This window comes from Streptomyces sp. NPDC000151, assembly GCF_040301705.1.
Classification (GTDB): domain Bacteria; phylum Actinomycetota; class Actinomycetes; order Streptomycetales; family Streptomycetaceae; genus Streptomyces.
The window spans coordinates 1-57,671 of record NZ_JBEPFC010000018.1 but is presented as its reverse complement, the minus strand read 5'-3'; the positions used below and the strand labels follow the sequence as shown (position 1 = coordinate 57,671).

The window sequence follows — 57,671 nt, the reverse complement described above, 5'->3', positions numbered from 1 at the left end:
TCTGAGGCGCGCGTCTCCGACGTCTTCGGCGACGCGCCCGGGAAGCGGCCGGAACCGCTCGTTCGGGTGCTGCCCTGCCGTGCCACCGTTCACGGGGGCGGCCGTGCTGGTAGCGGTAACGCATGCCCTTTACGTCCCGCCGTACCGCGTCCCCCACCCGCCAGGCGCCGGACCTGCCGCGCCCCCTCGCACCGCGCCGCCTCGTGGCCTGCCGCCGCGCCGTCCCGGCGGTGCTGGCCGTCGGCGCCCTCCTGGCGGCGGGCGCGCCGGAGCCCGGCCCCCAGGGGCTCGGCGACCGCCTCTACCCGCACCTCGGCAACCCCGGCTACGACGTCGGCGCGTACGACATCGCCCTGAAGTACTCCGGACGCAACGACGCCCCGCTGGACGCGGTCACCACGATCACAGCCCGGGCCACCGGCCACCTGGACCGCTTCAACCTCGACTTCGCCCGCGGCTCCGTGCGGTCCGTGCAGGTCAACGGCCTTCCCGCGCGGTACGCCACGCACGACGAGGACCTGGTGGTCACCCCGGTACGCGCCGTCGAACCGGGCCAGGACATGCGGATCGTCGTCCGGCACACCAGCAACCCCAAGGGCGGCAAGGACGGCGGCTGGGTCCGTACGGGCGACGGGCTGGCCATGGCCAACCAGGCGGACGCCGCGCACCGCGTTTTTCCCAGCAACGACCACCCCTCCGACAAGGCCGACTTCACCTTCCGGATCACCGCGCCCCGCGGCATCACCGCCGTCGCGAACGGCCTGCCCCTCGGGCGCAGCGCCCGCGGCCCGGCCACCACCTGGACGTACCGTTCGCTGCACCCGATGGCCACCGAGCTGGCCCAGGTCTCCCTGGGGAAGTCCGCCGTCGTCCGGCGCCAGGGCCCGCACGGGCTGCCCGTACGGGACGTCGTACCGGCCGCCGAGCGCAAGAAGCTGGAGCCCTGGCTCGCCAAGACGCCCGGGCAGATCGCCTGGCTGGAGCGCCGGGTGGGCCGCTATCCCTTCGAGACCTACGGGGTGCTGCTGGCCGACGCCTCGACCGGCTTCGAGCTGGAGACGCAGACGCTCTCCCTGTTCGAGAAGCACCTCTTCACCATGGACCGGCTGCCGTCCTGGTACGTGGAGTCACTGATGGTGCACGAGCTGACGCACCAGTGGTTCGGCGACAGCGTCAGCCCGCGCACCTGGTCTGACCTCTGGCTGAACGAATCGCACGCCACCTGGTACGAAGCGCTCTACGCGGACCGCGCGAGCAAGGGCAAGGCGTCCATGGAGGACCGCATGAAGCGCGCCTACCAGGAGTCCGACGAGTGGAGGGCGGCCGGCGGGCCCCCGGCGGCCCCCAAGCCGCCGGAGAAGGGCCAGAAGATCGGCATCTTCCGCCCGGTGGTCTACGACGGCAGCGCGCTCGTCCTGTATGCGCTGCGCGAGCGGATCGGCGCCGCCGACTTCGACCGCCTGGAGCGCGCCTGGTACGAGCAGCACCGTGACGGCGTCGCCGGCACCGCCGACTTCGTGGCGCTGGCCTCCCGCATCCACGGCCAGGACCTCTCCGGCTTCCTGCACGCCTGGCTGTACGACACCCGTACGCCGCCGATGCCCGGCCACCCGGACTGGCACGTCAAGAAGGAGCAGGCGAAGCCCGGCCCGAAAGGCCACGCATCCTGACCCCGGGCCCACCCCCGCCGCGCTCACCAGGGACAATGGCAGGGCACCAAAACTCGCGTGACGGGCGTCACCGGCCGTGCGACCATCGACGCACCGACGCCGGGACCGCCGGGAATCTCCCGGGGCGTCCGGACGTTGTCACGATCGAGAGTCCCTGGGCCCCGCAGTGGGCCCTGCGCGGGACGTCCCAACGACACAAAGGATCAAATGACCTCCTCTTCTTCCCTTCCTCAGCAGGACCGACAGCGCCTCCACGAGAGCCTTCGGGCCGACGCCCTGATGGAAGAGGACGTCGCCTGGAGCCACGAGATCGACGGGGCGCGTGACGGCGACCAGTACGACCGCTCCGCGCGCGCGGCACTGCGCCGCGTGGCGGGCCTGTCCACCGAGCTCGAGGACGTCACCGAGGTCGAGTACCGACAGCTGCGCCTGGAGCGCGTGGTGCTGGTGGGCGTATGGACCTCCGGGACGGTCCTCGACGCGGAGAATTCCCTCGCGGAGCTGGCCGCCCTGGCCGAGACCGCGGGCGCGCTGGTGCTGGACGGTGTGATCCAGCGCCGTGACAAGCCGGACCCGGCGACGTACATCGGCTCGGGCAAGGCCCAGGAGCTGCGCGACATCGTGCTGGAGTCCGGCGCCGACACCGTCGTCTGCGACGGTGAGCTGAGCCCCGGCCAGCTGATCCACCTGGAGGACGTCGTCAAGGTCAAGGTGGTCGACCGGACCGCCCTGATCCTCGACATCTTCGCCCAGCACGCCAAGTCCCGAGAGGGCAAGGCGCAGGTCGCGCTGGCACAGATGCAGTACATGCTCCCCCGGCTGCGCGGCTGGGGTCAGTCGCTGTCCCGGCAGATGGGTGGCGGTGGCTCCGGTTCGGCGGGCGGCGGCATGGCCACCCGTGGTCCCGGTGAGACCAAGATCGAGACGGACCGGCGGCGGATCCGCGAGAAGATGGCGAAGATGCGCCGGGAGATCGCGGAGATGAAGACCGGGCGCGACATCAAGCGCCAGGAACGCCGGCGCAACAAGGTCCCCTCGGTAGCCATCGCGGGGTACACGAACGCGGGCAAGTCCTCGCTGCTCAACCGCCTCACAGGCGCCGGTGTCCTGGTGGAGAACGCCCTGTTCGCCACCCTGGACCCGACCGTCCGGCGGGCCGAGACGCCCAGCGGGCGGCTGTACACCCTGGCCGACACGGTCGGCTTTGTACGGCACCTCCCGCACCACCTCGTCGAGGCGTTCCGCTCCACGATGGAGGAGGTCGGCGACTCCGACCTCATCCTGCACGTGGTCGACGGCTCGCACCCGGTGCCCGAGGAGCAGCTGGCGGCCGTCCGCGAGGTGATCCGCGACGTCGGCGCGCAGGACGTGCCGGAGATCGTGGTCGTCAACAAGGCGGACGCGGCCGACCCGCTCGTGCTGCAGCGCCTGCTGCGCCAGGAGAAGCACGCCATCCTGGTCTCGGCCCGTACGGGCCAGGGCATCGAGGAGCTGCTCGCCCTGATCGACGAGGAGCTGCCGCGGCCCAGCGTCGAGATCGAGGCGCTGGTCCCGTACACCCACGGTCAGCTGGTCTCGCGGACGCACGCCGAGGGCGAGGTGATCTCCGAGGAGCACACCGCGGAGGGCACGGTCCTCAAGGCCCGCGTCCATGAAGAGCTGGCGGCGGAGCTGCAGCCGTACGTACCGGCGGCAGCGGGCGGCTGAGCCGCACCGCCGGCCCGGCGGTGGCACCGACGCACGAGGGCCCGCTCCCCATCCCGGGGAGCGGGCCCTCACGCATGTCCGCTACGGGTGCCGTGCGTGCCGGCTACTGGTTCGCGAACTTCTTGCTCACGCCCTCGTACACGCCCTTGGCCTCCGCGCCCAGGTGCGGCCCGGCCAGCCAGGTGGCGGTCACCGGCCCGATCGAGGTGTTGGAGACCAGCGCCGTCCGGCCCTGCTGGTCCTTGGCGAACCACGGGCCGCCGGACGAACCGGCCGTCATCGTGCAGCCGATGCGGTACATCGTGGGCTGCGCGGTGTCCAGCGACAGCCGGCCGGGCTTCGCCGGGCACTGCTGCATCGTCTGGCCGTCGAACGGCTTGGCGGCCGGGTAGCCCTGCGCGGTCATCGACGCGATCTTCGGCACGGCCGGCGCGTTGAACTGCACCGGATAGGCCGACCCGACCGTCTCCTCCAGCGACTTGGTGTTGCCCGCCTCCGGCTTCACGTGCAGCACGGCGAAGTCGTACGGCGCGCCCTGGCCGCCCGTCTTCGCGCCACCGTCGATCCACTGCTGCGAGGTCTGCGCCGCGTCGGCCCAGAACACGCCCTTCGGGGCCAGCTGTTCCTTCGTCGCGCCCTGCAGCTCGGCGGCGGACTTGCCGCCGTCGTTGTACGAGGGCACGAAGGCGATGTTGCGGTACCAGCCGCCGTTCTTGCCCGCGTGCACGCAGTGCCCCGCCGTCCACACCAGGTTCGACTTGCCCGGGTGCGCCGGGTCCTCGACCACCGCGCCCGAGCAGACCATCGAGCCCTCGGGGCTGTCGAAGAACACCTTGCCGACGCCGGGCGCATTGTCGCTGTACGGCGCGCTGACCGGCTGCGCCTTCACGGGCGCCGGCTCGGGGTCGGTGACGCCCTGGTCACCGGAGATGTCCTCCGGCTCGACCGGCTTGTCGGGCTGCTCGGCGTCCTTCATCCGGTCCGGGTCCCACAGCCCCTTGATGTAGGGGTTCACGAACTGGCCGGCCTCACGCAGCCACTTCTTCTTGTCCCAGTTCTTCCACTCGCCGTGCTTCCAGTCGTCCAGATTCACGCCGAGGTCCTTGAGCTTGTCCTGCAGCTCCTTGGGGATCTTCAGCTCGCCGCCGCCCGGCTGGTCCACGGCCGACTGGTCCGGCTGCGAGCCGGCGTTGTCGTCCGAGGGGCCGCAGGCGGTGGCGGTCAGCGCCAGCGCGCCGACCAGCGCGGCCGCGGCGACGCCACGCGTGGTGCGGCGTCCGGCACGTGGCCGGGCGGCGGACGGGCGGATGGATCGCATGACTTGTTTCCCCCTGGGTGTGTTCGGCGACCGCTGCGACGATCGTCCGGCGAGCGCATTCGCGACCGTCCGGCGGCTGTTGGCGATCGGTATGGACTTGTTCGGACCGTTCCGCCGGTTCTGGTGGCCGGTCCGGAATGCAGAGCCCCACTATGCCGGTGCCGTGGGGGACGGCGCCGGGCGGGTCCGCGGTTCCGGCCGCCAAGGATCTTTGGCGAGGCCGTGATCCGGTGCCCGCGATGTCGTTGGTACGTACGGGGGACGGCCGGTCCGTGTTCACGGGGCGGCCCACAGAGCCGGCGACCGGCGCCGACGAGCGCGCCGGGAGCCCGTGGAACAGCAGGAGGACAACACCGCCGTGGCCTTGACCCAGCCTCCGCCGATGGCACCGCCGCTGGACCGTGAGCAGATCCTGCGGAGGCAGTCGCTCCGCGAGTCCGCCGCCCGCACGTACGCGCGTTCCCTGCCCATCGTCCCGGTCCGCGCCCGCGGGCTGACGATCGAGGGCGCGGACGGCCGCCGCTATCTCGACTGCCTCTCCGGCGCCGGCACGCTCGCGCTCGGACACAACCACCCCGTTGTGCTCGAAGCGATTCGCGCCGTCCTGGACTCCGGTGCGCCCCTGCACGTCCTGGATCTCGCCACTCCCGTCAAGGACGCCTTCACCACCGAGCTGTTCGCCACGCTGCCGCGGGAGCTGGCCGAGCACGGGAAGGTGCAGTTCTGCGGCCCGGCCGGCACGGACGCCGTCGAGGCCGCGCTGACGCTGGTACGGACGGCGACCGGACGCGACGGCCTGATGGCGTTCACCGGCGCGTACCACGGCATGACGGCGGGGGCGCTCGCCGCATCCGGGGGCGCGCGGGACACCTCCGTGACCCGGCTGCCGTATCCGTACGCCTATCGCTGCCCCTTCGGAGGCGGGGGCGGGGATGCCTCCGAGAGCGGGGGCGCGCACGGCGCGGAACTGGCCGCGCGCTGGGCGGAGAACGCCCTCGCCGACCCCAAGAGCGGCGTGCCGCGCCCGGCCGGCATGATCCTGGAGCCCGTCCAGGGCGAGGGCGGCGTGATCCCCGCGCCCGACAGCTGGCTGCGCCGGATGCGCGAGCTCACCGCCGCGCACGACGTGCCGCTGATCGTCGACGAGGTGCAGACCGGCGTCGGCCGCACCGGCGCCTTCTGGGCGATCGACCACAGCGGCATCGTCCCGGACGTCCTCGTCCTCTCCAAGGCCATCGGCGGCAGCCTGCCGCTCGCGGTGATCGTCTACCGCGAGGAGCTGGACACCTGGCGCCCCGGCGCGCACGCCGGCACCTTCCGCGGCAACCAGCTCGCGATGGCGGCGGGCGCCGCGACGCTCGCGTACGTACGCGAGAACGGCCTCGCCGCCCACGCCGCCGAGCTGGGCGCGCGCATGCTCGCCCGGTTGCGCGGCCTGGCCGGGCAGCACGACTGCGTCGGCGACGTCCGCGGCCGCGGCCTGATGCTCGGCGTCGAACTGGTCGACCCCGAAGGACCCGTGGGGCCGGACGGCGCTCCGCCGCCCGCCTCCCTGCTGGCCGCCGAGGTCCAGCAGCAGTGCCTGGACCGCGGCCTGATCGTGGAGCTCGGCGGCCGCGGCTCCGCCGTCGTACGCCTGCTCCCGCCGCTCACCCTCACCGACGAACAGGCCGACGCCGTACTCGACCGCCTCGCCGACGCCATCGCGGCGGCGGTCAGCGCCACCCCCGGACCGACGGGTTCGCCCCTCCCCACCATGCGAGGCACCACCCCATGACCGAACGCCTTGGCCCTGCGACGAACGGCCCGGCCGGCCCCGCCCCGGACGCCTCACCCGCGGCGGAGCCCCCGGCCGACGGACCGTGCGCGAGCCCGTCGCCGACGGAGATGCCCGGCGGGGGCGGCTCCCGGGAGGACGGGGCGCCGGCGGTGCCGCCGGAGGGCGGTGCGAGTGGCGGCCGCCGTGAGGTGGCCGACGCCGGCCTGCCGCCGGAGGTGCGTTCCGGTACCGGTGAGCCCGTGGCGGCGGACGCGTCGGCGTCCGAAGCGTCGGAGCCGCCAGAGCCGTCTGAGCCGTGTGAGCCGTCTGCATCGTCGGAGTCGACAAAGCCGTCCGGGCCGTTCGAGTCGTCCGAGTCGTCCGAGTTGTCCGACGAGCCCAGCGTCCCGCGGCAGGCGCGCCGCATCGGCCATGTGTGCGAGCCGGGGATGCTCAGTTCCCGGGCGGCCGTCGGGATCGCCTTCGGCGTCGGGGCAGCCATGCGGGACATGCGGCAACCGGTCGGTACGGAGCGGGACACGGACCCCGATCCGTCGAAGTGCCCCGACCCGCTGGAGCACCCCGATCCGGCGGCGGCCGCGGACGCGGCGGGTGTCGAGAACCTGCTGCGCTGCTGGGTCCGGGAGAGCGGTACGCCGCGCCCGCCCGGCGCCCACCTCCGGCTCCCGCTGGACGCCACCGGCACCACCCTGCGCATCCCCGTCCGCTACTGGTCGGCGACCGGCTGCCACCGCTTCGGCCCGCCCGTACTGGAGGAGGCGCCGGAAGGCGCGCCGACTGTGGACGCCGTCACGTTGGCCGCCCTGCTGCACCGCGAGGCGGCCTTCGGCGGGTCCGACGCTGCTGAGCGGCCCGGCGCGTTCATCGAGGAGGCCACGGAGGGACCCGCGGAGGGGGCCACGGAGGGGACTGCAGAGGGAGCCGCCGAAGGATCCCCCGGAGGATCCCCCGAGGGCGCCGCCGAGCTGATCGGCCGCGTGGCCGACTCCGTACGCTGCACCGCCGCCATCCTCGCCGACCGGCGGACCCGTCCCGCCGGCTCGCACGCCGACCGCTTCCTCGAAGGCGAGCAGTCGCTGATCCTGGGGCACCCGCTGCACCCCACACCGAAGAGCCGCGAGGGCCTCTCCGAGGGGGACCTGCGCGCGTACTCCCCGGAGCTGCGCGGCTCCTTCCCGCTGCACTGGCTGGCCGTGCACCGCTCCGTACTGGCCGCGGACTCGGCCTGGACCGCGCGCGGCCGTGCCGTGCCGCCCGGCCGGCTCGCCGCCGATCTCACCGGTGACGGCCTCGAACTGCCCGGCGACACCGTCCCGTTGCCGCTGCACCCGTGGCAGGCCCGCGAGGTACGGCACCGCCCCGACGTCGCCGCGCTCCTGGACGCCGGCCTGCTGCACGACCTCGGCCCGCACGGCCCGCACTGGCACCCCACCTCCTCCGTGCGGACCGTCCACTGCCCCGGCGCGGACGCCATGCTCAAGCTCTCCCTCGGGCTTCGGATCACCAACTCGCGCCGGGAGAACCTCCGCAAGGAGCTGCAGCGCGGCGTCGAGGTCCACCGCCTCCTCCGCAGCGGCCTCGCCGCACAGTGGCGCGCGGCCCACCCGGGCTTCGACATCGTCCGCGACCCGGCCTGGCTTGCCGTGACGGGCACCGACGGCGAGCCGGTCCGCGGCCTCGACGTCGTCTTCCGGCACAACCCCTTCGGGCCGGACGACGACGCCGTGTGCGTCGCCGGCCTCACCTCGCCGCGGCCGTGGCCGGGCCACGAGGGCCTGCGTTCCCGCCTCGCCGACCTCATCGGCACGCTGACCGCGCGCACCGGCCGGCCCGCCGGAGCGGTCGCCGCCGAGTGGTTCCTGCGGTACCTCCACGCCGTCGTACGGCCCGTCCTGTGGCTCGACGGCACCGCGGGCGTCGCGCTGGAGGCCCACCAGCAGAACACCCTCGTCCTGCTCGACGCGGACGGCTGGCCGAGCGGCGGCCGGTACCGCGACAACCAGGGCTACTACTTCCGCGAGTCCCGGCGCGCCGAGCTGGACCGGCGGCTGCCCGGCATCGGCGTCGAGAGCGACACCTTCGTGCCCGACGACGTCACCGACGAGCGCTTCGCCTACTACCTCGGCATCAACAACGTCCTCGGGCTGATCGGCGCGTTCGGCGCGCAGGGGCTCGCGGACGAGGGCGTACTCCTCGCGGCCTTCCGACGGTTCCTGACCGGGGCCGCCGCCGAGCCGGCGGCGCACCGCTCGCCGCTCCCCGAACGCCTCCTCGCCGCCCGGACCCTGCGGTGCAAGGCCAACCTGCTCACGCGGCTGCACGGCCTGGACGAGCTCGTCGGGCCGGTCGACACCCAGTCCGTCTACGTCACCCTCCCCAACCCCCTGAACCCGTGAGCCATGAGGCCACCGACCCGTGCCCCCGTGAGCCCACGAGAGGAGCACCCCGCCGTGCCCCCCACCGAACCCCCGGCCTCCCTGGCCCCCGCCCCGGACACGGCCCCGGCCCCCGCTCCGGACCCGGCCGCCGCCTCCGCCGGGAGCGTCCTCGCCCCCTGTGACGCTCTGCGTGACACGGTCGACCTCCGGCTGCCGCCCGAGCTGACCGTCCTCGGGGCCGAGGACACCGTTCCGCAGCTGCGCCCCGGCGACCCGGCGGCCGGCCCGCTCCTCGACGCGCTCGCCGGATGGGGCCCCGCCGAGACCCCGGCCGGGCCCTTCCAGCTCGTACCCGTCCGGCCGGAGCGCGACCTCGCGCTGATCGCCGGCTGGATGAACGACCCGGCCGTGGCCGCGTTCTGGGAGCTGGCCGGGCCGCCCGGGACCACCGAAGCGCACCTGCGGACCCAGCTCGACGGCGACGGCCGCAGTGTGCCCTGCCTGGGCGTGCTGGCCGGCGTCCCCATGAGCTACTGGGAGATCTACCGCGCCGATCTCGACCCGCTCGCCCGCTACTACCCGGCCCGCCCGCACGACACCGGTGTGCACCTGCTCATCGGCGGCGTCGCCGACCGCGGCCGCGGCCTGGGCAGCACCCTGCTGCGGGCCACCGCCGACCTCGTCCTGGACCACCGCCCGCAGTGCGGCCGGGTCGTCGCCGAGCCCGACCTGCGCAACACCCCCTCCATCGCCGCCTTCCTCAGCGCCGGCTTCCGCTTCGCCGCGGAGACCGAGCTGCCCGACAAGCGCGCCGCCCTGATGATCCGCGACCGCGCCCTGCGCACCGTCCTGTGATCCGCCACCGGCCCCGGACCCCGGCCCACCCCGCTCACGCCCTCCCCGTAACCCCTCCCTCCCTCAACAATCCGCTGCGAATTCCCTTATGCCGCTCACCCCGAGCACCGAGGAGCCAGCCTTGTCACCTTCCGCCCAGCCCGCCCATACCACCGGCCGTACAGAACCGACCGGCGCCGCCGCCCCGAGCGGCCCGGCCGACGCCACCGTTCCGACCGGCCCGAGCGGCCCGGCCGACGCTGCCGATCCGACCGGCCCGAGCGGCCCGGCCGACGCTGCCGATCCGACCGGCCCGACGGGCTCCGCGTCCCCCAGCGCCCCCGCCGACGCGGCCTGGCGGCGCGCCGCCCGCCGCCTCCTCGCCAAGACGCTCGCGGAGCTGGCGTACGAGGAGGTCATCGCCCCCGAGCCGGACGGCACCGCCCCCTGCGGCAGCCAGCGCTACCGCCTTCGCCTCACCCCCGAGGTCACGTACCGCTTCCACGCCCGCCGCGGCGCATACGGGCACTGGCGCGTCGACCCGGACTCCGTCACGCCCACCGGCGACCCCCTGCACTTCCTCTTCCACGCCCACGACACCGCCCTGGGCCTGAGCGGTGACACCACCGGCCACCTCATCCGCGAGCTGACCGCCACGCTCGCCGCCGACACCCGGCTGGACGCCACCGCCCTCACCGCCGCCGAGCTGGCCGACCTCGACTACGCGGCCCTCGAAGGCCACCAGACCGGCCACCCCTGGCTGGTCGCCAACAAGGGACGGCTCGGCTTCTCCGCCGCCGACGCCGAGCGCTGGGCCCCCGAAGTCCGCACCCCCTGCCGGCTGCCCTGGATCGCCGCCCACCGCGACCTCGCGCGCTACCGCGGCACCGGCCCGCTGGCCACCCCCGACCGTCTCTACTCCGAAGAACTCACCCCCGATCTCCGCAACGCCTTCGCCCGCACCCTCGCCGACCAGGGCCTCGACCCCGACGACTACCTCTATCTCCCCGTCCACCCCTGGCAGTGGGACGAGACCATCGCCCCGCTCTACGCCCCCCAAATCGCCGGCAAATTCATCGTCCCACTCACCACTGACAACGACCTCCGGCTGCCGCAGCAGTCGATCCGCACCTTTCTCAACACCAGCCGCCCGCACGCCCGCACGGTCAAGCTCCCCCTGTCCGTGCTGAACACGCTCGTCTGGCGCGGCCTGCCCACCGAGCGCACCCTCGCAGCCCCCGCCGTCACCGCCTGGGTCCAGGGCCTGCGCGACGCCGACCCGTATCTCCGCGACGAGACCCGCGTGATCCTCCTCGGCGAGACCGCGTCCGTCACCGTCGAACACCCTCTGTACGACCGCCTCCCCGGCGTCCCGTACCAGTACAAGGAACTGCTCGGCTGCATCTGGCGCGAGCCGGTCGCCCCGTTGCTCGATCCCGGGGAGCGCGCCCGCACTCTCGCCTCGCTCCTGCAGACCGACCCGCACGGCCGCGCGCTGACCGCCGAGCTGGTGCACCGCTCCGGGCTCGCGCCGCGCACCTGGCTGCGCCACCTCTTCGCCGCCCTGCTGCCGCCGCTGCTGCACTTCCTCTACCAGTACGGCACCGTCTTCTCCCCGCACGGCGAGAACGCCATCGTCTGCTTCGACGCGCACGACGTGCCCACCCGCCTCGCGGTCAAGGACTTCGTGGACGATGTGAACACCACGGACGGCCCGCTGCCCGAACTGGCCGCCATGCCCGAGGACGTACGCGAGACCCTGCTCACCGAACCGCCCGGGTTCCTGACCCAGTTCATCCATTCCGGGCTGTTCGTCGGCGTGTTCCGCTACCTGGCGCCGTTGTGCGAGGAGCAACTCGGCGTACCCGAAGGTGACTTCTGGTCACTCGTACGGGCCGAGATCCTGCGCCACCACGAGCGCTTCCCGCACCTCAAGGAGCGGCACACGATGTTCGACCTGCTCACCCCGCAGATCGAGCGGCTCTGCCTCAACCGCAACCGTCTCCACATGGACGGTTACCGTGATCGTCCGCACCGCCCGCACGCCGCCGTGCACGGCATGATCCCGAATCCGCTGCACGCCCCCTGACGCGCCCGTGCGACCGGCCACGGACCGGCCTGGACGCGGTGGAGTGTCAGTGGGCCCGCGTAGGGTGGCAACGCTATGACGAAGCCCTCCCTCCCCGAACTGCTCCATGCCGCCGTCACCGCCGTCGGCGGCACCGAGCGCCCCGGCCAGGTCGCCATGGCCGAGGCGGTCGCCGAGGCCGTCGACGACGGCACCCACCTGCTCGCCCAGGCCGGCACCGGCACCGGAAAGTCCCTCGGCTATCTGGTCCCGGCGCTGGCGCACGGCGAGCGGGTGGTGATCGCGACGGCCACTCTGGCGCTCCAGCGCCAGCTGGTCGAGCGCGACCTGCCGCGTACGGTCGAGTCGCTGCATCCGCTGCTCCGCCGCCGGCCGCAGTTCGCCATGCTCAAGGGCCGGTCGAACTATCTCTGTCTGCACCGCCTCCACGAGGGCGTGCCGCAGGAAGAGGAGGAGGGCCTGTTCGACCCCTTCGAGCAGGCGACGCCGACGAGCAAGCTCGGCAAGGACCTGCTGCGGCTCCGGGACTGGGCGGACGAGACGGAGACCGGCGACCGGGACGCGCTGACGCCGGGCGTCTCCGACCGGGCGTGGGGCCAGGTCTCGGTGACCTCCCGGGAGTGCCTGGGCGCATCGAAGTGCGCGTACGGCGCGGAGTGCTTCGCGGAAGCCGCCCGGGAGCGGGCCAAGCTCGCCGACGTCGTCGTCACGAACCACGCGCTGCTCGCGATCGACGCCATCGAGGGCGCGCCGGTCCTGCCGCAGCACGAAGTACTGATCATCGACGAGGCCCACGAGCTGGTCTCCCGGGTCACCGGCGTGGCCACGGGGGAGCTCACTCCGGGCCAGGTCAACCGCGCGGTGCGGCGCGCCGCCAAGCTCGTGAACGAGAAGGCCGCCGACCAGCTGCAGACCGCCTCCGAGACGTTCGAGCGGCTGATGGAGCTGGCGCTGCCGGGCCGCCTGGAGGAGATCCCGGAGGACCTGGGGTACTGCCTGATGGCGCTGCGTGACGCCGCCCGTACGGTGATCTCCGCGCTCGGCTCGACCCGCGACAAGTCCGTCCAGGACGAGGACGCCGTACGCAAGCAGGCGCTGGCCTCCGTGGAGAACGTGCACGCGGTCGCCGAGCGGATCGCGAACGGCTCCGAGTACGACGTGGTCTGGTACGAGCGGCACGACCGCTTCGGCGCCTCGCTCCGTGTCGCCCCGCTGTCGGTGTCGGGGCTGCTGCGCGAGAAGCTCTTCGACGACCGCTCGGTCGTGCTGACCTCGGCGACCCTCAAGCTCGGCGGCGACTTCAACGGCGTGGCGGCCTCGCTGGGACTGGCCCCCGAAGGCACGCAGGGCGAGGACGTGCCCCCGTGGAAGGGCCTGGACGTCGGCTCGCCGTTCGATTACGCGAAGCAGGGCATTCTGTACGTCGCCAAGCATCTGAACCAGCCGGGGCGCGAGGGCACCCGTACGGACATGCTGGACGAGCTGGCGGAGCTGGTGGAGGCGGCCGGCGGGCGCACGCTCGGGCTGTTCTCCTCGATGCGGGCCGCGCAGGCGGCCGCCGAGGCGCTGCGCGGCCGCCTGGACGTGCCGATCCTGCTGCAGGGCGAGGAGACGCTCGGCGAGCTGATCCGGGCGTTCGCGGCGGATCCCCGTACGTGCCTGTTCGGGACGCTGTCGCTGTGGCAGGGCGTGGACGTGCCGGGGGCGAGCTGCCAGCTGGTGGTCATGGACCGGGTGCCGTTCCCGCGCCCCGACGATCCGCTGATGAGCGCCCGCCAGAAGGCCGTGGAGGAGGCCGGCGGGAATGGCTTCATGGCGGTCGCGGCGACGCACGCGGCGCTGCTGATGGCCCAGGGCGCCGGCCGCCTGATCCGCGCCTCCGGGGACCGCGGCGTGGTCGCCTGCCTGGACCCCCGGGTCGAGCGGGCGCGGTACGGCTCGTTCCTGCGCGCCTCGATGCCCGGCTTCTGGTACACCACCGACCGCAACCAGGTCCGCCGCTCCCTGGCGGCGATCGACGCGGCGGCACAGGCGGCGGAACAGGCGCCGGAACAGACCCCGCAAGCGGCCACGGAAGAGGCCGCGGAGCAGACCGCGGAGGCGGACGCCTCCTAGCCCTCCGGGAGCCCGCAGACGGACGTACGCGGGCTCCGGGCGAGACGTACGCGGGCCCCGCAGGGGGACATGCGCGGGCCCCGGACACCAGTCGATGTCCGGGGCCCGTCACGCCGATCGCAGCCTGCCCCGCGAGGGCGGCTGCGGTGCGGCCACGTGCGTACTCACACTCGGCGGAGCACCGCCACGACCTTGCCGAGAATGGTCGCCTCGTCGCCGGGGATGGGCTGGTACGCGGCGTTGTGCGGCAGCAGCCACACATGGCCGTCCTCGCGCTTGAAACGCTTCACCGTGGCCTCGCCGTCGAGCATCGCGGCGACGATGTCGCCGTTCTCCGCGACCGGCTGGCGGCGGACCGTGACCCAGTCGCCGTCGCAGATCGCGGCCTCGACCATGGAGTCACCGACGACCTTCAGCACGAACAGCTCGCCGTCGCCCACCAGCTGCCGGGGGAGCGGGAAGACGTCCTCGACGGACTCCTCCGCGAGGATCGGGCCACCGGCGGCGATCCGGCCCACCAGCGGGACGTACGACGCCGCGGGCTTGCCCGTGGTGTCCGCCGGGGCCGAGGCGGGCTGGTCCGAGCCGCGGACCTCGTACGCCCGCGGGCGGTGCGGGTCGCGGCGCAGGAAGCCCTTGCGCTCCAGGGCCATCAGCTGATGTGCCACCGACGACGTGCTCGACAGGCCCACCGCCTGGCCGATCTCGCGCATGGACGGCGGATACCCGCGCCGTTGGACGGAGTCCCGGATGACCTCGATGACCCGCCGCTGCCGGTCGGTGAGGCCCGAGCTGTCCGCACGGATTCCTGGAGGCCGCCCCGGCAGCGAGCGTGCCGGCTTCTGGCCCTCCGGGCTCACCGTGGCGTCGTCCACCGGCGGTTTCTGCGCCGGCTCGAAGCGGCCCTGGGAGTGGCTTTGTGCGGCGATGATCGCGCTGTCTGCGGTGGTGGTCACGTCGGCCCCTCTCGGAATGTTCTCCCTAGTTAGCCAACGGTAGTTGCTTTCGAAAGGTTGCGCCAAACACACGTTCGAGTGAAAATCCGTGGATTAGCTGACCTGATCAGGGAATCGGGTGTATGGCCGACGGGCGGCCGAAAGGCGATAACGGGCATTACGGTACCGTTCCCGCCGGGAATCCCCGGCGGCGGGTCCCCGCTCCTCCGCGGTTCCGCGACGATCACGGCCTGGCCGCCGTGACCTGCCCAAGTCTGTCATTGCCGCCCCTCCGCAGCGGTCACCGGGGGGTCTCACGTACCCTCGTGGCTGCTGCGCCGCCGCGACACGCGGTTGTGTGCATTTTCTCGCCCGGCACCACATGTAGTGCTTGGATGGGCGACAGCCACCAGACGTTGTGGTCCATGGTCTTCTTCGGCCCGTGGATCGCCTATGCTTGTGGTCGCTCCGGAGGCCCCCGTTCGGGCCCTGTCCGGGCTATCAGCCGTACGCCGAATTGGGTGGCGTACGTCCGTTTTCGAGGGTGAGGAGGGCAAGCCATGCACTGCCCCTTCTGCAGGCACCCCGACAGCCGGGTCGTGGACAGCCGCACCACCGACGACGGCACGTCGATCCGTCGCCGCCGGCAGTGCCCCGACTGCTCCCGGCGGTTCACGACGATCGAGACGGCGTCACTCACGGTGATCAAGCGGAGCGGGGTCACCGAGCCCTTCAGCCGCGACAAGGTCATCGCCGGCGTGCGCAAGGCGTGCCAGGGCCGGCCGGTCACCGAGGACGCGCTCGCCAAGCTCGGCCAGCGCGTCGAGGAGGCGGTCCGCGCGACCGGCAGCGCAGAGCTGTCCACCCACGATGTCGGGCTCGCCATACTGGGCCCGCTCCAGGAGCTGGACCTCGTGGCGTACCTGCGCTTCGCGAGCGTGTACCGGGCGTTCGACTCGCTCGAAGATTTTGAGGCGGCCATCGCGGAGCTGCGTGAGCAGCGGCCGCCCTCGCACCACTGCGGGAACTGCGGGGAGGCCGAGAATTCGGCGGTCCCCGTGCCCGCCCCCGCCGCCGACTGAGCTCGGCGCGCGACCCGGACCTCGCCGGAGCTGAGCAGGAGCCCCGGCGCAGCAAGACATACACCGTGCCACGGGAAGAAGTGTGCACATCAGGGCGTTTACGCCCGTACAGGGAGGCGGCATGACAGAGACGACGAGCGGCCCGGCGCGAGGCTCCCGAAAGGGCAGCAAGGCGAGCAAGGGTCTGCGTATCGAGCGCATTCACACCACCCCCGGCGTGCATCCGTACGACGAGGTGGCGTGGGCGAGCCGAGACGTCGTCATGACCAATTGGCGCGACGGCTCGGTCAATTTCGAGCAGCGTGGCGTCGAGTTCCCCGACTTCTGGTCGGTGAACGCGGTCAACATCGTCACAAGCAAGTACTTCCGTGGCGCGGTCGGCAGCCCGGAGCGGGAGAAGAGCCTCAAGCAGCTCATCGACCGCGTGGTGAAGACGTACCGGAAGTCCGGTGAGGAGAACGGTTACTTCGCCTCCCCGGCCGACGCGGAGATCTTTGAACACGAGCTGGCGTACGCGCTGCTCCACCAGGTCTTCAGCTTCAACTCGCCGGTCTGGTTCAACGTCGGCACCAAGCAGCCGCAGCAGGTCAGCGCCTGCTTCATCCTCTCCGTCGACGACTCCATGGAGTCGATCCTGGACTGGTACAAGGAAGAGGGGATGATCTTCAAGGGCGGCTCCGGCGCCGGCCTGAACCTCTCCCGCATCCGCTCCTCCAAGGAGCTGCTCTCCTCCGGCGGCAACGCCTCGGGCCCGGTCTCCTTCATGCGCGGCGCCGACGCGTCCGCCGGCACCATCAAGTCGGGCGGCGCCACCCGCCGCGCCGCCAAGATGGTCGTCCTGGACGTGGACCACCCGGACGTCGAGGCGTTCATCGAGACCAAGGTCTCCGAGGAGGAGAAGATCCGCGCGCTGCGCGACGCGGGCTTCGACATGGACCTGGGCGGCGACGACATCGCGTCCGTCCAGTACCAGAACGCCAACAACTCGGTCCGCGTGAACGACGAGTTCATGAAGGCCGTGGAGTCCGGCTCGAAGTTCGGCCTGCGCGGCCGGATGGACAACGAGGTCATCGAGGAGGTCGACGCCAAGGGCCTGTTCCGCAAGATGGCCGAGGCCGCCTGGGCGTGCGCCGACCCCGGTATCCAGTACGACGACACCATCAACCACTGGCACACCTCGCCGGAGTCGGGCCGGATCACCGCCTCGAACCCGTGCAGCGAGTACATGCACCTGGACAACTCCTCGTGCAACCTCGCCTCGCTCAACCTCATGAAGTTCCTGCGCGACGACGACAAGGGCAACCAGTCGTTCGACGCGGAGCGCTTCGCCAAGGTCGTCGAGCTGGTCATCACGGCGATGGACATCTCCATCTGCTTCGCCGACTTCCCGACCGAGAAGATCGGCGAGACCACCCGCGCCTTCCGCCAGCTGGGCATCGGTTACGCCAACCTGGGCGCCCTGCTCATGGCCACCGGCCACGCGTACGACTCCGACGGCGGCCGCGCGCTCGCCGGCGCCATCACCTCCCTGATGACCGGTACCTCGTACAAGCGCTCCGCCGAGCTGGCCTCGGTCGTCGGCCCGTACGACGGTTACGCCCGCAACGCCGACGCCCACAAGCGCGTCATGAAGCAGCACGCGGACGCCAACGGTGCCGCCACGCGCATGGACGACCTGGACACCCCGGTGTGGGCCGCGGCCACCGAGGCGTGGCAGGACGTCGTCCGCCTCGGTGAGAAGAACGGCTTCCGCAACGCGCAGGCCTCCGTGCTGGCCCCCACCGGCACCATCGGCCTGATGATGGACTGCGACACCACGGGCGTCGAGCCGGACCTGGCCCTGGTCAAGTTCAAGAAGCTCGTCGGCGGCGGCTCGATGCAGATCGTGAACAACACGGTCCCGAAGGCGCTGAAGCGCCTGGGCTACCAGCCCGAGCAGGTCGAGGCGATCGTCGCCCACATCGCCGACCACGGCAACGTGATCGACGCCCCGGCCCTGAAGCCCGAGCACTACGAGGTCTTCGACTGCGCCATGGGCGAGCGCTCCATCTCCCCGATGGGCCACGTCCGCATGATGGCCGCCGCTCAGCCGTTCCTCTCCGGCGCGATCTCCAAGACGGTCAACGTCCCGGAGACCGCCACGGTCGAGGAGATCGAGGACGTCTACTTCCAGGGCTGGAAGCTCGGCCTGAAGGCGCTCGCGATCTACCGCGACAACTGCAAGGTCGGCCAGCCGCTCTCCGCCAAGAAGAAGGAGGAGGAGAAGAAGGCCGAGCCGGTCGCCGAGAAGAAGGTCGTCGAGTACCGCCCGGTCCGCAAGCGTCTCCCGAAGGGCCGTCCCGGCATCACCACCTCCTTCACCGTCGGCGGCGCCGAGGGTTACATGACGGCCAACTCCTACCCGGACGACGGCCTGGGTGAGGTCTTCCTGAAGATGTCCAAGCAGGGCTCGACCCTCGCGGGCATGATGGACGCCTTCTCCATCGCGGTCTCGGTCGGCCTCCAGTACGGCGTGCCGCTGGAGACCTACGTCTCGAAGTTCACCAACATGCGCTTCGAGCCGGCCGGCATGACGGACGACCCGGACGTGCGGATGGCGCAGTCGATCGTCGACTACATCTTCCGCCGCCTGGCGCTGGACTTCCTGCCCTTCGAGACCCGCTCGGCGCTCGGCATCCACTCCGTCGAGGAGCGCCAGCGCCACCTGGAGACCGGTTCGTACGAGCCGGCCGAGGAAGAGGTGGACATCCAGGGCCTGGCCCAGTCCGCCCCGCTGACCCCGGCGACCCAGCACTCCGCGCCGACCTCCACCCAGGAAGTCGTCGAGGAGACCGCGGCACCGGCCCCGAAGCAGGCGCACACCAACGCGGAGCTGGTCGAGATGCAGCTGGGCATCAACGCCGACGCCCCGCTGTGCTTCTCCTGCGGCACGAAGATGCAGCGCGCCGGCAGCTGCTACCTCTGCGAGGGCTGCGGCTCCACGAGCGGCTGCAGCTGACGCGAGCGACAGCGCACCGGACGCGGCCGCTGAGCGTCCGCTCCGGAGGGCGCTGAGCCGCACCTGAGCGAGGGCGCCGACCATCGGTCGGCGCCCTCTCGGCCGTGGCGGGGCGGGCGTGGGGCGCCGCGTGGTGAACAGGCGCGTGACGCGGCTTGGCCGGCCGGGCCCGGTCACCGTCCGGCGGTGCCGGGCCTGTTCCCCATCGACGAGGCGAAGTCATCGGGGTCGGCGTCGTACCCGCGCACCCCGCCGACGAGCTGCCATTCCCCGTCACCGTCCCGGACGAACTCCGCGACCACCGCGGCCGTGGCGCCGGGACAACGGCCGAAGTCGTCCTCCGCCAGCACTTCGTAGCCCTCCAGGACGCGCACGAGGGTGTGCGGTATGTCGCCGAAGGTCCGGTGCCCGCCCCGCTGCTGGATGGCGACGCCCACCACCACCCGGCCGTACCTCTCCGCCAGTCGCGAGAATTCCAGCGTCATCGCCTCGTCGACGCCGAACCCCTGGCCCGTCCTGCTGTCCCGGTTCAGGGTGATCGTGCCGTCGGGGGAGCGGCTGTCGAAGTGCACGAGGTACGCGGGCTCGCCGTACAGCGCGTCCGTGGTGTACGTCGCGGCGATGATGTCGAGGTCGTTGGCGGGCTCGCCCTGGGGGCTCGGGTCCCATTTCAGCGTGACCTCGGCCTTGTCGATCCCCTTGTTGAGACTGCTCACCAGACTTCCCTTCTTCCGCCCCGGAGCACCGTGGCTGGGCCGTCCGCCTGCCGCCGGTGTTCCGGTGGAGACCGGTCCGGCGGCCAACCACCGGCTGCTTCCCAGGACTTGCCCATGCTGCTGCTTCCCGTGAATCACCCATGCTGCCACGAGGGTGTGACAAGCAGGGTGCGCCCGCCCTCATCCGCCATGTACGGCGCATGAGTTGAAGTGTGCGTACTGTGACGCGCAGTGACACGAGAGACGCCAGGGGCCGTACGATGGCGCGGTGCTGGTCAAGTGGATTCGCTGCACTGTTGTGGACCGTCGGGGGTTCGAACGGGGGCAGCGCAAATGGGCGGGGCTGCCCGGAGAGCCGGGCTTCCGAGGGCAGGGCGGCGGCTGGAGCCGTACTCGCCCCGGCGTCGCGCACCTCGTGGCCTTCTGGGAGAGCAGGGCGTTCTACGACTCGTTCATGGCGAGATCGCACGACCGCCTGGCCGCCGCGCAGATCGGCACGTACAAGAACGGCCAGACCCGCCTCTTCGAACACGAGCTGGACGTGAAGGTCGGCTTCCGTCCCGTCTTCGCGGACGCCGACGTGCTGCGGCTGGCGTACTGCCAGGTCAGGCCGGACCGGGTCGACCACTACAAGCTGATGCAGGAGAAAGTCTGGAACCCCGCGATGGCGGGCTCCCCCGGGATGCTGCGCGGCCTGTTGGGGCGCGCCCCGGGGGAGGAGTTCCTGGTCCTCTCGATGTGGCAGTCGGCGGCCGAACGCGGCAAGTACCGCCCCGAACGCCTCGAACGCCTGGCCCTGCGGGCCCAGACGGCCGCGGACATCGTGGGGATCACGGGGGACGTGGTCGATCTGGAGCCTTCTTGGACGGTGTGACGGCGTAACGGCGTAACGGTGTCGCGCCGTGACCTCGCCCGCGCTCAGTCGTCCGTCGTGAACGTTCCTGCGTGTGCCGCCGCAAGGGTGACGGCGACGGCCTGGTCGGCGGCCGGCTCGTCCAGGCCCTCGCGGGTGATGAACAGGCGGAAGAACAGCGGGGCCGCCACCGCGCGTACCAGTGCTCCGCCGTCGACGGCCGACCGCGGGCCCGGCAGCTCGCCGCGCGCGACGGCGCGGTCCACGATCGCCTCGCAGCGCGTGAACCGTTCGGCGTAGTACGCGCGCAGCGCCTGCGCGGCCGGCTCGGACTGGAAGGCGGCGGCGATCACCGCCGAGCTGGGCGCGGCGGCCGCCGGGTCGGCGAAGGAGTGCACGACCTCCAGCGCGAGCGCGCGCAGGTCGCCGTCGAGCGAACCGGTGTCGGGCGGGGTCCAGCTGTCCTCGCCGGCCAGCTCGAGCGTGTCGGCGACCAGTCCGTCGACCCCGCCCCAGCGGCGGTAGAGCGTCGTTTTGTGCACGCCGGAGTGCTCGGCGACGTACTCGACGGTCAGGCCGGAGTAGCCGTGCTCGGTGAGTCCGGCCAGTACGGCGTCGCGGACGGCCGCCCGCGTGCGTGCGGTACGGCCGCCGGGCCGGCGGGTGCCCGGGCGCGCGGCGCCGGCTCCGCCCCTGGTCTGCGGCGTCTGCTCGTTGTCCACAGGCAAAGACTACTCCAGTTGCGTTAGGTGATGGATCATGTCATCATCGTCAACGTAACGCAACAACCGTTGCGTTTCGATTCGTACGGCCGCCGGTGCGGTCGCGGGGGAGGTCACCAGTGTTCACCCAGGTCTTCGGGTCCGGCGTCCGGGAGCGCCTCGGGCATGGGGCGGCGCCTCGTCTTAGGCTGGCGGTATGGCACGCCCCCGACGCATCGTCCTCATCAGGCATGGAGAGTCCGACGGAAATATCGATGACACGGTGTACGAGCGGGAGCCGGATCACGCCCTGAGTCTGACGGAGCGCGGCGTCAAGCAGGCCGAGGAGGCCGGTGCGCAGCTGCGGACGATGTTCGGCGACGAGCGAATATCCGCGTACGTCTCTCCGTACCGCCGCACGCACCAGACGTTCCAGGCGCTCGGCCTGGACAAGGAGCGGGTCCGGGTGCGCGAGGAGCCGCGGCTGCGCGAGCAGGACTGGGGGAACTGGCAGGACCGGGACGACGTACGGCTCCAGAAGGCGTACCGCGACGCCTACGGCCACTTCTTCTACCGCTTCGCCCAGGGCGAGTCGGGTGCGGACGTCTACGACCGGGTGGGCGCGTTCCTGGAGAGCCTGTGGCGCAGCTTCGAGGCACCCGACCATCCGCCGAACGTTCTGATCGTCACGCACGGACTGACCATGCGGTTGTTCTGTATGAGGTGGTTCCACTGGACCGTCGCCGAATTCGAATCACTGTCCAATCCCCACAACGCCGATCACCGCACTCTGCTGCTCGGTCCGGACGGGCGGTACCGCCTTGACCGGCCGTTCGAGAGCTGGTGTACACCGCAGTCCTACGGGGTCACCGGTTAGAGTTCACCCGATGACCGCCGATCACCGTGACAGTGACGCACAGCGCTTCGCGCGGGCCCTGGAGAGCCTGCGGGGGCTCGCCGTGGGCGATGCCCTGGGATCCCAGTTCTTCGTGCCCGCCAACTACCCCGCGCTCAAGAGCCGCGCCCTGCCGTCGGCGCCCTGGCGGTGGACCGACGACACCGAGATGGCCGCTTCCGTGCTGGCCGTACTGACCGAGCACGGCCGCATCGACCAGGACGCGCTCGCCCGCTCCTTCGCGGAGCACCACGACGTCGACCGTGCCTACGGTCCCGCCGTGGACCGCCTGCTCCGTCAGGTGCGGGAGGGGCGGGACTGGCGCGAGCTGGCCTCGGCGCTCTTCAAGGGGCAGGGCTCATGGGGCAACGGTGCCGCCATGCGCATCGCCCCGTTGGGTGCCTGGTACGCCGACGATCCCGAGCAGGCCACGCACCAGGCGGAGATCTCCGCGTACGTCACGCACCAGCACCGCGAGGCGGTCGTCGGGGCGATGGCGGTCGCGGCCGCCGCCGCGCTCGTCGCCGCGCCGGACCGCACCACCGGCCCGGAGGCGCTGCTGGACGGCGTCATGGAGCTCATCCCGCGCAGCGCGGTCCAGGCGGGGCTGCGCCGTGCCCGCGACATGCTCGACTACGCCGACGCGAGCACGGTCGCCGCGGTGCTCGGCTGCGGCCGGCGGACCACCGCCCACGACACCGTGCCGTTCACGCTGTGGGCCGCCGCCCGCAACCTGGGCAACTACGAGCAGGCGTTCTGGACCACCGTCCGGGCGGGTGGTGACGTGGACACCACGTGCGCGATCGTCGGCGCCATCGTCGCGGCGGGCCCGGAGGGCGCGCCCCCGGAGGAGTGGCTGGCCGGCACGGAGGACCTCCCGCCCTGGACACCGAGCGGCGTGGCCTGAGGGCCTGCCGCCGGGAGGCGTGCGGCGTCGCTCGGGCCGGCCGCCGGGAGGCGCGCGGCGTCGCTTGAGCCGGCCGGCTGGGAGGCGCGTGGCCGGGGGCGTGCGGCGCGTTGCCTGAGATGTGTTGTCTGGTGGCGGGTGCGGCGTTGGCTGGGCGTCTCGGCCTGCCTGGGGGTGTGGGGCGTAGCCTTGGTGGTGGGTCCTTCGGGGCGTTGCTGGGCTTGAAGCGTTCGGTTGCTCGGTGAAGGTCGGGAGCATGCGTAGCACCACGTCTCAGGGGGCGCGGTTCGGAGGATCCGCGCGTCACCTTCCGGACGGTGCTCAGGGCTCTGTTCCGGGGCGTGATGACGTCGGCTGGGCGGGGGGAAACGGGCGAGGGGTACCCGCGGTGCGAAGTGGTGGTGGGCGGGGGCGTACTCTGTCTGGCGCCATGCCCTACGAGCCCCCTACTCACACCGTCGAGCGATCGCTGCGCGCCACGACGGGCGCCAAGATCATCGCAGGAGTGGACGAGGTCGGGCGCGGAGCCTGGGCCGGCCCGGTGAGCGTCTGCGCCGCCGTGACCGGACTGCGCCGCCCGCCCGCCGGACTCACCGACTCCAAGCTGCTGACCCCCAAGCGCCGCGACGAACTCGCCGCCGTACTCAGCGACTGGGTCACCTGTCACGCCCTCGGCCATGCCGGCCCCGAGGAGATCGACGAACTGGGCATGACCGCCGCTCTCCGGCTGGCCGCCGTCCGTGCGCTGGAAGCCCTTCCGGTCCGGCCCGACGCGGTCATCCTCGACGGCAAGCACGACTACCTCGGTGCCCCTTGGAGGGTCCGTACGGTCATCAAGGGCGACCAGTCCTGTGTCGCCGTCGCCGCCGCCTCGGTGTTGGCGAAGGTGCGGCGCGACGCGATGATGGCCGAACTGGGCCTGGAACACGAGCACTTCGGCTTCGCGGACAACGCCGGTTACCCCTCGCCGGTGCACCGCGCGGCCCTGGAGGAGTGGGGCCCGACCCCGTACCACCGGGTGTCGTGGTCCTACATGGACGCGCTGCCCCGCTGGCAGCACCTGAAGAAGGTGCGCCTCACCCCAGAATCAGCCGCTCTGGAGGCCGGTGGCCAACTCGGCTTCGACTTCTGAGCGGTACGGATGTGAATCCGGTACCCGCTGACATGTCCCGTACCTACGTTTGATAGACATCACTTCATGCCTCTCATCCCCGAGGAGCCTCAGATTCACGAGAGTGTCCCGGGTCCCCGCGCAACTCCGGCCGCCGGCCGCACCGCGTCGACCCCCCGTCCCGTACCTGGTCCCGGCCCCCGCCCCGCGCCTCCGCGCGGCGCCCCCGCGTCCAGCGCCCGCCCCGGCAAGCCCGGCCCGTCCCGCGGACCGGCTCCCACCCCGCCCGCACAGCGCACGGCTCCCAAGCCGTCCGCGGCGGCCGGTGCCGGCACCGCCTCCGAAGCTCAGCTGCAGCTGATCCCCGCGCCGGCCGACGGCGCCGTGGACGCCGCCGACGAGGCGGTCGACCTGCTCCTGGACTCCGGCCGCGCGCCGAGTGAGGTGCTGGTCCTCACCACCGGCGACCGGCACCCCTGGGCCGCGCACGAGCTGTCCTTCGGCGAGGCGTCCTACTGGGCGCAGCACGACGCCGCGGACGACGTGTTCTACGCGGACGCCACCGCCGAGCGCGCCGCCGGCCGCCCCGTGGTGGTCGTCGCGGTCAACGGCGGCTCGGACGAGACCGTCGCCAAGGCGCTGCCCGCCGCCATGGCCCGGGCCGGTGCCCTGCTGATCGTCTGTGGCGACCCGCAGCGGATCAACGCCCTCATCGGGGCGTCGGCGTAAGCGAGCCGGCTCGGAGGGGCCCGGTCCGGCCATCACGGCCGCCGGGCTCACTCCGTACCGCTCGCGCCGGCGTTTCCGTACCGCCGCGCGCGGGCGTCTCCGTGCCGGTCAGCGGGCCGCCGTGCGGCGGTGTGCCTCCGGTGCTCCGCCGCCCGTACGCCGCGGCGGGCCCGCGGCCATGCCGCCGTTGTGCCTCTCGCGGGCCGCGTCCGACAGCTGAGGACGCTCCGGCCGCGCGCCGGTGTACGGCCGGCGCCCGCCGCGGCCTTCCCCGAGCACCTGCCAGCCGTCGCGCGTCAGCGTGATGTACGCGCCGCAGCGCAGCCCGTGCAAGGTGCAGGCGTCCCGCAGCCCCCACATCCACGCGCCGTCCGCCTCCGTCCACAGCGGCTCACCGTCGCGGCAGTACAGCAGCACGGCCGTCCGCACCGGTGCGCGCAGCCGCAGATCGTGCGGGACCACCCGGCGCAGCTGCGTCAGCAGTGCGTTACGGAAGTCCCAGCCGTCGGGCGCGTCCGTACGCAGCACGAAGGACGCGCTGGCCGTCACCCGCTCCTCCGGATCGAGCACCGCGACCACGGCGGTGGACGGGCCGGGCAGATGCCGGTCGTGGAGGCCGGTGACGACCTCACGAGGGCTGCGCAGCAAGGGAATTCCCGCCGAGGCCCACTCGGAGGGCTCCAGCATCCGGCTCAGCCTGGCGGCCGACGCGGTGGAGGAGGGCTGGGACGCGGTCAGGGGCGGAGTGATGCCGAAGGTCACGGTCCTCCCTTCGTCGACGCGACGGAAGCCGGGGCGGCCGGGCGCGGCGTCGCACCACAACACACCCCTGCTGAGCCGCGGACGGCTGGAATGGGGAAGCACTACGATTCTCGCGGTCGTACACGCTTGCGGCAATGAGCAATTCGCCGCGGCGTTCGGAATCGATGGGTGCGTCGTCTTTTTCCTTCCCGCTCAGCCGCCCGCCGAAGCGCGTCCCGCCGCACGGGTCCGCCCCGTACGGTGCGGACCAGCGGAAACCCCCTCCCGCTTCCGCCCCGCCCGGCGCGCCCCCGACTCCGGGCGCCGCACGGCCCGTTGAGCGCGCTCCGACGCGCGCTCCGGGCCGCCGGCCGCTCCTGAAACGGGCACGCCGGCCGGCCGCCCCCGCCGGCCGCGCGATCAGCTCTGTACCGCCAGCACCAGCGGCAGCACACCCCCCGCCCCCGCCCGGCGGAGCAGTCGGGCGGCGACCGCGAGGGTCCAGCCGGTCTCGGTCGCGTCGTCCACCAGGAGCACCGGGCCGTCCGCGGCGCGCAACGCCTCGGCCAGCTGCGGCGGCACCGTCAGCGCCCCGTCGAGCGCGCGCAGCCGCTGCGCGCTGTTGGACCGCGGCAGGTGCGTCTCGTCAGCGCCCGCCGCGTACGCGATCGACCCCAGCAGCGGCATCCGGCCGATCTCGGCGACCCGGGCACCGAGGGACTGGACCAGCTGGGGCCGCGTGTGGGACGCCATGGTGACGACGCCCACCGGGCGGGCGGGCGCCTCCGGGCCGCCGCTCGCCCAGCCGCCCGGCCCCTTCGCCCAGTCGGCCAGCACCCCGACCACGGCGTCGAGCACGTCGGCGGGCACCGGGCCGTCCGGGGCCTGCGGGGTCAGGAGCGGGCGCAGCCGGTTGCCCCAGCCGATGTCCGAGAGCCGGCCGAGGGCCCGCCCCGCACCCGCCTGCTCACCCGCCGGGATGCGTCCCTTGAGGTCCACACCGATGGCGGGCAGCCCCGTCGGCCACATCCGGCGCGGCTCCACGACGACGCCCGCGCGGCCCAGCTCGCCGCGCGCCGCGTCCAGCGCGGCGGGGGAGACCTCGGCGGTGAAGCGCGGCCCCGCGCAGTTGTCGCAGCGGCCGCACGGCGCCGCGCCCTCGTCGTCCAGCTGCCGCTGCAGGAACTCCATCCGGCAGCCGTCCGTCGTGGCGTACTCGCGCATCGCCTGCTGCTCGGCCTCGCGCTGCTTCGCCACCCAGGCGTACCGCTCCGCGTCGTACGTCCACGGCTGCCCCGTGGCGGTCCAGCCGCCCTTGACCCGCCGGACCGCGCCGTCCACGTCCAGGACCTTGAGCATCGTCTCCAGGCGGGAGCGGCGCAGCTCCACCAGGGGCTCCAGCGCGGGCAGCGACAGCGGCCGTTCCGAACCGGCGAGCACGTCGATCGTCCGCCGGACCAGCTCCTCGGACGGGAAGGCGAGGGAGGCGAAGTACGACCAGATCGCCTCGTCCTCCCGGCCGGGCAGCAGCAGGACCTCGGCGTGCTCCACACCGCGGCCGGCGCGGCCCACCTGCTGGTAGTAGGCGATGGGGGAGGAGGGCGAGCCGAGGTGGACGACGAAGCCGAGGTCGGGCTTGTCGAAGCCCATGCCGAGCGCCGAGGTGGCGACCAGCGCCTTGACGCGGTTGCCGAGCAGGTCCTCTTCGGCCTGCTGACGGTCGGCGTTCTCGGTCTTGCCCGTGTACGACGCGACCGTGTGCCCGCACTGCCGCAGGAAGGCCGTGACCTCCTCGGCGGCGGCCACCGTGAGGGTGTAGATGATCCCGGAGCCCGGCAGGTCGTTCAGGTGCTCGGCGAGCCAGGCCATGCGGTGCGCGGCGTCCGGCAGCCGGAGCACGCCGAGGCTCAGGCTCTCCCGGTCCAGCGGGCCGCGCAGGACCAGCGCGTCCGTGCCGCCGCCGGTGCCGAGCTGCTCGGCCACGTCGGCCGTCACCCGGGCGTTGGCCGTCGCCGTCGTGGCCAGTACGGGCACGCCGGGCGGCAGGTCGGCGAGCATCGTGCGCAGCCGGCGGTAGTCGGGCCGGAAGTCGTGACCCCAGTCCGAGATGCAGTGCGCCTCGTCCACCACCAGCAGGCCGGTCGCCGCGGCGAGCTTGGGCAGCACCTGGTCGCGGAAGTCCGGGTTGTTCAGCCGCTCCGGGCTGACCAGCAGCACGTCCACCTCGCCGGCCGCCACCTCGGCCTGCACGGTGTCCCACTCCTCGGTGTTGGCGGAGTTGATCGTGCGCGCGCGGATGCCCGCCCGCGCGGCCGCCTCCACCTGGTTGCGCATCAGTGCCAGCAGCGGCGAGACGATCACCGTCGGGCCGCTGCCGCGCTGCCGCAGCAGGGCGGTCGCGACGAAGTACACGGCCGACTTGCCCCAGCCCGTGCGCTGCACCACCAGCGCCCGGCGGTGCTCGGCGACCAGCGCCTCGATCGCCCGCCACTGGTCCTCGCGCAGCCGGGCCGCTCCCGCCGGGGCGCCGACGAGGCGGGCCAGCACCGCGTCGGCCGCCTGCCGCAGGGTTCCGTCGTTCGTGTCGTCCATGAGTCCATGCAAGCGCATCCCACTGACAACGGGCGAACCGGCGGCCGGCGAGAACGCGGCACGGGACCGCGGCCCGAGGGCGGCACGGCCCTCAGTCCCCTAGGACGAGCCTCCGCGGTGGAACGTGCAGTGCGGTGAGGGGCAGGCCGGGGGAGGCGGCCAGTTCCGCGGTCACGGCCTGCCAGGTGCGGAGCAGCTCGGCGGTCCGTTTCCGCTCCGCGGGGCGGGGTGAGGCGACTTTCAGGCGGGGCCCGGACGCCGAGGGCGGTACCGAGAAGTGGTAGACGCCTATGTCCGGCGCGTACCAGGAGCGCAGCCGCCAGCCGGGTGGTGGCACCGGAGGGCCTACGTGGTCGAAGACGAAGATCGGATCGACCGGCTCGTCGGGGGCGCCTGTGGGAGACAGGAGGCCTGGGGCCGTGATCTCCGCGCGTGCGCCGTCGGCGACTCGCCAGTGCGCCATGAGGGCCTGCCACGCGCGGTACGCGATGCGGGCCTCCTCCGGGGCGGCGTGAGGACCGAACTCCGCACCGGCCCCCGCACCGGCCTCCGCATCGGCCTCCGGCCCCGCGCCCGCCGCCGTGGCGATCTCCCTCAAGAGCCGCCCGGCCCCCGGGGCCACGCCCCGCACGTCCTCGCACGACAGCCGGAGTTCCGGGCCGTCCCACGCGTCGGTCACCTCGGCGCTGACGCCTGCGTGCCGCACGGCCCGGCCGGTCAGTACCCGCGAGACGGCGGCGGTCAGCTCGGCGGCGCCGACGTTCAGGGCGATGACGTGCAGGCGGAGCCGTCCGGAGCGGACACTGCCGGCTTCTGGTTCTGCGGTCATTTCTCCTCGTTCCTCGGCGCGTCGATGAGGGACCGGCCGGCAGCGCCCCGGGTGACGACGGCCGTCATCGCCGCGGGGAGGCCGTTGCGCGACGGCAGTAGTTCCGTACGGCCGTACCAGGCACCCGGCCCGTGGCCGGAGATGCCGCGCAGGGCGACCGTGCCCCCGGGGCCGAGGGCGAGGCCGACCTCCGCGGCGCCCCGGGCCAGGCCGCGCCCGGTCGCCTTCACGGCGGCCTCCAGCAGCGTCCAGGCCGGGAGGAACGCCGCGGGGTCGGCCGTGGCCGGCAGGGCCGGGTACACCGCGGCGAGCACGTCCAGCGCTGCGGGGACGGGCCGCAGCCGCTCGATGTCCACGCCTACGGGCCCGCGGTCGTCCGCGCCGACGAGCAGCAGGCGCCCGGACCGCGACCAGCTGATGTGCTGCTCCCGGTGGTCCGGCAGATACGGCTTGCCGGACGGCGTGTACGCGACGCGCAGGCCTGCCGGGGAGATCCCCAGCCGCCGGCCCAGCAGGTCGCGCACCGCCCGCCGGGAGCGGAGGAAGCGCCGGGCCGGGGCCGCGTCCGTGAAGGCCGCGGCCCGCCGTCTCTCCGCCTCCGTGGGACGCGCCTCCAAGTCACCCCCACCGTCCAGATCCACAAGCCACACGTCCACCGCTACAACCTGAAGACCTGCGTAGCGGAGAGCGACGGATCGCCCGGCCGGACGTGCAGTTCGCCGCGGGACGGCAGCATCACCACAGCGGCGACGGTGCGTTCGGCGCGGATGTCACCCCGGTCCGGTACGCACACCGGTGGCTGCGACAGCAGCCCGAAGTGGTCCTCGGCGCCGCACCCCGGGGGCAGTTCGGCGAGCCCGGCGGTGGCCGCCTTCAGCCGGCGCACGGACGAGTTGCGGGCGAAGACGTTGATCTCGTCGAACGGCACGAAGTCCGGGTGCAGGAAGTGATTGGTGTGCACCGTCTCCACCTGGCCGGTGTGCACCGTCTCCGCCGCCTCCGTGACCCGTAGCTCGTCGCCCAGGATCTCCACCACGGCCGCCCGTTCCCGGTCGCACAGGACGAGCGTCCGGGAGCTCGCCAGGGGCAGGCCGCGCAGGATCTCCAGGGCCTGGGTGACGTCCCGTGCCGTGTCCAGCAGATGCCGGATGGCGAGGTAGGGCGGTACTCCGGGGCGCCAGTCGCCGCCCAGTACCAGGTTGAGCCCGACCGCCAGGCCGTCGCTGTTCAGCCCCAGGTAGCCGAGCAGGCCGCCGAAGCTGAGGACGAGCGAGCGGCGCGGCGACCCGGTGCGGGCGACCTCCAGCACGCCGAGGTGGTCGTCGAGGTTGCCGTTGAGGTCGACGGTCTGCGCGAGGACGGGGCCGGCCGCGCCGGTGCGGGCGTAGGTCGTGCAGTCGCCCGCCGTGGGCACCTTGCGGTAGCCCATGATCTCCCGGCGCAGCTGGAGCAGCCATGCCTCGTCCGGCGTGATCCCGGCGCCGGCCGCGAGCCCCGCGACCTCCTCGGCCAGTTCCGGCGTGGCCGCCGTGACCGCCGCCCGGTAGGCGGCGATCGACGGCAGCAGCCCGTCCAGCGAGACCGGCTCCGGCATGACCTTGTTCAGCCGGGAGAGCGAGTCGTCGAGGAAGGCACGCAACGGACCGGCGAGGGCCTCACCATGGGCCCGCCCGGCGGCGAAGGGGCCGCCCGACGCGCGGATGAAGGGAATGCCCGCGCCCGTGGTCATCCGACGGCGTCCAGCTGGGCGACCTTCGGCTTGGTGGCGAGCTCGTCCTTCACGCGGGGCCACTCGGCGCGCAGGACGCTGTAGAAGATCGCGTCGCGGCGGCGCCCGCCGGGCATGAAGTTGAAGCTGCGCAGGGTGCCCTCCTCCACGGCGCCGATGTTGCGCAGCCCGCGGCGCGCCTGCGTGTTGAGGATGTCGGTCTTGAACTCCACGCGCTCGGCGCCCAGCTGCTCGAAGGCGTGCTCCAGGAGCAGGTACTTCGCCCAGCGGTTGATGCCCTGGCCCCGGAAGTCGCGGCCCAGCCAGGACCAGCCGATCTCCAGCCGCGCGTCGGCCTCGGCCATGTTGCCGTAGCTCATGCTGCCGGCGACCCGGCCGGTGGACTTGTCGGTGATGATGTGGACGACGCGGCGGCCTGCCTCCTGGTCGGCCAGGCAGGTGTCGAAGAACTTCTCGAAGTCCGCGTCGGTCTCGACGGCCGACACGAAGTACCGCCAGATGTCGGGGTCCATCGCGACGGCCCGCACGGCCTCGCGGTCGGCCTCGGTGACCGGTCGCAGCAGGACGTGCGCGTTCTCCAGGACCACCGCGGCGCTCTCGTTCCAGGTCATGGTCAGGCCACCTTCTTCGTGAGTCGGGACAGGGACTCGGCGACGCTGCGCAGGGTGCGCATCTCGGCGAGGTCGTGCTCGGTGAAGTGGGCGAGGTCGACGTCGGTCGCCTCGCACACCTCGGTCAGAAAAAGGACCTTGTTGAGCGAGGTCAGGCCGTAGGAGCCGGCCATGTCCGCGTCGAGGTCGAGGTCCTCGGGGGCGACTTCGGGGTCCAGTACCGCGGAGAGGGATTCCCTGGCCGCGCTCTCCATGTCAGGCCGCATGAATGCCTTCCTTACTGTCGTGGATGCCGGAGTGGTAAGTGGCGAGGATCTGCTTGCGCTTGGGCTTGTACTGGGACGTCAGCAGGCCGTTGTCGATGCTGAAGGGCGCGTCGGCGACCACGACCCGGCTGATCCGCTCGTCCGCCGTGCGGGCGGCGTTGGTGAGGGCGAGCTGGGCCGCGATGGCCTCGGTGTCGGCGGGCACGGCGGCCGGGGAGACGACGGCGACCAGGTCGGTCTGCGCGGGGCAGAACAGGACGCACTCGGCGACCGCCGGGCTGGTCCTCATGTGCTCCTCGATCGGCCGGACGACGATCTTCTTCCCGTTGTCCAGGACGATGACGTCGTCGGCGCGGCCGCGGATGAAGAGGAAGCCGTCCTCGTCGAGATGGCCGAGGTCGCCGGTCCGTACGGTGCCGTCCGGGGCGAACATCCGCTCCGAAGCGCCCGGTTCGGCATACGCGTAACCGTAGTTGACCGGGTGGTCGCTGCGCACGCGGACGGTCCCGTCCTCGTCCACCAGTACTTCCTTGCCGCGCAGTACCTTGCCGACGCTGCCGACGCGGTGGGCGCCGGGGTGGTTCTTGGTGACGATGCAGGTTTCGTTGAGCCCGTAGCCCTCATAGATGGGCAGCCCGGCGTCGTGGAAGAAGCGGAGCATCGCCGCGTCGGCGGGTGCGGAACCGGTCCACAGGTAGCGGATCCGGTCCCCGAACAGGTGGCGGGCCGCCTCCCCGGCCGTCCCGCCGGAGCGGCGCAGCCGGGACTCCACCTGGCGCTTGGCCGTCTCGTAGAAGGCCGGCACGCCCATGACGACGGTGGGCCTGACGCGGCGCAGCGCCGCGAAGGCCGCCTCGTAGGTGCTGATGGTGACGTCGTGGCCGTGCACCAGCGCCGAGTAGACCCAGTAGCGCTGCTGGAGCAGCGAGAGCGGCAGGAAGACGAACAGGTCGTCCCCCGGCTTGTGTTCGAAGATCTCCTGCACCGCGGCCAGCGAGCTGTCGATGGAGCCGACGGTCGCGCCGAGCCCCTTGGGAGTGCCGGTGCTGCCGGAGGTGAACTTGATGGTCGTCACGTCCCGCGGTGCCCAGTGGACCGCGGGCAGCGCGGTGTCCTCCTCCGGGCCCGCCGGCTCCTCCGCGAGCGCCCGGACCTCGCCGACCGGCACGGCGCCGGGGGCGTCCGTGTGCTGGTCGGTGAAGAGCAGCGTGAGGCCGTAGCGCGCCATCAGCTCCGCCGAGGGCGCGAACTTGCCGGGCTCCAGTCCGGCGGTCTCCGCCTTCAGGAGCAGCGCCGCGAGGTCCAGCAGCACCCACTCCAGGCTGTTGGCGGCCAGGATGCCGATCCGGTCGCCCGGGCCGATGCCGCGCGCCTGCAGCCGGCGCGCCAGCCGGCCGGCCCGCTCGTACAGCTCCGGCAGGCCGAGGGACTCCGTACCGTCCAGGCGGGAGAAGGAGATCCGGCCGCCGAGCGGCGCGGTGGTGACGATGTGGTTGATGAAGGAGTGGTCGGTCACCGTGCCTGCTCCTCTTCCGGTGTCAGGGCCGTGGCCATTGCGGCGACGGTGTCCAGGTCGGCCAGCACGTCGAGGGGGATGGTGACCCCGAACCGCTTGCGTACGGCGGTGAGAATGCGGGCCGCCGTGATCGAGTCGCCGCCGAGCGCCCGCAGGCTGTCGTGGACGCCGACCCGGGCCCCGCGCAGCACCGTGGACCAGATCTCCACCAGCGCCTTCTCGGTGTCCGTGGTGGGTTCGCCACCGCCGCGCGGGGTCTCCGCGGCCGGTGCCGCCTCCTCGACGGCGGTCTCGGCGAGCTTGCCCCGGTCCACCTTGCCGTTCTTGGTGAGCGGCAGGTCACCGTGCCACAGAACGGCCGTGGGGACCATGTAGTCGGGCAGGTCGCGGCGGAGGGCGTCGCGCAGCTCGGCCTCGGTGGGCCGGGCTTCCCCGCTCGGTACGAGATGGGCCACCAGGCGGTCGCCCCGCGCGCCGGGCCGGCTGGCGACCACGGCCTTGGCCACGGAGTCCAGGGCGACCAGCCGCGTCTCGACCTCGCCGGCCTCGATGCGGTAGCCGTTGACCTTGATCTGGAAGTCGCTGCGGCCGAGGATCGCGATGCTGCCGTCGGGCAGATAACGGCCCAGGTCACCGGTGCGGTAGAGGCGTTCGTTGCGCCGCGGGTCGTACCCGAACCGCTCGGCGGTGCGCTCCTCGTCGCCCCAGTAGCCACGCGCCAGCCCGGTGCCCGCCGCGCAGATCTCGCCGGTCACCCAGTCGGGGGCGTCCAGCCCGTCCCGGTCCAGGACGTACGCGCGGTTGTTGGCGTTGGGCCGGCCGTACGGGATGGACCGGCTGCCGTCCTCCTCCGGGGCGACCGGGTGCAGGATGTTCCAGATCGTCGTCTCGGTCGGGCCGCCGAGCGAGACGACGTCGAGGCCGGGCTTCAGGCGGCGCAGCGCGGCCGGCAGCGCCGGCGGGATGCGGTCGCCGCTCATCATCACCAGGCGCAGCGCGGGCGGCACCACCTCGTCGGCGACCGCCTGGTCGTGCAGCATCGAGACGATGGCGGGAACGGAGTTCCACACGGTCACCCCGGCGCTCCGGCACAGGTCGAGCCAGTGGGCGGGGTCCACGGACCGGTCCCGGTCGGGCATCACCAGCGCGGCCCCGGCGGACAGCGCGCCGAAGACGTCCCACACCGACAGGTCGAAGTTGAACGCGCTGATGGCGAAGAATCGGTCGTCCGGGGTGATGTCGAAGCGCTTGTGACAGTCGGCGACGACGTTCGCGACGTTGCGGTGGCTGACCATGACGCCCTTGGGCGCGCCGGTCGTACCGGAGGTGTAGAGCACGTACGCGAGGTCGTCGGGGGAGGCGCCGGGCAGCCGGGCGGGGAGCTCGACCGGTGCCGTCGTCGTTTTCTGAGGTACCGTCACATCGAGGCGGAGTACCTCCCGTTCGCCGCTTTGGTCCTGCCAGTCGAGGTTGGTGAGTACCTGGCGGACCCGGCCGTCGCGCAGCATGTAGCGCTGCCGCTCGGCGGGCAGTGCCCCGTCGACGGGCAGGTAGGCGGCCCCGGCGAGGACGGTGGCGAGGATGCCGACGATCTGCTCGGGCCCGCGGCCCATCACCAGACCGACCAGCTCGTCCCTGCCGACGCCCCGCTCCCGCAGCCACTGTGCCGCCGCGGCCGCGCGGCGCAGGAGTTCGCCGTAGCTGATCCGCGTGTCCGAGGTGAGGATCGCGGGGGCGTCCGGCGTGCGCTCGGCCTGGGCGGCGAAGGCGTCGCCCAGCAGTTCCTCCGGCAGCGGTACGGCCGTGTCGTTGGCCGCGCGGCGCCGCTCGCGCTGGGCGGCGGGCAGCAGATCGAAGGTGTGGCGCTGCCAGGCGGCCTCGCCGGACAGCGTGTCGAGCAGCGCGCCGTACCCCTGGGCGACGTCGTCCAGCAGACCCTCGGGGAACAGCTCGTCGATCCCGTCGAGCTGGACGACGAGGCCGCCGTGCTGCTCCATGGCGAAGGCGTTCAGCCACACCTGCGGGGTCTGGCTGACGCTGAAGACCTCCGGGCCGAACAGCTCCAGCGCGGAGCCGTCGACCTCGGCGTCGACGTGGCCGATGGCGCTGTTGAACGTGAAGGGCATCCGGGCGCCCGTCACGCCGCCGCGCCGGCGCGCCAGTTCCTGCATGACGTCGCCGCCGGAGAAGTGCCGGTGGTCCAGGTCGCTGCGGAGCCGGGCCTGCAGCGCCCGGGCCCGCTCCTCGAAGGTGCGGGAGCGGTCGATCTCCGCCTCGACCAGCATCGTGTCCGAGAAGTTGCCGATCGCCTCGAAGACCCGCGGGTGGATGGGCGGCCGGTTGGCCACGGTGGTGGTGAGGGTGAAGCGCGGCCCCGCACCCCAGACGGAGAGCGTTTCGGCGTACGCCGCGAGCAGCAGGGCCGACGGCGTCAGTCCGGCGAACGCGGCCCGCTCCTTCAGCGCCGTCCAGGCCCGCTCGTCCAGCCGCACCTGGCGCTGTGAGAAGCGGGTGGCGGTCAGCGCGGACGGGCTGGTGGCGAGCGGCAGGTCCGGGTGGGGCGCGAGGTCGTCGACGCGTCCGAGCCAGTACTCGCGCGAGCGGCGGGCCGGTGCCCGCTCCCGCCCGGCCTGCAGGGCCGCCACGTACTCCTCGTACGGCAGCTCGTCCGGCGCGTCGTCGTCGGTGCCGTCGCGGTACTGCCGCCACCAGGCGCGGAAGAACAGGAACATGCTGATCCCGTCCATGACCAGCCCGTCGTGGCTGACGTGCAGCACCATGCGGTCGTCGGCGAGGACCGTCACGTCCGCGGCGATCAGCGGTACTTGATCGGCGGCCAGCACCCGGTGCGAGCGCTCCTCGCGCAGCGCGGCGCGGATCCGGTCCTGTTCCTCGGGGCTCTCGCCGCGCAGGTCCAGGCGGCTGATCCGCGGCCGGTGCTGGCGGAACTCGGTGACCTGCCGGTCGTCCGAGACGAAGCGGGAGCGCAGCGCGCTGTGCGCGTCCACGACCGCTTCGAGGGCCGACTCCAGCCGGTCCACGTCCCACACGCCCTCGAACTCGTGGTAGACGTGGCTGGAGACGTCGCCGATCTCGAAGATGCCGCTGCGGCCCAGCAGATAGGCCCGCTGGAGCGGGGTCAGCGGGAACCCCGGACCGTGCCGCTCCTCTTCGGCCAGGTGCGCGACCAGCTCCTCCTTCATGCTCTTGACGAGCGCGATGAAGTCGGGGTCCATCCGTTCGCGGCCGCCCTGGAGCCGCAGGTCGTCGCCGGAGAGGGAGACGGACAGGCCCCGGCTGTCGATCTCGCGCAGGACGTCGCGGTAGTTCATCGGGCGCCCTCCTCGGTCAGCGCGGTGAGGGCGGCCTCGTCGGCGCGCTCCTCGATCAGCGCGGCGAGGCCGTTGACGTCGTGGCTGCCGAGCAGTTCCTCCACGGTGACGTCCACGTCGAGCGCCTCCAGGATCTGGTACTGCAGCGTCACGGCCTGCAGCGAACTGGTGCCCAGCTGGCTGAGGTTGCTGTCGCACACCACCGCGTCCTCCGGGAGCTGCAGCGCGGCGCGGATCAGCGCGGTCAGCCACGGCATCAGCTGCGGGCCGGCGTGCGCGGGGCGGGGCGCGGGAGCGGTCGGCCGGAAGAAGACGGCGTCGGCGAGGCGGATGCCGCTCTCCGGGGGGACCAGCTCCACGGTGCGCGGCCACACGGCCGGCTCGGGCAGGCCGAGCGCCTCGGCGAGCCGCGCGGCGAAGCGGGGCATGACGGGCGCTGCGGCGTGCGCGAGGAGGCGTGCCGCGGCCAGTTCGAGGGCGATGGCGGTCCGGGCCTCGCTCTCCCAGCCCGCGGTCTCCGCGAGGACCGCCTCCTGGCGGGAGAAGCGCAGGGTGTCCGTGACGATGCCGTCCAGTTCGGCGGCCGCCTGGTTGAGCGAGAAGCCCTCGGAGCCGAGGCTGCCGGTGACCGCGGCGAGCCGGGCGCCGAGCCGGGCGAGGAAGGCGGAGTGCTCCGGCGTCCAGGTACCGGCGTCCGGGGCCGCTCCGCCGTACCGCTTGCCGATCCGGGCCCCGAGGTCGTTCAGCCAGCTCTGCCAGGTGCCGATCAGCGTCTCGTCGAGGGTCGTCTCGTACGCCGCGCGCTGGAAGTTGGTGCGCCGGCCCTCGGGGCGGGTGGCCGCGAGGAAGTAGCGGACGGCGTCGACGGAGTCAGGGCCGAGGATCTCCTTGCCCCAGATGGCGTGGCGCCGGCTGGTGGAGAACTTGCTGCCCTCCAGCAGGTAGAACTCGTTGACGTGGTAGTCGATGTCCGGCGTCCACCCGGGGTGGGCCAGCCGGTACAGGGCCGGGTAGAGCACCGAGTGGTAGAAGCTGTTGTCGTAGCCGAAGAAGTGGACGACCTTCCAGTCCTGCTGCGGCTGTGCCGCCCGCCACTTCTCGCCCAGGCGCGCGCCGAGGGACTGGATGCCGTGCAGGAAGCCGTACGACATCTCCGGCCACACCCAGATGACCTGTCCGGTCACGTCCTTCTCGGCCGGCGGGACGCCCCAGTCGGAGGGGTGGCTGACGGGGATGTCCAGGCTCGCGCGGCGGAAGAGCCGGTCGCTCAGCTCGCGCAGCCGGGCCGGGACGCGGCCCAGGCGGTGGTGCTCGGCGATCTGCTCGCGGAAGGTGTGCAGCGGCAGCGACCAGCGGGCGACCGGGGCGCTGCGCGGGGTCGCGGCCGAGCGGGCGGAGGCCGGGTCGACCAGGTCGGTGACGGTGTTCGGCTCGCCGCACTCCTCGCAGATGTTGCCGCTGGTGCCCGCACCGCACGCCGGGCAGCCGCCCTTGACGTCCACCTCGTAGAGGTACTGCCCGCTCTCCGCGTCGAAGAGCGCGTCCGCCTCGGTCACCCGCACCGTGCCCGAGGAGACCACGCGGGAGAAGAAGTCCTGCAGGCCCGGGCGGTAGGACGGGTCGTCGTCGGTGACGGTGAACTGGTCGGGGACGATGTCCATCAGGGCCAGCGTCCGGGCGATCTCGGCGCTGTAGTGGGCGGCGGTCTCCGCGGGCCCGCGGCCGTCGGCGCGCGCGGCGCCCAGTACGTAGCTCTGGTAGTCGTCGCTGCCGGTCAGGTGCCACGCCTTGGTGCCGTTCATCCGCTGGTGGCGGACGTAGGCGTCGGCGCCGAGGTACGGGCCCGAGAGGTGCCCGAGGTGCAGGTCGCCGTTGGGGGTGGGCGGGGTGGAGAAGACGAAGACCGGCCGCTCGCCGAAGGCCGTGCGCGCCGTGTTCCCGGCCGAGGCCAGGGCGCGGGACGGGTCGCGCCAGTACTGCGTCAGGAAGACCACGTCGGTGTCGCCGGTGTTCTCCAGGACGTGGGACTCGAAGGGCTCGAAGAGGGCCACCGTGCCGGGTGCGGCCGGGTGGCGCCGCCCGTCGACGACGAACTCGCCGCGGCCCGCGACGATCACGAAGAACTCGGTCTCGTCGTGCTGGTGGCTGTCCGAGCTGCGGCCGGGGGCGACCCGTCCCCAGCCCGCGCCCACACCCAGGCCGTCGATGTCGCTCATGTCGATGCCGAACGCCTCGTGGAGGGCCGTGTCGTCGTACGTATGGAGGATCACGCCGCGTCCTTTCGCTGGGAGGGAAGGGGGAGAAGGCCGGCGGTCTCCGCCGCGATGGCGGGGGCGAGCCGGTAGCCGGAGCCGTTGGCGGCTCCCGCGAAGACCACGCGCCCGTCGTCGGTGAGCGGGCGTACCAGCGGCTGCATTGCGGGGCCGTAGGCGTCGCAGAAGACGCGGCCCGACACGCAGCGGTCGGCCAGTTGGGGGGCGTAGCGGGCCAGGACGTCCAGCGCCTCGCGCCGGTCGGCGGCCGAGACGCCGGTGGGCAGGGTGTCCGGGGCGACGTCCCACTCCTGGCAGGTGTAGCTGAACAGCCAGTGCCCGCGCTCGTGGTACGGCAGCAGGAAGGCGTCCTCGTCCTGGAGGACGACCGCCCGGTCGCCGGGGGCCGGCGGTACCTCGATGTGCAGGGCCACGATCTTCTTCACCCGTGCCCCGAGCGGCGCGACGAGGTCCCGCCAGGCGGGGGCCGCGAGCCAGGGGCCGGGGGCCAGGACGACGTGTCCGGCGGTCAGGGTGTCGCCGGTGCCGAGGGCCAGCTCCACCGCGTCGGGGCCCGCGCTCAGGCCGGTGACCGCGACGCCCTCGCGGAACTCCGCGGTCCGGCGCAGGTCGCGGGCCAGCAGCTGGGTGAGGGCGTGCACGTCCGCGTACTGGCAGCCGTCGCCCTCCCACGCGGCCTTGCCCGCGGGCACCCGGGCGATCCCCCCGGCCACCTCCGCGACGGGCCGGAGCCTGGCCTCGGGCAGATAGGTCTCGCGCAGCCGTGCCTCGTCCGACGCGTCCGCGATCACCGTCATGTCCAGGCTGTGCACCGGCAGTTCGGGGCGGGCGGCCTTGAGCGCCGCGTAGTGGCCCTGGCTGTACGCGGCCATCCCGCGGACCCGCTCCGAGGAGCCGCGGGGGAAGTGCAGGCCGGCCGAGCGGCGGCTGGCGCCGCTGCCGACCGCGTCCCGCTCCAGCAGGACCACGGAGGCGTCCGGGGTGCGGGCCAGGATCTCCCGGGTGATCAGGCAGCCGAGCACGCCGCCGCCGACCACCGCGAAGTCGGTGTCGGTCCGCGCCATCACGCGCCCCACGGGACGTTGGCGCCGGCCTTGGACGACCACTCGATGAACGACGCCAGCTGCTCGTCGCCGCGCACCCCGCTCAGCCGGTCGGCGATGCGCTGGCTGCGCCAGGCGTTCAGGCTGAGGTTGGGGTCGGCGAGGCCGCGCTGACCGCGGGCGGCGTTCTGGACGAAGATGTTGCGGTCGGCCGGGCCGTCCCAGCGCACCGCGAAGTCCTCGTCGATGCTCAGCTCGTCGCCGTGGCGCTCCAGCCGGCCGGCGATCGGGTCGAGGAAGTCCGTGCGCGCCGGGCGGAAGCCGGTGGCCCAGACGACGACGTCCGCTTCGAAGTGCTCGACGGCGCCGGGCTCGTCGTTGTGCCGGACGCCGATGTCCCAGCCGCCCGCGTCCGCCGCCGACACGTCGACGACCTCGCGGTTGGGGTGCAGCCCGACCAGGTCGGGGTTGCCCTGGACGAAGCGGTGGACGTAGATCCGCTGGTAGATGTCGCGCAGTGTCGACTCGGAGATGCCGTCGCTGCTGAGGATGTGCTGCGCGTTGAACGCCTGCCGGGCCTCCGGCCGCAGGCCGTAGAAATAGTCGGAGTGGGACGGCATGTAGTAGTCGTTGGTGAAGGGCGAGTCGTCGATCGGGAAGTAGTTGCGGCGCCGGGAGATCCACGAGACGCGGCGCGGCAGTTCGCCGTCCGAGCGGGAGATCAGGTCGAGGAACGCCTCGGCCCCGGACTGGCCGCCGCCCACCACCACGACCCGCTTGTCCTTCAGGCCCTGTGCGGCGGTCATGTAGTCGTTGACGTGGAACTGCGTGGGGCCGAGCAGGCCGCGGCCCTGCGGCGGCACCCACGGCCGGCTGCCGACGCCGACGACGATGTTCTCGGCGGTCACGGTGCGGCGGTCGGTACGGACGGTGAAGACGCCGTCGAAGCCGACCTCTTCGACGCTCTCACCGAAGACCACGTTCTCGTTGCGCCGGCTGGCCCAGGCCAGGTAGTTGCGGAACTCCAGCCGCGGTACGTCGGCGAACTGGGCGTTGAGGAAGTGGTACACCCGTCCCTGGTCGTGCAGATAGGACAGGAAGGAGAACGGACTCTTCGGATCGGAGAGGCTGACGAGGTCCTTGAACATCGACACCTGCAAGGTGGTGCCGGGTATCTGCTGGTCGTCGTGCCAGCCGAAGGACTCCTTCCGGTCCAGGAAGAGGTTGCGCACCTCCGGGCGGCCGTGCAGCAGTGACGCCAGGCTCAGGTTGGCCGGTCCCACGCCCACTCCTACGCAGTGGTACTGCGCGGAATCGGCCCGGTTTGTCGCGTGCCCCATGAGATCTCTCCTTCAGGCGGATGCCGGCGGTCTGCCGGTCGAGTCGTGCCGGATATGAGGTGTGATGTGGCGGGATATCGGGCAGGTGGGGGGTCGTGCGTGACCGGACGGACGGTCGTGCGTCCGTGTCACAGGGGGAATGCCGCAGGGGAGGTGGAGCGTCAGACCGGCGAGCCGGCCGTACGTGCCTCCGGCCGGTCACCGCTCCCCTGGGAGGCGGGGCTCATCGTTACGGGGACAGACGGCGGCGCCGCCGACGGCGGCCGGCGCACGGCGATCAGGCCGAACACCGTGGCGAGGAGCGAGCCGACGGCGACCGCCGGCCAGACCAGCCCGCCGAGCTCCAGGAAGAGCCAGCTGCCGAGCATCGGGCCCACGGCGGTGCCCAGCCCGAACATGAACTGGAAGCTGCCGATGTACCGGGACCGCAGGTGCTCCGGGCCCGCCTTCGCGGGGTAGGCGAAGACCGCGGGACCGCCGATGATCTCGCCGAGCGACCAGATGAGCGTGCCGACGATGACAGCGGCCGGTCCGATCGGCAGCCCGTAGAAGGCCACCCCGGCGCCCACGAGGGCGAAGCCCAGCCCGACGGTCAGCTTCAGCGGCCACTCCTGGGAGAGCTTGGTGATCAGCAACTCGAAGGCGATGACGATGAATCCGTTGAGCGAGACGGCGAAGGTGTACCAGAAGAGCGCCAGCCCGGCGTCCTTCATGTACAGCGGCAGCGTCGACAGGTACTGCATGTAAACGGCCGAGTGGCAGAAGGCCGCGACGAGGTACAGCAGGTAGCGCCGGTCGCGGACCACCGCGCGGTAGCCGCCCGAGGGCCGCGCGCCGTCCTTCGGACCGGTGGCGGCCGGCTTTTGTGCGCGGGCGGGCAGCGTGGCCCGGGCGAAGACCGCGTACAGCAGGGCGATCGCGGCCTCGCCCCAGAACAGCAAGGTGTACTCGTGTCCGCCCGCGTTGTAGAGGCCGTAGCCGACCAGCGGTGCGGCCGTGGCCCCCACGTTGAGCCCGAACCGGTACATCGCGAAGATCATGACCTGCCGGTGGTCGGACGTCAGCTCCGCCAGCAGCGTCGCCGACGCCGGGCGGAAGAGCTGTGCGCCGAGGCTGACGAGCGCGATCGCCGCCAGCAGGGCGGTGAAGTCCGGCAGGTAGAGCAGGGCGGCCGTCAGCACGCTGGTGCTGCCCATGGACACCACGGTGGCGTTGCGCACGCCCATCCGGTCCGCGAGCGTGCCGCCGATCAGCGAGCCGACGACGGCGCCGGCTCCGTAGACGCCGAGGGCGATGACGGTATGGCCGTCGGAGTAGCCCTTGGCGGTCAGGAACAGGACCAGGAAGATGTTGAGGAAGCCGCTGAGGCGGTTGACCAGCACCCCGGCGAGCACGGTCTTCACCGCGAGCGGCGCCTCACGGAACGTGCCCCACACCGTGGCCCGTTCGCCGGCCCGGGTCTCAAGAGCCATGACCGGCCGCCGTCCGCACCGTCAGGGTCACCGCGGCGCGCACCCGGCGCTCCAGCTCGTCCAGTTCCCCGGGGGTCGGCGCGTCGATGAGGAAGGTCACCGCGCGGTCGTCGGAGCTGGTCAGCGGGGACAACGGGGCGCCCTTGTCCTTGAGCACCAGGACCGCGCGCAGCGCCGGGGGCGCGTCCGGGCCGCCCGGCGCGAGCTCCGGCCACATCCCCCCGTCGCCCACCCACACCGGCGAGACGCCCGGCCAGTCGACCGTGACGTCCTCCAGCGTGCCGGGCTCGTGGTCCAGGTAGACCTGGCGGGCCCAGCGCCGCGGCGCGGGGTAGGAGGCCGGCTCGCCCAGCGCGATCCGGACGATCTCCGGCTCCAGCGGCCGCCCGGTGGCGAGCTGGTAGAGCGCGAGCAGGCCGTCGCCCGGGGTGCGGGCCGCGATCTCCATCAGGTACGGGCGGCCGTCGGCGCCGACGCGCCACTCGGCGTGCGCGATCCCGTCGCGGAAGTCCAGGGTCGCCAGCAGCCGCCGGTTGGCACCCAGCAGCGCCTCGTCCTCCTGCGTACGGGCGTTGGGCACGGAGTGCGCGAGCTCCACGAAGGAGCGGGCGTGCGACTCGGTGGTCTCCTTCCTGGTGACGGAGGCGAAGATCACCTCGCCGCCCTGCACCAGGCTCTCCACCGAGTACTCCTGCCCCTGGACCTGCTGCTCGACCAGCACGGTCTCGTACGCGGGGTAGTCCGCCAGCCGCTCCCGCAGCTCGGCGGCGTCCGCGACGGTGACCACGCCCGAACTGGAGTGGCGCGTCGCGGGCTTGGCCACCACCGGGTACGCCAGGCCGCCGAGGGCGGTCTCCTCGCGCTCGCCGGGCGGTACGACCAGCGAGGCCGGGCCGAACGCGTCCAGGTACCAGCGCTGGAGGTACTTGCTGCGGCAGGCCCGCGTCGCGCGCAGCCCGGGTCCCGGCAGGCCGAGGGCGTCCCCGAGCAGACCGGTCGGCTCCACCAGCGTCTCGCCGACCGCGTACGCGCCGACGACGGTGTACTGCCGCCGCCAGTCCCGGGCACGGGCGATGAAGCCCGGTATGAACGAGCCCTCCTGGTCGAGCGAGCCGTCCACGAACGCGATGTCGTCGATGAGGGAGGCCGGGTGATCCGGGTCCTTCATGCAGGTGCGCGCGGTCTCGCGGTAGCTCGCGGGGGTGATGAGCAGCACCTTCAGGCCCCGCGCGGACAGCTCCTGGAGGTAGCGCGGGTTGCGGCACACCACCCAGAAGGCGCCGGTGAGGACGAAGGCTTCGGGGGCTCTCCCGCCCGGTGTCGTTTCGGTCATGCGCGGTCTCCCCGTGATGTCGTGAGCGTCTCGTCGAACGTGATGCGCAGGCCGTTGTCGCCGAGGAAGTCCAGCCAGCGGCCGGCCTCCTCGGCGGACTCGGCGGCCCGGTTCAGGCCGGCCGGCAGCGCGCCGGCCAGCAGCCGGGTGAGGCCGAAGGCGAGCGGCAGGGACACGCAGCGGGCCATGGCGCTCTCGGTCTCGTCCCCGGTCAGGTCCATCAGACCGGCGCCCCGCCAGCCCTCGCCGCCCGCCGTCCGGACGTCGAGCGCGACCGAGAGCACGACCCGGTCGCGGTCGGCCTCGGTGGTGGGGTAGCGGTCGGCCAGCTCCTTGGCCAGCGCCCTGGTGCGGGTCTCGTCGCCGGCGCGCACGGTGCGGAAGACCTCTTCCCAGGCGCCGCGCCAGCCCGCGTTGCGCAGCGTGCCGCGGACGAACGTCCGCAGCCGCCAGCCGTCCGGAACGCCGTACTGGGCGATGAAGGGCAGGCTGTCGCGGTTGGGGTAGACCTCGAACTCCGCGTCGTCCAGGCGGTGGACGCGGGTGGCCTCCCAGGGGCGCGCGACGGTGCGCTCCGCGCCCTCGTCCATGTAGCGGGCGGGCGAGCCGAGGGCGGCCAGCACTCCGTAGGGCGCCCAGCTGAACCGGTAGCGGAAGTCGTTGGGGACGGCCGGTATGCCGCCGCAGTACGAGGTGAAGTCCACCGACTCGGCCGTGTCGCCGACCGCCTCCCGGGCGCGCCCGACCAGCCGGTGGGCCAGCAAGTGGTCGATGCCCGGGTCCAGTCCGGCCTCGGTCAGGACGACGAGGCCCGCCTCGGCGGCGGCCGCCGCCTGCTCGGCCACGGCATCGGAGACGTAGCTGGTACAGGCGAAGTGCGCCCGGCGGTCCAGGGCCAGCCGCAGCAGCCGCGGGTGCTCGGTGGCGGGCAGCATGGAGACGATCACGTCTCCCGTGCCCACGGCGGCCTCCAGGGCCCCCGTGTCCAGGGCGCGCACCTCCGCCCGGCCGGTCAGGCCCAGGGCGGCCAGCCGGGCGGCCGCGCGGTCGGCGGTGCGGTCCCACAGCACCACGCGCCCGACCCGGTCGCACAGCGCGCCGAGGCCGCTGCCGCCGGTGGACAGGCCGGTGCCGATCCAGTGGACGGTGCCGCTCGCGGGGACAACCCCGGTGCGGTCGGTGGTCGGCCGGCTAGCGGACATGGGTGGTCTCCTTGTGGTCGGGGCCGGCCGCGGCCTCGAAGACGCGCAGCGCGCGTGCCCAGGCCGGGTCGGTGTCGGACAGCTGCGCCAGCTGGGGGGCGAGCTCCGCCGAGAAGGCCCGGCTGGACTCGGCGGGCAGCAGCGAGGGCAGGTTGTCGATGGCGATCAGGTCGACGGGCCGGTCGCCGTCCCGCAGCCGCCGGACCGGCCGGTCCCAGTCGGTGACCTCGTCGTAGACGGGCAGGACGTTGCACTCCGAGGTCACGTCGCAGGTCACGTCCGAGATCACCGCCGTGCGGCGGCCGGGCTCGTCCAGGTCCGCGGGGGTCACGAAGGGCGGCACGGGCCGCGTGGTCAGCACGGTGTTGACCACGATGTCGTGGCCGAGCAGCGCCGCACGGTCCAGCGCGCGGGTCTCCGCCACGTCCCACCGGGTCGGTGTGATGCCGGCCGCCTCCAGCGCGTCGCAGGCGCCCCGCCCGCTGCGCCCCAGCGCACCGATCACCAGCGCGGTCCCGCCGTCCCCGGCCGCCAGCAGGGCGTCCAGCCCGGGGCGGTCCGTCGGGCGCAGCGGCGTCTCCAGCCGGCCCCGGTGGTGCAGTACGGCCAGCGCGGCACCGACGTAACCGGCCCAGTACCCGAACGCCGCGAGCCGGCGGCCGTCGTCGTCCGTGAGGTACTCCAGGTCCAGCAGCGCGCCGCCGCCCGCCGTGAACCGGCCGAGCAGCTCCGTGGCGCCCGCCTGCCCCTTGTAGGCGTGGCCGAAGTAGATGTGCCGGTGCCGCAGCGCGTGCGGCCGTACGGGCAGCTCCTTCAGCCCCAGGACGTAGTGGTCCTCCGGCGCCTCGGGCCAGCTGCCCGCCGGCGCGGTACGGCAGCCGGCGGCCGTGTAGTCGGCGAGCGGGAAGGCGCGCTGCGCCGACTCCTCGACGGTGATCTCGACACCCTGGTCCACCAGCTTCGCGGCGTCCTCGGGCACGAGCGGCGCGCGGCGCTCACTGGCGCGGGATTCGTGACGCATCCACAGGCGTGGCATGTCCGGCATCAGGCGGTACTTCCTCTTCGGGATGGCTGGAACAGGGCAGCGGGCACCGCCCGGGCGGTGCTGTCGGGACCGGGCCGGGAGTGTTCAGCGGGAGCGGGGCGGGCTTACAGGAGCGGTTCGCGCCTGCAGGACCGATCTGCGCCTACAGGCACGGGATACGGGCGTTGGCCAGCGGCCGGTACGTCACCTCGGCCGGCAGCTCGGGCGGGTCGAAGCCGGCGGCGAGCAGCTCGCCGACGACTCCGCAGGTCACGGCGACCGCCAGGGCCTCCCCGGGACAGCGGTGGGTGGCCGCGCCGAAGGTGAAGACCACGGGGTCCGGGCGGCCGGGCAGAAAGGCGTGCGGGTCGGGGTTGGCCGCCGGGTCGCGGTTGGCGGCGGCCAGTACCACCAGCACCTGCTCGCCCGGCGCGACCTCGGCGCCGCCGTACCGGAACGCCTCGGCGGCGAACCGGCGGGTGTTCTGGATCGGCGCGTCGTGCCGCACGACCTCCCGGACGAAGGCTTCCGGAGCGGTCGGCCGCTGCCCCTCACGGGCCAGCGCCAGCAGGGTGTTGCCGATCAGGCCGGCCGTGGCGTCGTACGTCTGGGACAGGAAGCCGACCGCGTTGGCCAGCAGCGGCGCCGTTTCCGGCCAGTCGGCGCGCCGCGCGGCCCGTACCAGCTCGGCGAGGAGCCCCGTGCCGTCGGCGCCGCGCTCGATGCCGGGGCCCAGCAGCTCCTGGAGCCGGCCGGCCGCCAGCGCCGCCGCCCGCTGCTGCTCCGGCGTGGCCGAGGCGGGGATGCACTGGACGAAGTCGCCGATGAGCCGGGCCGTTTCGGCGTCCGCGCCCTCGTCCAGCCCGCACAGCGCCGCCACCACCTGCGCGGGCACGCCGAACATCAGCTCTTCGAAGGGCGGCCGGCCGTCCTTCAGGTACGCGCGGGTGCGCTCCGCGGCCAACTGGGCGGCGTGCGCGGTGTCGGCCCGGCCCAGCGCGTCGACGACCACCCCCTTCAGCCGCCGCTGGAGGGCGCCGTCGGTCATCCGCACCAGGGACCCGAAGACCTCACCGGCGGGGGTGCCGACCAGGCCGGCCGGCACCGGCTCGGCGGCGGGCCGGACGCGCAGCGCGCCAGAGGTCAGCACGGCGCGCACCGCCGCGGCGTCGCTCGCCACCCAGGCGCCCACGGCCGGGTCGAAGGCGAAGGGACGCTCGGCCGCCAACGTCGCGTAGTAGGCGTAGGGGTCCGGCAGCCGGACCGCTTCGATGGGGGTGGTCACCCGTGGGACTCCTTGCTCGGTGGAACGGTGTGGGGGGGCGGGCCGGTCAGATGTCGCGCGCTGCCCGGGCCGCGCGGCGCGGGTCGAGCGTGCCGGCGATGGTCAGCCGCATGACCTCGGACGTGCCCTCGTAGATCCGCAGGGCGCGGATCTGCCGGTACAGGCGCTCGGTGACGCTGTCCTTGACCACCCCCGACGCGCCCAGCAGCTGGACGGCCGTGTCGACGATGCGCTGCGCCTCTTCGGTGGCGTACAGCTTGGCGATGCTGGAGTGCCGGGCGAAGCGGCGGCTGCCGCGGTCGGCCTCCCAGGCGGCCCGCGCCACCAGCAGGGCTGCCGCGTTGAGCTGGACGTCCATGTCCGCCAGCGACGCCTGCGTCAGCTGGAGGTCGATCAGTTTGGCGCCGCCGATCGACCGTGTACGGGCGCGGGCCAGGGCCGTGTCTGCGGCCCGCCGGGCGAAGCCGAGCGCCGCCGCGCCGACCGTCATCCGGAAGCGTTCCAGCAGGTCCATCGCGATGACGAAACCCTTGCCCGGCTTGCCCAGTACGGCGTCCTCCGGCACCCGGCAGTCCTCGAAGTCGAGGTGGGCGAAGGAGCGGGGCGCGAGCGCGTCCAGGCGCTGCCCGACCCGTACGCCGGGGGTGTCGGCGGGCACCAGGAACGCCGTGAGGCCCAGTGCTCCCGGGGCACCGCCGGTGCGCGCGATGACGACGTACACATCGGCGATGCCGCCGTTGGCGATCCACGCCTTGCGGCCGTTGAGCACGTACCCGCCGTCCGGGTCGCGGTCGGCCCGCAGTGCGACGGCGGCGACGTCCGAGCCCGCCTCCTCCTCGGACACCGCGAAGGCCCCCACGAGCGAGCCCGTGGCCATCCGCGGCAGGTAGTGCCGCTTCTGCGCGTCGCTGCCGAAGCGGATGAGCGGCGTGGCCGACAGCGCCTGGATGGAGAACGCGAAGTCCGCGAGGTCCTCGGCGTAGGCGAGCGCCTCGCGCGTCAGGCAGAGGGCGCGGTGGTCGCCGGGCAGGCCCTCGGCGCCGGACTCCGGGTCCAGGAAGGCGAGCCAGCCGTCCTCGCCCAACTGCCGTACCAGGCGCAGCCCGGCCTTCTCCGGGTCCTGCTGCCGGACTTCGTCCCACAGGGCGGTACGGGCGTCGCACCAGGTGCCGAGGGCGTCGGCGAGCCGGCGGTGCCGGTCTTCGTAGAAGGGGAGTTGCAGTATTTCCGGGTCGAAGCTCGTGATCTGTTGCAAGGCGGGGTCTCCGTGCGGGAGGGGCGGTGGGCGCGCGGGAGGCGTCAGATGACCAGTTCGGCGTCGTCGGGCCGGGCGGCCGGCACCACGGGGGCCGGCGCTGCTGCCCGGCGGTCGGTGACCTGCTTGACCAGCTGGTGTTCGACGAAGTACGCGAAGGAGGCGTAACCGCGCCAGATGCGGCGCCACTCCCGCTGGACGGCTTCCTCGCCGGAGGCGCGCCGGACGTCGTCGAGGTAGGAGACGATGATGTCGGCCGACTGGCGGGCGTGGCCCGCGGAGAAGTTGTCGATCGACAGGTGCGCCTCTTCGTAGGACACGTCGAAGTTGTGCCGGCGCAGTTTCTGGATCTCGTGCAGCCGCATCTCGCCCAGCCCGAACATCTCGATGCCCAGGTTGTAGCCGAGGATCTCGTTGTAGAGCGTGTCGGGGAAGAGCGACAGGCACACCTGGTGCACGGAGAAGCCGTAGAGCCCGTCCGGCAGATCGCCCTGGTCCAGGAACTCCTGCTGCCGGATGTGCGGCAGATGGATGTCCATGCTCGCCAGCACCTGGTGGATGAGCGTGATGTGGTTCTTGGCGAGGTCCCCGCGGCCCATCTCGTCGGCGTAGATGGCGAACAGCATGCGGTCGCTCTGCCGGTGGTCGCGGCCGAGGTTGCCGACGCGGTGCGCCCAGCTGCCGTCGATCAGGCTGCCCAGCGCGAACGTGGACTGCCCGAAGACCACCTCGTCGCGGTCGGGTATCTCCGTCAGCGGACGGTACGGATTCACCAGCTTGTCCCAGTAGATCCGCTCGACGCGCTCCATGAGGGCTTCGGGGGTGTAGTCGAAGTACTCGGCGTCGGTGAGCTTTCCGCCGCCCCCGTGGGTGAAGAGCAGCTCCGCGTCGGCGAGACCGGCCTCGGCGCGGTCCCGGGCCACCGGCAGGATGTGCGGGTACTGCTCGATGTTGACGATGCGGTGGAACAGCTGCCGGTCGTCCAGGCCGCGCTCCGGCTCGGCCGCCACCACATCGGCCGGCGCGGCGCGCCGCAGCGCTCCGGCCCACTCGGCGGCCTGCTCGTCACCCGCGGTGTTCGGCCGGAAATCGAGGTCCGCCGGCTCGCCCGCGGCGATGGACTCCGTCCACGCCGTGAACGTGGCGGCCTCGTGCTCGTCGAAGATCCCGAACATCGGCCCGCCGAATTTGATCGACTGCAGGAACCGGCAGACGCCCGAGGCGCTGGTCCGCGTCTGCCGGGCCTCCCGGAAGACCGCCACGAACTCGGCGAGGTCGAGGTCCTCGTCGCCGAGCCACTCCGAGAGCCGCCGGCCGCCCATCCGTACGCCGCGGTGCTGCTTGCCCGCGAACGGCGCGTGCCGGGCCACGATCTGCGCCACCCTGGCGTCCAGGGACAGGCCGTCCTGCCAGTCGGCCAGCTCGGTGAGCAGGGCCGTGTGCTCCCGCTCCAGGCGCAGCACCACCTCGATCGCGGTGCGCGTCCGCCGCCGGTCCTCGGCGCCGGTCGGCGACTGCTCGGTGAGCGCGAGGTACTCGGCGAGGACCGTACGGGCCGCCGCCTCCGGAAGGAGCGCCTCGGTCCCCAGCAGCAGGTCGTCGACGCCCAGCGCGCACATCGCGTAGTGCACGCCCACCACTTCGGGCAGGAAGGACGCGGGGAGCCGGGAGAGCGCGAGGGGGAACGCGGCGTGCAGGGCGGTCAGCGGGCGGGCGCCGGCCTGCTGGAGGAAGTCGGCGGCCTCGATGCCGGGCAGGTGGACGCCCAGGTCGTCCAGGGCCCGCCGGCGCCGCGCGAGCAGGCCGCGCTGCGGAGTGCCCTCGCCCCGCAGGAGGAAGTACTGGCCGAACAGGCGGTTGACGATGACGGAGGGCTGGGTGGCGGCCTGCGACACGGTGTCCAGCCAGCAGCCGCCGAGCAGCGCCAGGGGAGCCCGCTGGCGCAGCACGAGTCGGTGCGTCTCCGCTCCGGCCTCGCGCAGCGCGGTGAGTGCCGGTACGAGGGCGGCGCGCGCCTCCTGGACGTACGCGGCGACCGCGTCGGCATCGGTGCCCTGCGGGAGGGCGGGATCCGCGGTGGCGGCGGCGCTGCCGAGGAACGCGTCGAGGACGCGCCGGGCGACGAGCAGCGTGGTCTCGCTCTCCTGGTCACCGAGCAGCTGCCCGAAGACGCCGGCCGGCGCGCCGTCGAGGACGGCGCCGGCCTCCTCGACGGCCTTGGGGCTGAACAGGAAGGGGGCCCGGGGCAGGGACGTGGTCAGGTCCGGAAGCGGGAATCCGGTGTGCGCGTTCATCAGAGCTCCCTGGAGGTGGTGGCTGCCGGTGCGGGGGCGGCGGACAGCTTGCGCAGCAGGACGCCGACGCGGACGCCGGGCACGCTCGCGGCGAGCAGATAGTGGCCGCCGTCCCGCAGCTGTCCGGCCGCGCCCCGGTCCACCAGGTTGATCAGCGGATCGGCGGCGAAGCAGTGGCCGAACCGGGTGATGTTGTCGAGGAACAACTGCTCGGCGGTAAAGCCCGCTTGGCGTTCCTTCATGACGACGAGCGGCTTGTACAGATTGAGGTGCAGCACGCCGTCGACGTCACCGGCCTTCATGCCGGCCGCCGTGAACACCCGCTCGTTGACCGCGCGGGCGAGGTCGGAGCTGATCTCGTTCGACCAGTCCAGCGCCGTCGGGTCCTGCGCCGAGGCGCCGGCGACCATCTCGTAGGCGTCCGTGCCGTGCGGCTCCTCGCCCACCACGCAGGCCGCCGCGCCGTCGCTGAAGAGGGCGAAGTTCTCCATCCGTACGGATTCGTCGCTGATCCGGTCGGTGGAGAGGACCAGCACCCTGCGGTGGTGGCCCGCGGCCACGAACGCCTGCGCCATGCGCAGGCCTACCAGCAGATTCGTGCAGCGGTTGAGGGTGACGCCGGTGAAGGCGGCGTCGCCCAGCCCGATCCCGGACATCACCGCCGCCACGAACCTGCCATGGGTGCGGGGCCCGCCGGGGAACCTGGTCGAGCACATGATGAGGCCGTCGACGGACCCGGGGTCGACCCCGGCGGCGGCCAGCGCCGCCACGCCGCTCTCCACGGCCAGGGTCTCCAGGCTCTTCGCCGTGCGCCGGATTGTTCCCCAGCCCCACAGCGCGGCCTTCGGAGGCATGCCGAAGTCACGGGCGCGCGCGGTGAGGTCGGTGATCGTCGAGTGGTCGGCCTCGGTCTCCCCCAGGACATAGCGGGGAGCGGACAAGTATGCCGGTGCGGTGTTCACGGTGTGGGGTCACTTTCCGGGCCGGCCGGCGGGCCGGGCGCCATCATCGCGTTGGCCTCGGCATACGGGACGGCGTCCGCCCCGAAGCCGAAGGTGCCGTGGTCACGGATTTCCTGGGCCGCACGGACGACGGCGCCGAGCGAGGCCCGGGAGAGCGCCGAGCCGACGCTGATCCGCCGTACGCCCAGGGCGCCGAGCTCGGTGACGGACAGCCGCAGCGCGGGCGAGCCCACCAGGACGTTGACGGGCGCGGAGACGGCGGAGCACACCGCGCGGATGGCGTCCGCGTCCGGCAGGGCCGGCGCGTAGAGCACGTCGGCGCCCGCGGCCTCGTACGCCTGGAGGCGGCGGATGGTGTCGTCGAGGTCGGGCCTGCCCTGGAAGAAGTTCTCCGCCCGTGCGGTCACCAGGAAGGGGAAGTCGAGCTCCTTGGCCGCGGCGACGGCCGCCGCCACGCGCTCCACCGCCTCTTCGAGAGGGCGTACGGGGTCCTCGGCCAGGCCCGTGGAGTCCTCGACCGACCCGCCGACCAGGCCCACCGCGGCGGCGCGCCGGATGGTTTCGGCCACCTCCTCCGGGCTGTCGCCGAAACCGCTCTCCAGGTCGGCGGAGACCGGCAGCGGGGTCGCGGCGACGATCGCCGCCGCGTTGTCCAGGATCTCCGTCCGGCCGATGGGGTCGGCGCCGTCGGGCAGGCCCATGCCGTGCGCCAGGCCGGCGCCGGTGGTGGCGAGCGCGGCGAATCCCAGCCCGGTCAGGATGCGGGCGGTCCCCGCGTCCCACGGGTTGGGCACGACGAAGGGCTGCGGGCCCTCATGGAGCTGCTGGAACGCGACGGCGCGGCGGTGCTGTGCTGCGGTGGAGGGGTTCATTCGGGGTGTCTCCTCTGCGGTGCTCGGGACATGGGCGCAATGCACTGTCAGATAAGCTCAACGTGCTCATCAACAGGCGCGTTCGCGCCAGGTGCCCCTGCCCCTCGAACGAGCGACCGCAGCAGGCCGGTGACGGCGCCCGGGCTGCCGTCGAAGTAGAAGTGGCCGCCGTCGGCCCAGCGCTGGGTGAGCCCGCCGGCGCATTCGCGCTCCCAGGGAGCGAGGCCGGCCTCCGTGACGTGCGGATCGTCGTACCCATTGAGCAAGGTGACGGGTACGTCCAGCGGTGCTGCCGGGCGGTAGGCGTACTCCGCGACCATGCGGAAGTCCGACCGCAGATGCGGGAGCAGCAGTTCCTGGAGCGCCTCGTCGGCCACGATCTCCGGCGGCAGCCCGCCGAAGAAGCCCACGGCCTCGGTGAATTCCCGCCCTTCCAGCCGCGCGGTCTCCACGACGCGCCGGGTGGGCAGCAGCGCGGGAGCTGAGCAGCCGGAGGCGACCAGGTGCCGGAAGTCCGGCAGGCCGCGGATGCGCCGCGCGACCTCGAAGGCGAGTACCGCGCCGAAGCTGTGTCCGAAGAGGACGAAGGGCCGGTCGGCGGTCGCGGCGATCGCCGCCGCCGCTCCGTCGGCGAGTTCCGGGACGGTGGTGAGGGCGGTCTCCCGGTAGCGGGGGCCCCGTCCCGGCGGGCAGATCGCGACCACTTCGGCGTCGTCTTCCAGGTCCTGCTGCCAGCCGAGAAAGGCGCGGGGATTGCCGCCGGCGTGGGGGAAGCAGTAGACGCGGGAGGCCTGCCGGGGCCCGGCTTCACCGCGCAGAAACCATGGGGAAGAAGTCACAGTGCGGAACCGATCTCTCGTACCTGGTGGGGGGTGGGCACGCTCTCAGGAGGTCGACCGGGAACCGGCCGCATTCCAGCCGACATCGTCGAGCCGGACGTCACCCGAGGGATGTGCGGAGACCGAGGTGTCCGCGGGACCGGCCCCGGGCATGACCGCCAGAAAACCCGCTACCGCGACGAACCCGATACGAAGAGTGAGGAGCGAACGTCGGGTCGTGTGGGCCCTTGAGAAAGAATTTTCCCGCATGTTCTCGGTACCTCTCTTGTGAAGAGCGTATGAACCGGTCAGGGAATGGGGTGGCAAAGGGGGAGGGGTGTCTTGGTCGAAGCGAACGCGCCCTCCGTGATCGCCTGCTTTCAATCTTCCTTGCCGCAAGCCGGAGTTGAAGATCTAAGATGGTTCGGGTTTCCGTACTGCGGGAAACCGAGGGGTCATACATGCACCTAAAGGGCGTACGGCTCGGCATGGGGGATAGCGGATGAATGATGCAAAAGGTGTCAATGTAGAGCAGAACGGACAGGGTTTTGCGCGATTAGAGCCCCTGTCCGAGGGGGCCGAGAGCACGCTCCGGCGCATGGCCGAGCAGTTGGACGAGCTGTCCAGGCTCACCGTCGGCCGGCCGATCGACGGCATCGGCGACACCCAGGAGGCGCCGGTCGCTCCCGCGGAATCCGGCATTTGCCATCTCGACGGCCTGGATGTCATAGCGGGCGCCATCAATGAGGCGCTGGCCGGCGCACGCAGGGAAATCCTCACCGCACAGCCGGACGGGCCACGACCGGGCCCGGTTCTGGAAAAGGCGCTGGAATCCGTGCGCCGCCATATCGAGGCGGGGGTGGCGATGCGCACGCTGTATCAGCACACCACGCGATTCGACGAAGCGACCAAGAAGTACGTACGAGCGGTCTCCGATTATGGCGTGCGAGTCCGCACGCTGGCCGAATTCTTCGACCGCCTTATCGTCATCGACGACGCCGTCGCTTTCATCTCGGCGAATGAGAGCCGCACGCACGCCTTAGCGATCAGGGAGCCGGCGGTCGTGCGTTTCCTCAAGGATGCTTTCGAGCGTTCCTGGGACCGTGCGAAGGAGTTTCCGTTCGTTCCGCTGCACGCGGCGAAGGCGGCCGGCGACGTCATTCCGTCACTCCGCGAATCCATCAGCAGGCTGCTCATCGGGGGGTACTCGGACAAGCGGATCGCGCGTCGGCTCGGTATCAGCGAAAGGTCGCTGCAAGGGCACATCGCGGCCATGAAGCAGGAACTCGGGGCGCACACCCGGGTGCAGCTCGGCTACCTCCTGGCAAGGAACGAGACCACGTTCGTGCTGTGAGTGGCCGCACAGGGAGGGGCCGGAGGGAGTGTGTACTCCCTCCGGCCCCTTCCGGACGTTGTGGCGCTTGCGGTCAGTGGCGTGTCTCCGCCGCCGGGGCCTCGGAATCGGCCGCGGGCGACGGCTCGGCCGCAGGAGCCGGCGACGCCTGTGGCGCGCGTACGCCGCGCCTCCGGGAGACCGCGACCCCGCCGAGGCAGATGGCGCCGCCGAGGAGGGTGAGCCAGCCCGGCACCTCCCGCAGGAAGAGCCAGGAAATGAGGACCACCACGGCGGGCACCGCGTAGGTGGTCGCCCCCATCTTGCCTGCGGTCGTCCGGGACAGCGCGTAGGCCCAGGTGCTGAAGGCCAGGGCGGTCGGGAAGAGCCCCAGGTAGACGACGTTCAGGGTCGCCGAGAGCGGCGCCTCGGAGAGCTGCGAGACCAGCTGTCCGCTGAACGGGAGGCAGGCGACCATGCCGATGAGGCAGCCGAACGTCGTGGTCTGCATCGGGGTCGCGTACCGCAGGGCGGGTTTCTGCGACACCACCCCGCCGCCGTACGCCACGGCCGCCAGCAGGCAGAGCAGTACGCCCAGTACGGAGGACGAGCCCTCGCCGGACGTGGAGAAGCCCACCACGACCGCGCCCACGAACGACACCGCCATGCCGAGCAGCAGCAGGGGCGGGAAGCCCTCCTTGAGCAGCCAGCCGCCCAGCAGCGCGATCACCATCGGTCCGACGTTGACGACCATGGACGCGGTACCGGCGTCGACTTTCTGCTCTCCCCAGTTCAGGACCACCATGTAGACCCCGAACCAGAGCACTCCGGATACCACGATGCCCGGCCATGCCTTACGGGGCGGTAAACCGCCCCGTTTGACCAGCAATACACAGACCAAAGCGACGGAACCGGTCACGAGCCGGCCCAGCGCGAGCGCCCCGGGGCTGAAGTAGTCGGCCGAGGCGCGAATGGAGACGAACGCCGAAGCCCAGAGAACAACGGTGACCGATGCCGCGATGAGCGCACTACGGTCGGTTCCGGAAGTATTTGTCGATCGATTCACGCAGGCAATCTAATCACCCGCATACCTCGTGAACAGGTCGCCGCGCAGCTCGTCACCGCCCAATTCGCCCTGTTGTCGCGGCATTTGGCAAAGGCGGCCGACGCCGCGTCCGAGGGAGGGCTGCGGTGCCTCGCGGCCGGCGGAAACCGCTCGCGACCTGCACGATCGAACACCGACGCGGAACACGTACGCCGGTCCTGCCCGCCGCCTCCGGTCGTCCGCCGCGGATTGTGGAAAACCTCGTCACCCGGGAGATATCCACAGGGGTCGCGGCGGCGGGCCGGGCCGCGGGATCTTCGAGCCATGAACCAGCACATCGAGCCGGCGAACCCGGCGGAGCACCGGTCCTCCACGTCCCCGAAGAACCCCGAAGCCCAGGTCACCCTGCGCGGCCCCGCAGAACTGGCGGATGCCTTGCCGTACTTGCTCGGCTTCTATCCCGACGACAGCGTCGTCCTCGTCGCCCTCCAGGGCGAACGCGGACGCTTCGGCGGCCGCGTCCGGCTCGGCATCCCCGCCGACACCGCCCAGTGGCCCGCCGTCGCCGACCAGCTCGCCGACTGCCTGATCACCTCGGCCCGGGAGCGCGGCACACCGCCCCGCGGCATCATCGCCTTCCTCTGCCAGGACCCGGCGTCCGCCGAAACCGGCCGGGAGGTGAAGGACCGCCTCAGGCCGCTCGCCCAGCGGCTGCGCACGGCCTGCGGCAGCCGGGACGTCCCCGTCATGGAAGCCCTGTGCCTCTCCAACGGGCGTTACTGGTCCTACGTCTGCCCGGACGAGCGCTGCTGCCCGGCCGACGGCACCCCGCTCGTCCTGCCCGGCACGTCGGTCATGGCGGCGGCCGCCGCCTACGCCGGCGTCCAGGTCCGCGGCTCGCTCAAAGAGATGGAGGCGCGGCTGCTCCCGCTCACCGGGTCCCGCGCCGACGGCCAGATCAAGGCCCTCGACGCGGCGGCGGCCGCCCTCGTCCCGCGCATGCTGTCCGGCCAGGACCCCCGTGCGGTCCGCGAGGAGACCTGTGCCCTCCTGGCCCGCACGCTCCACACGTTCCGCGGCGACCCGCCCTCCGGCAGTCACCGCGCCAAGGACGCCTGCGACGACGCCCTCCTCGGCGACGGCGAGGCCGCCGAGCTGATCCTCGGACTCCAGGACCGCCTCACCCGCGACCGTGCCGCCGCGTGGCTGGAAGGCCCCGATGCCGCTCCGGCGCTGCGGCTGTGGCGCGCACTGGCCCGCCGCTGCCCCGGGGCGTACGAAAGTCACGCCGCCGCACCGCTCACGCTGGCCGGCTGGGTCGCCTGGGCGACGGGTGACGCCGCGTCCGCCCGCGTGGCCCTGTGCCGTGCCCTCACCCTCGACCCCGACTACCTCTTCGCGCAGCTCCTCCACCGCGGCCTCAACGAAGGACTCGACCCGGAAAAGCTCCGCGACTGCCTCCGCTCCACGCCGAACCCCGCCGCGTCCTCCGTGGCGTCGGAGGACGCCGTTCCCGTTCCGGAGCAGCCGGCGGCGTGCGCCCCGGACACCCCGGCCGAAGCGCCCGCGCTCCCCGGCGAAGCGCCCGCGCTTCCCGCCGAGGAGGCCCCGCTTCCCGCTGACTCCCGGCCCGAGACGGCCACGACCGCCTCCCGCACCGGCCGGGCGCCGAGCCCCCGCCCCCGT

At 72.7% G+C, this 57,671-nt stretch carries 44 protein-coding genes (1 of these 44 running past the window's edge); 17 read left to right on the top strand and 27 right to left on the bottom strand.

All coding sequences use genetic code 11. The annotated features are described in order from the left end of the window. The 3 genes from ABT381_RS08720 to hflX form a co-directional block, all read left to right on the top strand. Positions 1-5 carry the 3' end of a RelA/SpoT family protein gene (locus ABT381_RS08720; protein WP_351589838.1) on the top strand. 2,356 nt of this gene lie to the left of the window's left edge, so the window shows 5 of its 2,361 coding nt (coding positions 2,357-2,361); its start codon lies off the left edge, out of view; it ends in the stop codon at positions 3-5. 117 nt (positions 6-122) lie between these two features. After that, entirely contained in the window at positions 123-1,670 is a 1,548-nt protein-coding gene (locus ABT381_RS08715) for a M1 family metallopeptidase (RefSeq protein ID WP_351589835.1), read from the top strand. Positions 1,671-1,877: 207 nt separating this feature from the next. Then, on the top strand, positions 1,878-3,377 hold the full coding sequence (gene hflX / locus ABT381_RS08710) for a GTPase HflX (RefSeq protein ID WP_351589832.1): 1,500 nt from the start codon (positions 1,878-1,880) through the stop codon (positions 3,375-3,377). Positions 3,378-3,480: 103 nt separating this feature from the next. On the opposite strand, the gene ABT381_RS08705 is transcribed toward hflX, so the two are convergent. Then, positions 3,481-4,695, bottom strand: coding sequence for a trypsin-like serine peptidase (locus ABT381_RS08705; protein ID WP_351589829.1), 1,215 nt, complete (start codon positions 4,693-4,695; stop codon positions 3,481-3,483). A 358-nt stretch (positions 4,696-5,053) separates the two neighbouring features. On the opposite strand from ABT381_RS08705, the gene ABT381_RS08700 reads away from it, so the two are divergent. The 5 genes from ABT381_RS08700 to ABT381_RS08680 all read left to right on the top strand — a co-directional run bounded on the left by ABT381_RS08700 (position 5,054) and on the right by ABT381_RS08680 (position 13,891). Beyond that, complete coding sequence (locus ABT381_RS08700; RefSeq protein WP_467754711.1) at positions 5,054-6,472, top strand: diaminobutyrate--2-oxoglutarate transaminase family protein; 1,419 nt, start codon at positions 5,054-5,056, stop codon at positions 6,470-6,472. Positions 6,473-6,963: 491 nt separating this feature from the next. Beyond that, the gene (locus ABT381_RS08695; RefSeq protein WP_351589891.1) at positions 6,964-8,871 is read left to right on the top strand and encodes an IucA/IucC family protein; all 1,908 of its coding nucleotides are present in this window, start codon (positions 6,964-6,966) and stop codon (positions 8,869-8,871) included. Between the two features lie 54 nt (positions 8,872-8,925). Continuing rightward, entirely contained in the window at positions 8,926-9,708 is a 783-nt protein-coding gene (locus tag ABT381_RS08690) for a GNAT family N-acetyltransferase (RefSeq protein WP_351589826.1), read from the top strand. A gap of 121 nt (positions 9,709-9,829) precedes the next feature. Further along, entirely contained in the window at positions 9,830-11,776 is a 1,947-nt protein-coding gene (locus ABT381_RS08685) for an IucA/IucC family protein (protein WP_351589823.1), read from the top strand. Positions 11,777-11,851: 75 nt separating this feature from the next. Continuing rightward, positions 11,852-13,891, top strand: a complete 2,040-nt coding sequence (locus tag ABT381_RS08680; RefSeq protein ID WP_351589820.1) for an ATP-dependent DNA helicase — start codon at positions 11,852-11,854, stop codon at positions 13,889-13,891. Between the two features lie 164 nt (positions 13,892-14,055). On the opposite strand, the gene lexA is transcribed toward ABT381_RS08680, so the two are convergent. Next, complete coding sequence (gene lexA / locus ABT381_RS08675; protein ID WP_351589818.1) at positions 14,056-14,847, bottom strand: transcriptional repressor LexA; 792 nt, start codon at positions 14,845-14,847, stop codon at positions 14,056-14,058. A 539-nt stretch (positions 14,848-15,386) separates the two neighbouring features. On the opposite strand from lexA, the gene nrdR reads away from it, so the two are divergent. Both nrdR and ABT381_RS08665 read left to right on the top strand, forming a co-directional pair. Then, the gene (gene nrdR, locus ABT381_RS08670) at positions 15,387-15,908 is read left to right on the top strand and encodes a transcriptional regulator NrdR (RefSeq protein WP_030260734.1); all 522 of its coding nucleotides are present in this window, start codon (positions 15,387-15,389) and stop codon (positions 15,906-15,908) included. 121 nt (positions 15,909-16,029) lie between these two features. Further along, on the top strand, positions 16,030-18,906 hold the full coding sequence (locus ABT381_RS08665; protein WP_351589814.1) for a vitamin B12-dependent ribonucleotide reductase: 2,877 nt from the start codon (positions 16,030-16,032) through the stop codon (positions 18,904-18,906). A 173-nt stretch (positions 18,907-19,079) separates the two neighbouring features. Here the strand turns inward: ABT381_RS08665 and ABT381_RS08660 are convergent, their stop codons facing one another. Continuing rightward, the gene (locus tag ABT381_RS08660; RefSeq protein WP_351589812.1) at positions 19,080-19,622 is read right to left on the bottom strand and encodes a TerD family protein; all 543 of its coding nucleotides are present in this window, start codon (positions 19,620-19,622) and stop codon (positions 19,080-19,082) included. Positions 19,623-19,890: 268 nt separating this feature from the next. Here ABT381_RS08660 and ABT381_RS08655 point away from each other — a divergent pair, with 268 nt between their 5' ends. Beyond that, positions 19,891-20,496, top strand: a complete 606-nt coding sequence (locus tag ABT381_RS08655) for a YdbC family protein (protein WP_351589809.1) — start codon at positions 19,891-19,893, stop codon at positions 20,494-20,496. A 44-nt stretch (positions 20,497-20,540) separates the two neighbouring features. On the opposite strand, the gene ABT381_RS08650 is transcribed toward ABT381_RS08655, so the two are convergent. Further along, complete coding sequence (locus ABT381_RS08650) at positions 20,541-21,197, bottom strand: TetR/AcrR family transcriptional regulator (protein ID WP_351589806.1); 657 nt, start codon at positions 21,195-21,197, stop codon at positions 20,541-20,543. 196 nt (positions 21,198-21,393) lie between these two features. On the opposite strand from ABT381_RS08650, the gene ABT381_RS08645 reads away from it, so the two are divergent. The 4 genes from ABT381_RS08645 (at position 21,394) to ABT381_RS08630 (ending at position 24,818) form a co-directional block, all read left to right on the top strand. Next, positions 21,394-22,053 carry a histidine phosphatase family protein gene (locus ABT381_RS08645; protein ID WP_351589803.1) on the top strand — a complete coding sequence of 220 codons (660 nt, stop codon included), beginning with the start codon at positions 21,394-21,396 and terminating at the stop codon, positions 22,051-22,053. Between the two features lie 10 nt (positions 22,054-22,063). Then, the gene (locus ABT381_RS08640) at positions 22,064-22,978 is read left to right on the top strand and encodes an ADP-ribosylglycohydrolase family protein (protein ID WP_351589800.1); all 915 of its coding nucleotides are present in this window, start codon (positions 22,064-22,066) and stop codon (positions 22,976-22,978) included. A 430-nt stretch (positions 22,979-23,408) separates the two neighbouring features. Then, the gene (gene rnhB / locus ABT381_RS08635; protein WP_351589796.1) at positions 23,409-24,110 is read left to right on the top strand and encodes a ribonuclease HII; all 702 of its coding nucleotides are present in this window, start codon (positions 23,409-23,411) and stop codon (positions 24,108-24,110) included. A gap of 66 nt (positions 24,111-24,176) precedes the next feature. Then, the gene (locus ABT381_RS08630; protein WP_351589793.1) at positions 24,177-24,818 is read left to right on the top strand and encodes a hypothetical protein; all 642 of its coding nucleotides are present in this window, start codon (positions 24,177-24,179) and stop codon (positions 24,816-24,818) included. A gap of 108 nt (positions 24,819-24,926) precedes the next feature. Here the strand turns inward: ABT381_RS08630 and ABT381_RS08625 are convergent, their stop codons facing one another. The 22 genes from ABT381_RS08625 to ABT381_RS08520 all read right to left on the bottom strand — a co-directional run bounded on the left by ABT381_RS08625 (position 24,927) and on the right by ABT381_RS08520 (position 53,628). Next, a complete protein-coding gene (locus ABT381_RS08625) occupies positions 24,927-25,580 on the bottom strand; it encodes a hypothetical protein (protein WP_467754699.1) in 654 nt (217 codons plus the stop codon). A gap of 399 nt (positions 25,581-25,979) precedes the next feature. Next, entirely contained in the window at positions 25,980-28,151 is a 2,172-nt protein-coding gene (locus ABT381_RS08620; RefSeq protein WP_351589790.1) for a RecQ family ATP-dependent DNA helicase, read from the bottom strand. A 91-nt stretch (positions 28,152-28,242) separates the two neighbouring features. After that, positions 28,243-28,980, bottom strand: a complete 738-nt coding sequence (locus ABT381_RS08615) for a hypothetical protein (protein WP_351589787.1) — start codon at positions 28,978-28,980, stop codon at positions 28,243-28,245. Beyond that, positions 28,977-29,636, bottom strand: coding sequence for a 4'-phosphopantetheinyl transferase family protein (locus tag ABT381_RS08610; RefSeq protein WP_351589784.1), 660 nt, complete (start codon positions 29,634-29,636; stop codon positions 28,977-28,979). Before ABT381_RS08610 ends, ABT381_RS08615 begins: the two co-directional genes overlap by 4 nt. A 2-nt stretch (positions 29,637-29,638) precedes the next feature. Then, a complete protein-coding gene (locus tag ABT381_RS08605) occupies positions 29,639-30,709 on the bottom strand; it encodes a C45 family autoproteolytic acyltransferase/hydrolase (RefSeq protein WP_351589781.1) in 1,071 nt (356 codons plus the stop codon). Continuing rightward, positions 30,706-31,320 carry a GNAT family N-acetyltransferase gene (locus tag ABT381_RS08600; protein ID WP_351589778.1) on the bottom strand — a complete coding sequence of 205 codons (615 nt, stop codon included), beginning with the start codon at positions 31,318-31,320 and terminating at the stop codon, positions 30,706-30,708. The genes ABT381_RS08605 and ABT381_RS08600 overlap by 4 nt, the downstream gene beginning before the upstream one ends. Positions 31,321-31,322: 2 nt before the next feature. Beyond that, on the bottom strand, positions 31,323-31,586 hold the full coding sequence (locus ABT381_RS08595; protein ID WP_351589775.1) for a phosphopantetheine-binding protein: 264 nt from the start codon (positions 31,584-31,586) through the stop codon (positions 31,323-31,325). Then, positions 31,576-33,102: an AMP-binding protein gene (locus ABT381_RS08590; protein ID WP_351589772.1), complete on the bottom strand. Its 1,527-nt coding sequence runs from the start codon at positions 33,100-33,102 to the stop codon at positions 31,576-31,578. Before ABT381_RS08590 ends, ABT381_RS08595 begins: the two co-directional genes overlap by 11 nt. Further along, positions 33,099-36,434 carry a non-ribosomal peptide synthetase gene (locus tag ABT381_RS08585; protein ID WP_351589769.1) on the bottom strand — a complete coding sequence of 1,112 codons (3,336 nt, stop codon included), beginning with the start codon at positions 36,432-36,434 and terminating at the stop codon, positions 33,099-33,101. Before ABT381_RS08585 ends, ABT381_RS08590 begins: the two co-directional genes overlap by 4 nt. After that, the gene (locus ABT381_RS08580) at positions 36,431-38,704 is read right to left on the bottom strand and encodes a class I tRNA ligase family protein (protein ID WP_351589766.1); all 2,274 of its coding nucleotides are present in this window, start codon (positions 38,702-38,704) and stop codon (positions 36,431-36,433) included. Before ABT381_RS08580 ends, ABT381_RS08585 begins: the two co-directional genes overlap by 4 nt. Then, entirely contained in the window at positions 38,701-39,771 is a 1,071-nt protein-coding gene (locus tag ABT381_RS08575; RefSeq protein ID WP_351589763.1) for an NAD(P)/FAD-dependent oxidoreductase, read from the bottom strand. Before ABT381_RS08575 ends, ABT381_RS08580 begins: the two co-directional genes overlap by 4 nt. Continuing rightward, entirely contained in the window at positions 39,771-41,090 is a 1,320-nt protein-coding gene (locus tag ABT381_RS08570; protein WP_351589760.1) for a lysine N(6)-hydroxylase/L-ornithine N(5)-oxygenase family protein, read from the bottom strand. The genes ABT381_RS08575 and ABT381_RS08570 overlap by 1 nt, the downstream gene beginning before the upstream one ends. 161 nt (positions 41,091-41,251) lie before the next feature. After that, a complete protein-coding gene (locus ABT381_RS08565; protein WP_351589757.1) occupies positions 41,252-42,562 on the bottom strand; it encodes an MFS transporter in 1,311 nt (436 codons plus the stop codon). Beyond that, the gene (locus ABT381_RS08560) at positions 42,552-43,895 is read right to left on the bottom strand and encodes an ATP-grasp domain-containing protein (RefSeq protein WP_351589754.1); all 1,344 of its coding nucleotides are present in this window, start codon (positions 43,893-43,895) and stop codon (positions 42,552-42,554) included. The genes ABT381_RS08565 and ABT381_RS08560 overlap by 11 nt, the downstream gene beginning before the upstream one ends. Then, a complete protein-coding gene (locus tag ABT381_RS08555; protein WP_351589751.1) occupies positions 43,892-45,097 on the bottom strand; it encodes a saccharopine dehydrogenase C-terminal domain-containing protein in 1,206 nt (401 codons plus the stop codon). The genes ABT381_RS08560 and ABT381_RS08555 overlap by 4 nt, the downstream gene beginning before the upstream one ends. Next, positions 45,087-46,142: a saccharopine dehydrogenase gene (locus ABT381_RS08550; protein WP_351589748.1), complete on the bottom strand. Its 1,056-nt coding sequence runs from the start codon at positions 46,140-46,142 to the stop codon at positions 45,087-45,089. The genes ABT381_RS08555 and ABT381_RS08550 overlap by 11 nt, the downstream gene beginning before the upstream one ends. A 142-nt stretch (positions 46,143-46,284) precedes the next feature. After that, positions 46,285-47,406: a cytochrome P450 gene (locus ABT381_RS08545; protein WP_351589745.1), complete on the bottom strand. Its 1,122-nt coding sequence runs from the start codon at positions 47,404-47,406 to the stop codon at positions 46,285-46,287. 46 nt (positions 47,407-47,452) lie between these two features. Continuing rightward, positions 47,453-48,661, bottom strand: coding sequence for an acyl-CoA dehydrogenase family protein (locus ABT381_RS08540; protein WP_351589742.1), 1,209 nt, complete (start codon positions 48,659-48,661; stop codon positions 47,453-47,455). A gap of 44 nt (positions 48,662-48,705) precedes the next feature. Further along, positions 48,706-50,955 (bottom strand): iron-containing redox enzyme family protein, encoded by a 2,250-nt coding sequence (locus ABT381_RS08535; protein WP_351589739.1) that lies wholly within the window; start codon positions 50,953-50,955, stop codon positions 48,706-48,708. Then, entirely contained in the window at positions 50,955-51,917 is a 963-nt protein-coding gene (locus tag ABT381_RS08530; protein WP_351589736.1) for a 3-oxoacyl-ACP synthase, read from the bottom strand. The genes ABT381_RS08535 and ABT381_RS08530 overlap by 1 nt, the downstream gene beginning before the upstream one ends. Next, complete coding sequence (locus ABT381_RS08525) at positions 51,914-52,789, bottom strand: isocitrate lyase/PEP mutase family protein (protein WP_351589733.1); 876 nt, start codon at positions 52,787-52,789, stop codon at positions 51,914-51,916. Before ABT381_RS08525 ends, ABT381_RS08530 begins: the two co-directional genes overlap by 4 nt. 47 nt (positions 52,790-52,836) lie before the next feature. Next, positions 52,837-53,628, bottom strand: a complete 792-nt coding sequence (locus ABT381_RS08520; protein WP_351589730.1) for a thioesterase II family protein — start codon at positions 53,626-53,628, stop codon at positions 52,837-52,839. 577 nt (positions 53,629-54,205) lie between these two features. Here ABT381_RS08520 and ABT381_RS08515 point away from each other — a divergent pair. Then, entirely contained in the window at positions 54,206-54,961 is a 756-nt protein-coding gene (locus ABT381_RS08515; protein WP_351589727.1) for a LuxR C-terminal-related transcriptional regulator, read from the top strand. Positions 54,962-55,034: 73 nt separating this feature from the next. On the opposite strand, the gene ABT381_RS08510 is transcribed toward ABT381_RS08515, so the two are convergent. Next, complete coding sequence (locus ABT381_RS08510) at positions 55,035-56,006, bottom strand: DMT family transporter (RefSeq protein WP_351589724.1); 972 nt, start codon at positions 56,004-56,006, stop codon at positions 55,035-55,037. A 303-nt stretch (positions 56,007-56,309) separates the two neighbouring features. Here ABT381_RS08510 and ABT381_RS08505 point away from each other — a divergent pair. Then, a partial coding sequence (locus tag ABT381_RS08505; RefSeq protein WP_351589721.1) for a DUF4192 domain-containing protein occupies positions 56,310-57,671 on the top strand: 1,362 nt, incomplete at its 3' end.

Coding starts and splice junctions, on each gene's coding strand:
- hflX (WP_351589832.1), top strand. CDS start 1,878: ATGACCTCCTCTTCTTCCCTTCCTCAGCAGGACCGACAGCGCCTCCAC.
- ABT381_RS08515 (WP_351589727.1), top strand. CDS start 54,206: ATGGCCGAGCAGTTGGACGAGCTGTCCAGGCTCACCGTCGGCCGGCCG.
- ABT381_RS08665 (WP_351589814.1), top strand. CDS start 16,030: ATGACAGAGACGACGAGCGGCCCGGCGCGAGGCTCCCGAAAGGGCAGC.
- ABT381_RS08525 (WP_351589733.1), bottom strand. CDS start 52,789: ATGAACCCCTCCACCGCAGCACAGCACCGCCGCGCCGTCGCGTTCCAG.
- ABT381_RS08705 (WP_351589829.1), bottom strand. CDS start 4,695: ATGCGATCCATCCGCCCGTCCGCCGCCCGGCCACGTGCCGGACGCCGC.
- ABT381_RS08630 (WP_351589793.1), top strand. CDS start 24,177: ATGCCTCTCATCCCCGAGGAGCCTCAGATTCACGAGAGTGTCCCGGGT.
- ABT381_RS08565 (WP_351589757.1), bottom strand. CDS start 42,562: ATGGCTCTTGAGACCCGGGCCGGCGAACGGGCCACGGTGTGGGGCACG.
- ABT381_RS08605 (WP_351589781.1), bottom strand. CDS start 30,709: ATGACCACGGGCGCGGGCATTCCCTTCATCCGCGCGTCGGGCGGCCCC.
- ABT381_RS08600 (WP_351589778.1), bottom strand. CDS start 31,320: ATGACCTGGAACGAGAGCGCCGCGGTGGTCCTGGAGAACGCGCACGTC.
- ABT381_RS08560 (WP_351589754.1), bottom strand. CDS start 43,895: ATGACCGAAACGACACCGGGCGGGAGAGCCCCCGAAGCCTTCGTCCTC.
- ABT381_RS08585 (WP_351589769.1), bottom strand. CDS start 36,434: ATGAACTACCGCGACGTCCTGCGCGAGATCGACAGCCGGGGCCTGTCC.
- ABT381_RS08615 (WP_351589787.1), bottom strand. CDS start 28,980: ATGACCGCAGAACCAGAAGCCGGCAGTGTCCGCTCCGGACGGCTCCGC.
- ABT381_RS08640 (WP_351589800.1), top strand. CDS start 22,064: ATGACCGCCGATCACCGTGACAGTGACGCACAGCGCTTCGCGCGGGCC.
- ABT381_RS08715 (WP_351589835.1), top strand. CDS start 123: ATGCCCTTTACGTCCCGCCGTACCGCGTCCCCCACCCGCCAGGCGCCG.
- ABT381_RS08575 (WP_351589763.1), bottom strand. CDS start 39,771: ATGGCGCGGACCGACACCGACTTCGCGGTGGTCGGCGGCGGCGTGCTC.
- ABT381_RS08645 (WP_351589803.1), top strand. CDS start 21,394: ATGGCACGCCCCCGACGCATCGTCCTCATCAGGCATGGAGAGTCCGAC.
- ABT381_RS08680 (WP_351589820.1), top strand. CDS start 11,852: ATGACGAAGCCCTCCCTCCCCGAACTGCTCCATGCCGCCGTCACCGCC.
- rnhB (WP_351589796.1), top strand. CDS start 23,409: ATGCCCTACGAGCCCCCTACTCACACCGTCGAGCGATCGCTGCGCGCC.
- ABT381_RS08550 (WP_351589748.1), bottom strand. CDS start 46,142: ATGCCGGACATGCCACGCCTGTGGATGCGTCACGAATCCCGCGCCAGT.
- nrdR (WP_030260734.1), top strand. CDS start 15,387: ATGCACTGCCCCTTCTGCAGGCACCCCGACAGCCGGGTCGTGGACAGC.
- ABT381_RS08535 (WP_351589739.1), bottom strand. CDS start 50,955: ATGAACGCGCACACCGGATTCCCGCTTCCGGACCTGACCACGTCCCTG.
- ABT381_RS08695 (WP_351589891.1), top strand. CDS start 6,964: ATGCGGCAACCGGTCGGTACGGAGCGGGACACGGACCCCGATCCGTCG.
- ABT381_RS08555 (WP_351589751.1), bottom strand. CDS start 45,097: ATGTCCGCTAGCCGGCCGACCACCGACCGCACCGGGGTTGTCCCCGCG.
- ABT381_RS08595 (WP_351589775.1), bottom strand. CDS start 31,586: ATGCGGCCTGACATGGAGAGCGCGGCCAGGGAATCCCTCTCCGCGGTA.
- ABT381_RS08570 (WP_351589760.1), bottom strand. CDS start 41,090: ATGGGGCACGCGACAAACCGGGCCGATTCCGCGCAGTACCACTGCGTA.
- ABT381_RS08620 (WP_351589790.1), bottom strand. CDS start 28,151: ATGGACGACACGAACGACGGAACCCTGCGGCAGGCGGCCGACGCGGTG.